The organism is Hyphomicrobium nitrativorans NL23 (assembly GCF_000503895.1).
Classification (GTDB): Bacteria; Pseudomonadota; Alphaproteobacteria; order Rhizobiales; family Hyphomicrobiaceae; genus Hyphomicrobium_C; species Hyphomicrobium_C nitrativorans.
This window is the reverse complement of record NC_022997.1, coordinates 630,517-688,187: the sequence shown is the minus strand read 5'-3', so window position 1 is coordinate 688,187 and position 57,671 is coordinate 630,517. Positions and strand designations below refer to the sequence as shown.

At 64.7% G+C, this 57,671-nt stretch carries 48 protein-coding genes, 1 tRNA gene and 1 pseudogene (2 of these 50 only partly in view); 29 read left to right on the top strand and 21 right to left on the bottom strand.

The window, feature by feature from the left end; translation table 11 throughout:
* Together ptsP and W911_RS03160 are read right to left on the bottom strand one after the other, a co-directional pair.
* Positions 1 to 2,148, bottom strand: partial view of a phosphoenolpyruvate--protein phosphotransferase gene (gene ptsP / locus W911_RS03165; protein ID WP_023786065.1) — the 5' portion only. Its footprint begins 114 nt before the window's first position; only the first 2,148 of its 2,262 coding nucleotides appear in the window; it begins with the start codon at positions 2,146 to 2,148; its stop codon lies beyond the left edge, outside the window.
* 167 nt (positions 2,149 to 2,315) lie between these two features.
* Positions 2,316 to 3,578 carry an aspartate kinase gene (locus W911_RS03160; RefSeq protein ID WP_023786064.1) on the bottom strand — a complete coding sequence of 421 codons (1,263 nt, stop codon included), beginning with the start codon at positions 3,576 to 3,578 and terminating at the stop codon, positions 2,316 to 2,318.
* A gap of 207 nt (positions 3,579 to 3,785) precedes the next feature.
* Here W911_RS03160 and ubiG point away from each other — a divergent pair, with 207 nt between their 5' ends.
* Positions 3,786 to 4,583, top strand: coding sequence for a bifunctional 2-polyprenyl-6-hydroxyphenol methylase/3-demethylubiquinol 3-O-methyltransferase UbiG (ubiG, locus tag W911_RS03155; RefSeq protein WP_023786063.1), 798 nt, complete (start codon positions 3,786 to 3,788; stop codon positions 4,581 to 4,583).
* A 218-nt stretch (positions 4,584 to 4,801) separates the two neighbouring features.
* Entirely contained in the window at positions 4,802 to 6,007 is a 1,206-nt protein-coding gene (locus tag W911_RS03150) for a pyridoxal-phosphate-dependent aminotransferase family protein (RefSeq protein WP_041317230.1), read from the top strand.
* A 188-nt stretch (positions 6,008 to 6,195) separates the two neighbouring features.
* Here the strand turns inward: W911_RS03150 and W911_RS17130 are convergent, their stop codons facing one another.
* From W911_RS17130 to W911_RS03130, 4 genes and pseudogenes are all read right to left on the bottom strand, one after another.
* Positions 6,196 to 7,623, bottom strand: coding sequence for a PDZ domain-containing protein (locus W911_RS17130; protein WP_144083491.1), 1,428 nt, complete (start codon positions 7,621 to 7,623; stop codon positions 6,196 to 6,198).
* A 36-nt stretch (positions 7,624 to 7,659) separates the two neighbouring features.
* Positions 7,660 to 8,673, bottom strand: a complete 1,014-nt coding sequence (cysK, locus tag W911_RS03140) for a cysteine synthase A (protein WP_425277580.1) — start codon at positions 8,671 to 8,673, stop codon at positions 7,660 to 7,662.
* 288 nt (positions 8,674 to 8,961) lie between these two features.
* Positions 8,962 to 9,405: pseudogene (dut, locus tag W911_RS03135) on the bottom strand (dUTP diphosphatase); the annotation flags it as partial.
* Between the two features lie 33 nt (positions 9,406 to 9,438).
* Positions 9,439 to 10,716 (bottom strand): phosphopantothenoylcysteine decarboxylase domain-containing protein, encoded by a 1,278-nt coding sequence (locus tag W911_RS03130; RefSeq protein WP_023786058.1) that lies wholly within the window; start codon positions 10,714 to 10,716, stop codon positions 9,439 to 9,441.
* A 297-nt stretch (positions 10,717 to 11,013) separates the two neighbouring features.
* Between W911_RS03130 and W911_RS03125 the strand changes: the two genes are divergently transcribed.
* Positions 11,014 to 11,676, top strand: a complete 663-nt coding sequence (locus W911_RS03125) for a tetratricopeptide repeat protein (RefSeq protein WP_023786057.1) — start codon at positions 11,014 to 11,016, stop codon at positions 11,674 to 11,676.
* A gap of 59 nt (positions 11,677 to 11,735) precedes the next feature.
* On the opposite strand, the gene W911_RS03120 is transcribed toward W911_RS03125, so the two are convergent.
* Positions 11,736 to 12,719: a complex I NDUFA9 subunit family protein gene (locus tag W911_RS03120; RefSeq protein ID WP_023786056.1), complete on the bottom strand. Its 984-nt coding sequence runs from the start codon at positions 12,717 to 12,719 to the stop codon at positions 11,736 to 11,738.
* Between the two features lie 151 nt (positions 12,720 to 12,870).
* On the opposite strand from W911_RS03120, the gene W911_RS03115 reads away from it, so the two are divergent.
* The 3 genes from W911_RS03115 to W911_RS03105 all read left to right on the top strand — a co-directional run bounded on the left by W911_RS03115 (position 12,871) and on the right by W911_RS03105 (position 16,102).
* Positions 12,871 to 12,955 (top strand) — tRNA-Leu (locus tag W911_RS03115).
* Positions 12,956 to 13,261: 306 nt separating this feature from the next.
* Positions 13,262 to 14,110, top strand: a complete 849-nt coding sequence (locus tag W911_RS03110; RefSeq protein ID WP_023786055.1) for an SDR family oxidoreductase — start codon at positions 13,262 to 13,264, stop codon at positions 14,108 to 14,110.
* 735 nt (positions 14,111 to 14,845) lie between these two features.
* Positions 14,846 to 16,102: an aminotransferase class I/II-fold pyridoxal phosphate-dependent enzyme gene (locus W911_RS03105; protein ID WP_201768821.1), complete on the top strand. Its 1,257-nt coding sequence runs from the start codon at positions 14,846 to 14,848 to the stop codon at positions 16,100 to 16,102.
* Positions 16,103 to 16,182: 80 nt separating this feature from the next.
* On the opposite strand, the gene mnhG is transcribed toward W911_RS03105, so the two are convergent.
* Genes mnhG through W911_RS03070 form a run of 8 tightly spaced genes read right to left on the bottom strand, consistent with a single transcriptional unit; the run spans position 16,183 to position 21,814 of the window.
* A complete protein-coding gene (gene mnhG / locus W911_RS03100; protein WP_023786053.1) occupies positions 16,183 to 16,563 on the bottom strand; it encodes a monovalent cation/H(+) antiporter subunit G in 381 nt (126 codons plus the stop codon).
* Positions 16,560 to 16,865, bottom strand: a complete 306-nt coding sequence (locus W911_RS03095) for an MrpF/PhaF family protein (RefSeq protein ID WP_023786052.1) — start codon at positions 16,863 to 16,865, stop codon at positions 16,560 to 16,562. The genes mnhG and W911_RS03095 overlap by 4 nt, the downstream gene beginning before the upstream one ends.
* Positions 16,862 to 17,191 (bottom strand): Na+/H+ antiporter subunit E, encoded by a 330-nt coding sequence (locus W911_RS03090; protein ID WP_023786051.1) that lies wholly within the window; start codon positions 17,189 to 17,191, stop codon positions 16,862 to 16,864. Before W911_RS03090 ends, W911_RS03095 begins: the two co-directional genes overlap by 4 nt.
* Positions 17,188 to 18,738 (bottom strand): Na+/H+ antiporter subunit D, encoded by a 1,551-nt coding sequence (locus tag W911_RS03085; protein ID WP_023786050.1) that lies wholly within the window; start codon positions 18,736 to 18,738, stop codon positions 17,188 to 17,190. The genes W911_RS03090 and W911_RS03085 overlap by 4 nt, the downstream gene beginning before the upstream one ends.
* Positions 18,735 to 19,118: an NADH-quinone oxidoreductase subunit K gene (locus W911_RS03080; RefSeq protein ID WP_023786049.1), complete on the bottom strand. Its 384-nt coding sequence runs from the start codon at positions 19,116 to 19,118 to the stop codon at positions 18,735 to 18,737. The genes W911_RS03085 and W911_RS03080 overlap by 4 nt, the downstream gene beginning before the upstream one ends.
* Before the next feature lies 1 nt (position 19,119).
* Positions 19,120 to 19,518 carry an MnhB domain-containing protein gene (locus W911_RS03075; protein ID WP_023786048.1) on the bottom strand — a complete coding sequence of 133 codons (399 nt, stop codon included), beginning with the start codon at positions 19,516 to 19,518 and terminating at the stop codon, positions 19,120 to 19,122.
* A complete protein-coding gene (mbhE, locus tag W911_RS17125) occupies positions 19,515 to 20,126 on the bottom strand; it encodes a hydrogen gas-evolving membrane-bound hydrogenase subunit E (RefSeq protein WP_051388501.1) in 612 nt (203 codons plus the stop codon). The genes W911_RS03075 and mbhE overlap by 4 nt, the downstream gene beginning before the upstream one ends.
* Entirely contained in the window at positions 20,039 to 21,814 is a 1,776-nt protein-coding gene (locus tag W911_RS03070; RefSeq protein WP_051388500.1) for a proton-conducting transporter transmembrane domain-containing protein, read from the bottom strand. The genes mbhE and W911_RS03070 overlap by 88 nt, the downstream gene beginning before the upstream one ends.
* A 235-nt stretch (positions 21,815 to 22,049) precedes the next feature.
* On the opposite strand from W911_RS03070, the gene W911_RS03065 reads away from it, so the two are divergent.
* The 5 genes from W911_RS03065 (at position 22,050) to W911_RS03045 (ending at position 28,836) form a co-directional block, all read left to right on the top strand.
* A complete protein-coding gene (locus tag W911_RS03065; RefSeq protein ID WP_041316194.1) occupies positions 22,050 to 22,670 on the top strand; it encodes a ribonuclease D in 621 nt (206 codons plus the stop codon).
* Positions 22,671 to 22,955: 285 nt separating this feature from the next.
* A complete protein-coding gene (gene lptC, locus W911_RS17120; RefSeq protein WP_144083490.1) occupies positions 22,956 to 24,962 on the top strand; it encodes an LPS export ABC transporter periplasmic protein LptC in 2,007 nt (668 codons plus the stop codon).
* 173 nt (positions 24,963 to 25,135) lie between these two features.
* Positions 25,136 to 25,999, top strand: a complete 864-nt coding sequence (gene lptB, locus W911_RS03055; protein ID WP_023786045.1) for an LPS export ABC transporter ATP-binding protein — start codon at positions 25,136 to 25,138, stop codon at positions 25,997 to 25,999.
* A 183-nt stretch (positions 26,000 to 26,182) separates the two neighbouring features.
* A complete protein-coding gene (gene rpoN, locus W911_RS03050) occupies positions 26,183 to 27,718 on the top strand; it encodes an RNA polymerase factor sigma-54 (RefSeq protein ID WP_023786044.1) in 1,536 nt (511 codons plus the stop codon).
* Positions 27,719 to 28,371: 653 nt separating this feature from the next.
* The gene (locus tag W911_RS03045; RefSeq protein WP_023786043.1) at positions 28,372 to 28,836 is read left to right on the top strand and encodes a PTS sugar transporter subunit IIA; all 465 of its coding nucleotides are present in this window, start codon (positions 28,372 to 28,374) and stop codon (positions 28,834 to 28,836) included.
* Between the two features lie 48 nt (positions 28,837 to 28,884).
* On the opposite strand, the gene W911_RS03040 is transcribed toward W911_RS03045, so the two are convergent.
* The gene (locus tag W911_RS03040) at positions 28,885 to 29,685 is read right to left on the bottom strand and encodes an undecaprenyl-diphosphate phosphatase (protein WP_023786042.1); all 801 of its coding nucleotides are present in this window, start codon (positions 29,683 to 29,685) and stop codon (positions 28,885 to 28,887) included.
* A gap of 282 nt (positions 29,686 to 29,967) precedes the next feature.
* On the opposite strand from W911_RS03040, the gene W911_RS03035 reads away from it, so the two are divergent.
* The 7 genes from W911_RS03035 (at position 29,968) to W911_RS19060 (ending at position 38,651) form a co-directional block, all read left to right on the top strand.
* Complete coding sequence (locus W911_RS03035) at positions 29,968 to 30,663, top strand: glutathione S-transferase family protein (protein ID WP_023786041.1); 696 nt, start codon at positions 29,968 to 29,970, stop codon at positions 30,661 to 30,663.
* 3 nt (positions 30,664 to 30,666) lie between these two features.
* Positions 30,667 to 31,854, top strand: a complete 1,188-nt coding sequence (queG, locus tag W911_RS03030; RefSeq protein WP_023786040.1) for a tRNA epoxyqueuosine(34) reductase QueG — start codon at positions 30,667 to 30,669, stop codon at positions 31,852 to 31,854.
* Complete coding sequence (locus W911_RS03025; RefSeq protein ID WP_023786039.1) at positions 31,851 to 32,723, top strand: SDR family oxidoreductase; 873 nt, start codon at positions 31,851 to 31,853, stop codon at positions 32,721 to 32,723. Before queG ends, W911_RS03025 begins: the two co-directional genes overlap by 4 nt.
* 133 nt (positions 32,724 to 32,856) lie before the next feature.
* Entirely contained in the window at positions 32,857 to 34,215 is a 1,359-nt protein-coding gene (locus tag W911_RS17115; RefSeq protein WP_144083489.1) for a hypothetical protein, read from the top strand.
* Positions 34,216 to 34,396: 181 nt separating this feature from the next.
* The gene (locus W911_RS03015; protein ID WP_023786037.1) at positions 34,397 to 35,923 is read left to right on the top strand and encodes an undecaprenyl-phosphate glucose phosphotransferase; all 1,527 of its coding nucleotides are present in this window, start codon (positions 34,397 to 34,399) and stop codon (positions 35,921 to 35,923) included.
* 3 nt (positions 35,924 to 35,926) lie between these two features.
* Complete coding sequence (locus W911_RS03005; protein WP_081717611.1) at positions 35,927 to 37,261, top strand: O-antigen ligase family protein; 1,335 nt, start codon at positions 35,927 to 35,929, stop codon at positions 37,259 to 37,261.
* Positions 37,254 to 38,651 (top strand): lipopolysaccharide biosynthesis protein, encoded by a 1,398-nt coding sequence (locus W911_RS19060; protein WP_081717610.1) that lies wholly within the window; start codon positions 37,254 to 37,256, stop codon positions 38,649 to 38,651. The genes W911_RS03005 and W911_RS19060 overlap by 8 nt, the downstream gene beginning before the upstream one ends.
* Here W911_RS19060 and W911_RS02995 read toward each other — a convergent pair.
* On the bottom strand, positions 38,648 to 39,436 hold the full coding sequence (locus tag W911_RS02995) for an alpha/beta hydrolase (RefSeq protein ID WP_023786034.1): 789 nt from the start codon (positions 39,434 to 39,436) through the stop codon (positions 38,648 to 38,650). The two genes, W911_RS19060 and W911_RS02995, sit on opposite strands and share 4 nt — an antisense overlap.
* Positions 39,437 to 39,600: 164 nt before the next feature.
* Between W911_RS02995 and W911_RS02990 the strand changes: the two genes are divergently transcribed.
* The 3 genes from W911_RS02990 to W911_RS17110 all read left to right on the top strand — a co-directional run bounded on the left by W911_RS02990 (position 39,601) and on the right by W911_RS17110 (position 44,434).
* Entirely contained in the window at positions 39,601 to 40,767 is a 1,167-nt protein-coding gene (locus W911_RS02990; RefSeq protein WP_023786033.1) for a glycosyltransferase family 4 protein, read from the top strand.
* A gap of 186 nt (positions 40,768 to 40,953) precedes the next feature.
* Positions 40,954 to 41,481 (top strand): translation initiation factor IF-3, encoded by a 528-nt coding sequence (gene infC, locus W911_RS02985; protein WP_023786032.1) that lies wholly within the window; start codon positions 40,954 to 40,956, stop codon positions 41,479 to 41,481.
* A 193-nt stretch (positions 41,482 to 41,674) separates the two neighbouring features.
* Positions 41,675 to 44,434 carry an autotransporter outer membrane beta-barrel domain-containing protein gene (locus tag W911_RS17110; protein WP_023786031.1) on the top strand — a complete coding sequence of 920 codons (2,760 nt, stop codon included), beginning with the start codon at positions 41,675 to 41,677 and terminating at the stop codon, positions 44,432 to 44,434.
* A gap of 59 nt (positions 44,435 to 44,493) precedes the next feature.
* On the opposite strand, the gene W911_RS02975 is transcribed toward W911_RS17110, so the two are convergent.
* The gene (locus W911_RS02975) at positions 44,494 to 45,867 is read right to left on the bottom strand and encodes a vWA domain-containing protein (protein WP_023786030.1); all 1,374 of its coding nucleotides are present in this window, start codon (positions 45,865 to 45,867) and stop codon (positions 44,494 to 44,496) included.
* A 321-nt stretch (positions 45,868 to 46,188) separates the two neighbouring features.
* A complete protein-coding gene (locus tag W911_RS02970; protein ID WP_023786029.1) occupies positions 46,189 to 49,461 on the bottom strand; it encodes an MFS transporter in 3,273 nt (1,090 codons plus the stop codon).
* A 582-nt stretch (positions 49,462 to 50,043) separates the two neighbouring features.
* On the opposite strand from W911_RS02970, the gene W911_RS02965 reads away from it, so the two are divergent.
* From W911_RS02965 to W911_RS02955, 3 genes are read left to right on the top strand one after another with little or no spacing between them, the layout of a single operon-like run.
* Positions 50,044 to 50,544: a Fur family transcriptional regulator gene (locus tag W911_RS02965; protein WP_023786028.1), complete on the top strand. Its 501-nt coding sequence runs from the start codon at positions 50,044 to 50,046 to the stop codon at positions 50,542 to 50,544.
* A gap of 12 nt (positions 50,545 to 50,556) precedes the next feature.
* Positions 50,557 to 51,474 carry an ATP-binding cassette domain-containing protein gene (locus W911_RS02960; protein WP_023786027.1) on the top strand — a complete coding sequence of 306 codons (918 nt, stop codon included), beginning with the start codon at positions 50,557 to 50,559 and terminating at the stop codon, positions 51,472 to 51,474.
* Entirely contained in the window at positions 51,474 to 52,268 is a 795-nt protein-coding gene (locus tag W911_RS02955; RefSeq protein WP_023786026.1) for a metal ABC transporter permease, read from the top strand. Before W911_RS02960 ends, W911_RS02955 begins: the two co-directional genes overlap by 1 nt.
* Before the next feature lie 4 nt (positions 52,269 to 52,272).
* On the opposite strand, the gene W911_RS02950 is transcribed toward W911_RS02955, so the two are convergent.
* Entirely contained in the window at positions 52,273 to 52,779 is a 507-nt protein-coding gene (locus tag W911_RS02950; RefSeq protein WP_041317186.1) for a GNAT family N-acetyltransferase, read from the bottom strand.
* 127 nt (positions 52,780 to 52,906) lie between these two features.
* Here W911_RS02950 and ispG point away from each other — a divergent pair, with 127 nt between their 5' ends.
* The 3 genes from ispG to W911_RS02935 all read left to right on the top strand — a co-directional run bounded on the left by ispG (position 52,907) and on the right by W911_RS02935 (position 54,815).
* Positions 52,907 to 54,163: a flavodoxin-dependent (E)-4-hydroxy-3-methylbut-2-enyl-diphosphate synthase gene (gene ispG, locus W911_RS02945; protein ID WP_023786024.1), complete on the top strand. Its 1,257-nt coding sequence runs from the start codon at positions 52,907 to 52,909 to the stop codon at positions 54,161 to 54,163.
* 196 nt (positions 54,164 to 54,359) lie between these two features.
* Complete coding sequence (locus W911_RS02940; RefSeq protein WP_023786023.1) at positions 54,360 to 54,560, top strand: hypothetical protein; 201 nt, start codon at positions 54,360 to 54,362, stop codon at positions 54,558 to 54,560.
* 51 nt (positions 54,561 to 54,611) lie between these two features.
* A complete protein-coding gene (locus W911_RS02935) occupies positions 54,612 to 54,815 on the top strand; it encodes a hypothetical protein (protein ID WP_023786022.1) in 204 nt (67 codons plus the stop codon).
* A 109-nt stretch (positions 54,816 to 54,924) separates the two neighbouring features.
* Here the strand turns inward: W911_RS02935 and W911_RS02930 are convergent, their stop codons facing one another.
* Complete coding sequence (locus tag W911_RS02930) at positions 54,925 to 55,842, bottom strand: polyprenyl synthetase family protein (protein WP_023786021.1); 918 nt, start codon at positions 55,840 to 55,842, stop codon at positions 54,925 to 54,927.
* Between the two features lie 57 nt (positions 55,843 to 55,899).
* Here W911_RS02930 and mtgA point away from each other — a divergent pair, with 57 nt between their 5' ends.
* Together mtgA and rpmF are read left to right on the top strand one after the other, a co-directional pair.
* Entirely contained in the window at positions 55,900 to 57,354 is a 1,455-nt protein-coding gene (gene mtgA, locus W911_RS17995; protein ID WP_244438578.1) for a monofunctional biosynthetic peptidoglycan transglycosylase, read from the top strand.
* Between the two features lie 191 nt (positions 57,355 to 57,545).
* Positions 57,546 to 57,671: the 5' portion of a 50S ribosomal protein L32 gene (rpmF, locus tag W911_RS02920; RefSeq protein ID WP_023786019.1), read on the top strand. It continues 60 nt past the right edge of the window; only the first 126 of its 186 coding nucleotides appear in the window; its start codon is at positions 57,546 to 57,548; the stop codon falls past the right edge of the window.

The window sequence follows — 57,671 nt, the reverse complement described above, 5'->3', positions numbered from 1 at the left end:
GCGGATCATAGCCTTGACCGGCCCGATCGAGGCCGGCGCCATCGAGAACGTGCGGAACCCGAGCCCGATCAGACACATCGCTTCGATGGGCCGCCCCGCCATCTCGCCGCAAACCGTCAACGGAACGTTGTGCCGATAGCATGCCCCGGCCAGCATCTTCAGCGCCTTGAGTGGAGCCGCCGAGAGGGAATCGAACCGATTGACCACACGCGGATTCGAGCGGTCGGCCGCAAACAGAAACTGCATAAGGTCGTTGCTGCCGACAGACACGAAATCCACCCGCGGCAGAAGCTCGTCCAACTCGAAGAGAACGCTCGGCACCTCGATCATCGCGCCGATCAGAAGCTCGCTCGGTAAGAGACTGCCCCGCGCCTTCGCAAGTGCCCACTCCTTGTCGATCAGCGCGCGCGCCTCGTCCATTTCGGTCGCGACCGCGATCATGGGCAGCATCACCCGAAGCTGCTGGCCCGCAGCGGCGCGCAGGAGCGCGCGGATCTGCATCCGGAACAACGCGGGCCGGTCGAGCGACATGCGGATGGCGCGCCACCCGATGGCCGGGTTCTCTTCCGGGATCTGGCGCAGATACGGCAGGATTTTATCGCCGCCGATATCGAGCGAGCGAAACACCACCGGCTTGCCCTTGGCCTCCTGCAGAATGGCGCTATAGGCCTCCGTCTGCCGGTCCACACGCGGAAGGCTGTGAGACAGCATAAACATCAGTTCGGTCCGGAAGAGCCCGATACCGTCGCCGCCGGATTCCGCAAGATGCGGCATATCCTGCAACAGACCCGCGTTGATCTGCAGCGCGATGCGCTCTCCGTCCTTGGTGACGGCAGGAAGATCGCGCAGCTTCTCGTACTGCTTCTGCCGGCGCGCACGGAATCGCACTTTGTCGGTGTAGGCATTGACGACATCCGACGAGGGCCGCACGTGCACCTCGCCGGCCACGCCATCGACAATGATGGCATCTCCTGCGGTGACGCGTTCGACCAATCCCGTTGCCTGCCCCACCGCCGGAATACCCAGCGCCTTGGCAACAATGGCGACGTGGCTCTGCCCGCTTCCGTCCTCGATGACGAGGCCCCTCAAGCGCGAGCCGTCGTAGTCGATCAACTCCGCAGGCCCCATGTTGCGGGCCACCAGAATCGTATCGGAGGGCATCTCCGGCGGATTGACGAAGCCGGTCGCGCGGCCCGCGAGAATACGCAGCAGACGATCCGAAAGATCGTCGAGATCGCGTTGGCGCTCGCGCCAAAAGGGATCGGGTTGCCGCAACATCCGCGCGCGCGTACCGTTCTGCACGCGCTCGACGGCCGCATCCGCCGTAAGACCGCTCTGCACGGCCTCACGTAGCCGCCTCTCCCAGCCGCGGTCGTGTGCGAACATGCGATAAGCTTCGAGCACGTCGCGATGATCGCCCGCACCCGAAAGCAGCTCGTGGCTCAACATCTCGTCGAGCGAGGTCTTGAGTTCGAGAAGTGCATCTTCGAGACGGCGCAACTCCGCGACAGGATCGTCCGCCATCAGCTTGGTGACGACGATGCGCGGTTCGTGCAGCATCACATGGCCGAGCGCGATGCCCTCCGAAATCGGCTCGCCCTTGACCACGAGCGACAACGCCTTCGAAATCTCGATCCCCGCGCCGAAACCGGACACGGCCCCCGAGACGAGATGCTCGGCCACCACCATCGCGGTCGCTTGCATCACCTCGGCGTCCTCGTCGGAGTACTCCTTGACGGTGCGGTTCTGCACCACGAGCACGCCGAGCACCTGCCCGCTACGCTGCACGGGCACGGCAAGCAGCGAGTGATAGATTTCCTCGCCCGTCTCGGGCCGATAGCTGAACGCCGGATGCTTGGAGGCGTCCGGCTCGTTGATGAGCACGCCCATCTCGGCGCATCGCCCGACGAGGCCCTCGCCGCGCTTGAGCATGGTCGTATGCACGGCGGTCCGGTTCAGGCCCTCGCTCGCGAACAGCTCCAGCGAGCCGTCCTGCCGCTTGAGATAAAGCGAGCAGACGTCCGCCACCATCACGCCCGCGATCTGACGCACGATCTTGTCGAGCCGCTCCTGCCCATCGGCCGCGGACTCGGACATGATCTCCCGCAACCGGCGCATGATAACGCGCAGCGCCGGCTCGGTCGGCATCACACGGGGCTCGTCGCCGCGTCTCGAATGCATAGGGCAAAAGCCATCAAACGGATCCGCACCCTGCCTGAGCAGGGGTCACGGGCGGTTATACGTCAAATTGAGCGCCAATGCGGAAAAGGCACACGAAAAACGCGATAGCATAAACTTAACGGCGAAGCCGCGCTTTATGCGGCGTCCAGGCCGTAGAGGGAATGAAGCGTTCTCACGGCCAGCTCCGCATAGGCCGCATCGATAAGCACGCTGATTTTGATCTCCGAGGTCGAGATCGCGAGAATATTGATGCCCTTCTCCGCCAGCGCCTTGAACATTTGCGCCGCAACACCGGCATGGCTGCGCATGCCGATGCCGATAACGGACACCTTGGCCACGTCGGCGGAACTCTGGATCTCGAACTCGCCGATATCGGCTTTCGCGGCGTTGAGCACATCGACAGCGCGCGCAAGCTCCGCCTGCTGCACCGTAAACGTCATATCCGTGTGATGACCGTCGGCCGCGACGTTCTGCACGATCATGTCGACGTTGATCGCCGCATCCGAAAGCGGCCCGAAGATTCGCGCCGCGATACCGGGTTTGTCTTCGAGCTTGAGCATCGTGATCTTCGCCTCGTCCCGCGCGTAGGCGATGCCGCTGACGACCTGCGTTTCCATGATCTCATCCTCGCCGCAAACAATTGTCCCCACGCTTTCGAGGGGAGCAGCGCCCACTGGCGCCATATCCTCGGGCTTCGTGAAGCTCGAAAGCACGCGCGTCCTCACCTGATGCACCATCGCAAGCTCGACCGAGCGCGTCTGGAGCACCTTGGAGCCGGACGACGCCATCTCCAGCATTTCCTCGTAGCTCACCTTCGCGAGCCGGCGCGCCTTGGGCACGATACGGGGATCTGTGGTGTAGATGCCGTCCACATCCGTGTAGATGTCGCAAACATCCGCCTTGAGCGCCACGGCAATGGCAACCGCGCTGGTATCGGACCCGCCGCGCCCAAGCGTGGCGATGCGGCGCGCCTTGGGTTCGACGCCCTGAAAGCCGGTGATGACGGCAACCTCGCCCGCATCCAGCGAGCGCCTGAGATCGTCGCCGGGAATTCCCGCGATGCGCGCAGAGCCATGCGCCGTGTTCGTCTCGATCGGAACCTGCCAGCCCTGCCACGAGCGCGCCTTGACCCCCATCGACTGCAGCACCATGGCGGTCAGCCCCGCCGTCACCTGCTCGCCGGAAGCGACGACGGCGTCGTATTCGCGTTTGTCGTGAAGAGGCGCCGCCTCGTTGACCCAGCCCACGAGCTGATTGGTCGCACCCGCCATTGCGGAAACGACCACGGCCACTTTGTTGCCGGCGTCCGCCTCGCGTTTGACATGGCGCGCAACGTTCTTGATGCGCTCCACGTCCGCGACCGACGTGCCACCGAATTTCATCACGACAACAGCCATGGTCTTGAAACCGCTCGATGCCTGGTTGTGTCTGAGAGAGGCGTCTCGAAGCGCGCGCCGAAACGAACCGGCTTGAAACCTCGCGAACACCCACCGAACTAAGGACAATCCGTCCTCGCGTCGGCGTTCTCTTACCGGGAACGGGGGGCCGCCGCAACTGCGCTCCGTCGCATTGACAATTGTCCGGGCACTGGCACTTTCGTCCCCATGACAGATCACGCCGAGCGCCCGCCGTCGAAGTCGCCCCAACCCGGCACACGAGAACCCGGCGCACGAAATGTAGATGCCGCCGAAGTGGCGCGCTTCCAGCGCATGGCCCAAGCATGGTGGGACCCGACCGGCGACTTCCGGCCCCTTCACCAGATCGCCCCCGCACGGCTCGCCTTCGTCCGGGACGCTCTCACCCGCCACTTCGAGCGCGACATCGGAGGGCGCTATCCATTGAAAGATCTCACCGCGCTCGACGTCGGCTGCGGCGGCGGTCTGATGTCGGAGCCGCTGGCGCGCCTCGGCGCCCGCGTCACGGGCATCGACCCCGGCGAGGAAAATGTCGCAATCGCCCGCGAGCACGCGGCGGCCCAGGGCCTCGACATCGATTATCGGGCCACTACGGCGGAAAGCCTGCTGGCCGCGGGCGAAACGTTCGACGCTGTCCTCGCGCTCGAAGTCGTGGAGCACGTCCCGGATGTGGGCGCCTTCGTCCGGACCTGCGCGGGGCTCGTCCGCCCCGGCGGGATCATCGTTCTCTCCACCCTCAACCGCACGGCGAAATCCTACGCACTGGCCATCGTCGCCGCCGAATACGTGCTGGGCTGGCTGCCGCGCGGCACCCACCAGTGGGACCGCTTCGTCACACCGGACGAACTTGCAGGGCACCTTGCGGCGGCGGGCCTGTCCGCGCCCCGTTTCCGTGGCATGGCCTACAGCCCCTTCCGGGACGACTGGAGCCTGACGGACGACATTGACGTTAACTACCTCGCGGCTGCCGCCAAACCCGGCGAATAGGACTTTTGGCAAAGGCGCCGCCACCAGGACGAAAAGGAGCGGGCACCCCGCGTTCCGGGCCCAGCGATCGCCCTTGACGGCATCCGGTGTCACTCCTATAGGTGCCTCCGTCTCGCGCGGACGAACCATAAAATAGAGAGGCCCTCCCTTCTCGGAGTTCCCACTCCCGAGGATCCGCGGCCGCTACGCAGCGAGTCGTGGACATAGGGGACGACAAGATGTCGAACGCGCCTCGCCGCCCTGGGCGGCATTTTCTGCAGATTCCCGGACCCACACCTGTGCCCGAGCGCGTGCTCTCCGCCATGTCGCGGCAGATGCTCGACCATCGCGGCGCCGACTTCCAGAAGCTCGGCAAAAGCGTCCTTTCGGGCATCAAGACGATATTCAAGACCACGGGGCCCGTGATCATCTACCCGTCGTCCGGCACCGGCGCCTGGGAAGCCGCCCTCACCAACACGCTCTCGCCCGGCGACCGCGTGCTGATGGTCGAGACCGGCCAGTTCGCCGTGCTCTGGAAGCAGATGGCGGACCGCCTGGGCCTCCGCGCCGAGGTCATCCAGACCGACTGGCGCATCGGCGCCGATCCGGCTGAGATCGAAGAGCATCTGCGCCGCGACACGGACCGGCTCATCAAGGCCGTCTGCGTGGTGCACAACGAGACGTCTTCGGGCTGCATGACGCCGCTCGAAGAGATCCGCCGCGCACTCGACGCCGCCGATCATCCGGCTCTCTTCATGACCGACACCATCTCCGGTCTCGGCACCGCCGACCTGCGCCACGACGAGTGGGGCATCGACGTGACGGTCTCCGGCTCGCAGAAGGGCATGATGCTGCCGCCGGGCCTCTCGTTCACCGCCGTCTCGGAGAAGGCACTCGCCGCCTCGCGCACCGCGAAGCTGGCGCGCTCCTATTTCTCGTGGGACGACATGCTGTCGAACAACGCGAACGGCTTCTTCCCCTACACGCCGGCCACCGGCCTGCTCTACGGCCTCGACGAAGCGATCAAACTTCTGCACGAGGAAGGCCTCGACAACGTCTTCGCGCGCCATGCCCGCCTCGGGGCGGCAACACGTGCAGCCGTGCGCACCTGGGGCCTCGAAATCAACTGCCGCGACCCGAAGTATTACTCGCAGGCGGTGACGACGGTGCTCGTACCCGAAGGCCACAACGCAGATGCGCTCCGCGCGCTCGCGCTCGACACCTTCGACATCTCGCTCGGCACCGGGCTCAACAAGCTCGCGACCAAGGCATTCCGCATCGGTCATCTTGGCGACACCAACGACCTCACGGTCATGGGCGCCCTCACGGGCGTCGAGATGAGCCTTGAGCTGGCCGGCATCCCGCACAAGAAGGGCGGCGTACAGGCCGCGATGGCGGTCATCACCGACAGCATGAACAAGTCGCCCCGCGCGGAAGCCGCCTGACGCAAACCCCAACTGTCATCCCGGACGGCGCGATAGCGCCGATCCGGGACCCAGCGCAAGACTGGTCGAAGACACGATATTTTGCGGTAGAAGCTTTCGCTTGGTCCCGGCGCGGCGCTCCGCGCATTCGCCGTCGGTCCATGCGAAGCATGGCTCCGCCATGACGGCGGGATGACAAGCGTTGGCGCTTACGCCGGATTGGCGAGCGCGTCCATCGCGGCACGCACATCTGGCGAGAACGTCCCGTTGATCGGCCCCTTGTACGTCCCCTCGTCGCGCAAAACCCCTTGCAACCACTTCCGGTCGGCAATCGCGAGCACATCCGGATTGCGCATCAGTTCGGCCACGAGATAGCGGTCACCGAGCCTCAGCGACTTCACGACCCAGTAGGCCGCCTCCGTATCGCTCTGCGGCACCCCCTTGCCGAGCCTGTAGAGAATGCCGAGGTTGAACGTCGCCACCGCATTTCCGCGGTTCGCCGCCCGGCGCACCTGATCCGCCGCCACCGCGTTCAACTTCGCGGCCTCCGCTTCGTCCTTCGGAATTCCGCGCCCTTGCGCGTACTTGTCCGCGAGCCACGAGGTCGCCTCGCTGAGCCCCCCGTCGGACGCAGCCCGCAACAGCCGCGCCGCCTCCTGATGATCCCGGCCGACCCCACGGCCCGCTTCGTAGAGCAAGCCGAGCCTGTAATTGGCGAACACGTGGCCCTTCTCCACGGCGCGGCGATACCAAAGCGCCGCCTCCGCATCGTCCTGTTTCACGCCGAGCCCGGCTTCATAGAGCCCGCCAAGATTGGTCATCGCCGCGTCTTGTCCGCCATCCGCAGCCTTACGGAACCAGCGCGCAGCGACCGCCTCGTCCTTCGGAACGCCGACGCCGTCCTTGGCGAACAGCGCATAACGCGTCATGGACGCGAGATGTCCGGCCTCTGCGGCCTTCAGATAATACGGCGCCGCTTCGGCCGGATTGCGCGGACCGAGCACGAGCCCAAGCGATAACAGGCGCCCGAGGCTGGCCGCCGCGCCGACATTGCCCGCCTCGGCGCGATCCATCAGAAACTGCTTCAGATCCGCCGCGCCTTCCCCGGCCCGCCAGACCTCGACCGTCACCAGATCGTCCGGCGAACTCTCGCGCAAAACCTGATGCAGCCCATTCGGCCCCGCAACGCTATGCGATCCCACCCTTTGGATGACGTCGCCGATACGCAGGTTGGCGCCTCGCGCCGAACTCGACGACGCATCGGTCACCATCGCGCCGCGCTGCTCGCCAAGGCCCAGCGCTTGGGCAAGATCCGCATCGACGAGCGTCGACTGCACGTCGAGCCCGCCATGCGGCTGGCCGTCCGTCACCACGCGCACAAGCGCCGCTTGCAGAAGGCGGCGCCCCGTTTGCACGTTTGAATCGGGAGCTTCAGCCGCCTCGGCCGGGACCGCCCGATCCAGCGATCCCGTTTCCGGCCCCGGATCGCGAACCTCGCGTTCCGGCGGCAAGATGCCCGTAAGCGGCGTCCACCGCTGCGCGAGCCGCACCTCGTCCGGCTCTGCCGACGCAGAGCTGAGACCGGAAGCGGCCACGAACAGCGCACACGCCGCCGCGATGAGAGAAGGGCGCACCATGATTCCCAATTTAACGACCAAAGCCCAACGCGAAGCTTACGCCTTCGCCGGCGGATCGAGAAACAGCTCGCCGGTGAAGTAGCGCTCGGCGGCCGAGGGGGCGAACGTCACCACCGTCTTGCCGGCAAGCTCGTCGCGGGCCGCGACCTGCAGCGCCGCCCAAAGGTTAGCGCCCGTCGAGATACCGCCCGGAATCCCTTCAGTTTTCGCAAGAGATCGCGACGTTTCGAAGGCGCTTTCATTCGAAACGCGCACCACCTCGTCGATCAGGCTCGTATCGAGCACCTTCGGCACGAAACCGGCGCCGATGCCCTGGATCTTGTGCGGACCGCGCGCACCGCCGGAAAGAATCGGGCTGCCCTCAGGCTCCACGGCCACGATCTTGAGGTCCGGTTTGCGCGCCTTGAGCACGCGGCCGCATCCCGAAAGCGTACCGCCCGTACCGACACCGATCACGAGCACGTCGACCTTCCCGCCCGTGTCGGTCCAGATCTCCTCGGCCGTCGTCTTTTCATGAACGAGCGGGTTTGCAGGGTTCTCGAACTGGCTCGGCTGCACGGCACCGGGGATCTCGGCCAGCAACTGATTCGCCTTGTCGATGGCGCCCGGCATCCCGCCCGCAGCCGGCGTCAGCACGAGATCGGCCCCGAGATGCGCCAAAATCTTGCGCCGCTCGACCGACATCGATTCCGGCATCACGAGCTTGAGTTCGTACCCGCGTGCGGCGGCGACAAACGCGAGACCGATGCCCGTATTGCCCGATGTCGGCTCCACGAGCACGGTCTTGCCCGGCGCGATCTTGCCCTCGGCTTCGAGCACGTCGATCATCGCCACGCCGATACGATCCTTGACCGACGACAGCGGATTGAAGAATTCGAGCTTCATCAGCACGTCGGCCTTGGCGCCCGCAGCCTTCGCAATCCGCCCCAGCTTCACGAGCGGTGTGTGCCCGATCGTCTCCGTGATGTCGTTGTAGACGCGCCCACGGCCCCAGCTCTTGGTCGCGTTCAAGGTCTTGATCTCGGTGTCGGCCACAGTCTTGCTCTCCACGGTCGTCTCGCTTCACCCTCGATTCCGTGAATCGAGGGGCTTCATGGGGTGCTTTTCGCATATTTTATGCGATGCCCAAAGGCCGCCGGCACTTTTTTGTCCGCCCGCCGCCGCAAAATCCGCCGCCCCCAATGTTGCGTAACCTCACGATTTCACAGCTTTTTTCCGTGGCGGCTTCGGACGCGGCGTCGCGCCAGCCTTCACCTTCTTTTGCGATTGGCGGTTCGGAGCGGCCTTCGCCGCAGCTCTCGCCGGGCTCTTCGCAGCCTTCAGGGCCGTCTTCGTCTTGGTCGAGCCGAAACCTCCCGCCCCGCGCCGGGTCGTCGACAACGCCGCAACGGGCCGAAGCACCGCCCGCGTGACCGGCGCCACGACAAGTTGGGCGATCCGGTCTCCACGGCTCACGGCAAACGGCTCTTGTCCGAGATTGGCCAGGATGACGCCCACCTCTCCGCGATAATCCGCGTCGATGGTGCCGGGGCTGTTGAGACACGTGACGCCATGCTTCAGGGCCAGCCCCGAGCGTGGCCGCACCTGCGCCTCATACCCGCGCGGCAGCTCGATCTGGAGCCCCGTCGGGACCAGCGCCCGCGCTCCCGGCGCAATCTGCACGGGCTTGCCCTCAGGCACCGCTGCCACGAGGTCGAGCCCCGCCGCGTCGTCCGTTTGGTAGGCCGGCAGCGCCAGCCCCTCGCCATGGTTCAACACCACGACACGCACCGTCACCGCCACGCCCTGCTCCCCCTCTTTTTTTTGAGGCAATCCTCACACCTGCTCGACCGACTGCGCGAGATAACGAGCCGCGCGGCCGATCAGGGCAGCAGCCACATCCGCTTTGCTCATTTGCGGCCAGTTCTCGACACCCTGCGCGGTGACGAGATGCACCGTATTGCGCTCACCGCCGAAAACGCCGGAGCCCTGCGAGACGTCATTGGCGACGATCCAGTCCACGGCCTTGGCGCTGCGCTTGCGTTCCGCGTTCTCCACCACCGCGTCCGTTTCCGCCGCGAAGCCGATCACGAGTTGCGGCCGGCGGCGCGGTTTGAGCCGCGCCACCGTGGCAAGGATGTCCGCGTTTTCGGCAAGATGCAGCGCTGGCGGAGGCGCACCCTTCGCCTTTTTGATCTTACCCTCGGCCGCACTCGCGACGCGCCAGTCCGCGACAGCCGCCGCGAACACGGCGACATCGGCAGGAAGCGCCGCCTCGACGGCCGTCAGCATCTCCTGCGCCGTCTCCACGTGCTGCACGGTGACGCCCTCAGGGTCCGCGATCTCGACCGGCCCCGTGATCAGCGTCACCCGCGCGCCAAGCTTTTGCGCGGCCGCCGCAACCGCGTGGCCCTGCTTACCGGACGAGCGGTTGGCAATGTAGCGCACGGGATCGATGGGCTCGTGAGTCGGCCCGCTCGTGACAAGCACGTGCCGCCCGGCCAGCGGAAGCTTTCCACCGGAGGGCCGCCGGTCCGCAACGTCGATGAACCCGAACCCGCGACGCGCCTCGCTCTCCCCTTCGAGCAACTGCTCCACACGCGGCACGATCTCCGCGACCTCTGCCATTCGCCCGACACCGGCTTCGCCCCGCTCGGCCATTTCGCCCGCGTTCGGTCCGATGAACGCCACGCCATCGGCGGCGAGTTGCTTGACGTTCCGCTGCGTGGCGGCGTGCGCCCACATGGCCGGGTTCATAGCCGGCGCCGCAAGCACAGGCGCGCGCGTCGCAAGCAGAATAGCGGTCGCCATGTCGTTGGCTTGCCCCTGCGCCATGCGGGCCAGCAGATCCGCCGTCGCAGGCGCCACCACGACGACATCGGCTTCTCGCGCTAGCCGGATGTGTCCGATCTCCCGCTCAGCGTTGAGATCGAACAGATCCGTCGCCACGTGCTCGTTGCTGATCGCGCCCACCGCAAGCGGCGTGATGAACTCCTGCCCGCCTTTCGTCAGCACGCACCGCACCGACATCCCGCGCTCTTTGAGACGCCGGATGAGATCGAGCGATTTGTAGGCGGCAATTCCGCCGCCGATGATGAGCAGAACGCGTTTCATGTTGTCCTGTCGGCCTCGAACGGGAAAGGCTTGGTCAGCATTAAAGAGAGCGGCCATTATGCAGGCAGTTGCCGCCCCGCGCGAGATGCTCCGCCTCTCTCGCCGCAATTGCGGCTTCAGGGCATCCTAGACCATGATCGCTTCAGGCCCTACCAGCCTGAAGCGTGAATCATCGGTCTAACTCAAGAGACCATGATCGCTTCAGGCCCTATCAGCCTGAAGCGTGGGCGCACCTTAACATAATGCTATCATAGAGTATTCGCCGGACGCCCAGCCACGGGAGAGCAATGGTTACCGATGACGGTCCTTTCGCGCCATAGCCGAAACTACCGCCTGGCGGCCCTTCTCACCGGAGCGCTCTTGGCCTGCGCGATGCCGGCTGGCGCGGCGTCCACCTCGACCTCCGAATGCTTCAGCCAAAACAACGAGCGGCGCATCGCCGGATGCACCGATCTGATCGAGAACCCGAACATCGACGCCGGAACCAAGAGCCTCGCTTACGCGATGCGCGCGCTCGCCCTCTCGCTCAAAGGCAAGCTCGACGAATCGCTCCCCGACTACGACAGGGCGATCGAGCTGGACCCCGGTTCGGCGATGTCGTTCAACAACCGCGCCTGGGTCAAATATAAGCTGAATCGGCTGGAGGACGGCCTGGAGGATGTCGAGCGTTCGCTCGTACTCGGCCCCGCAAGTCCACACGCGCACGACACCCGTGCCCACATTCGCCAAGCGCTCGGCGAGCGCCGCCCGGCGCTCCGCGATTACGAACGCGCGATGCGGCTCGGTGGAGAGCCCCTCGTACGGCTCTATCAATGCGGCCTCGAAGCGGCGGGCTTCTACAAAGGACCGATCGACGGTCTTTACACGCGCGACGTGCGGAGCGCGCTCGAAGCCTGTGTCGACACGACGGAGTGCGATCCGCTTCCTCCCGATGAGGAATGCCGCGCGGCCATGTCGTAAGCGGAGGAAGAGCCGCAGATAAGCGGTTGATTGGTCCCCCGCCCTGCACAACGGTCTCGCTAACCGCGATAGCGCCAATACTGTCCCTTGGACCTGAAGCGTTCGAGATAGCCCGGCACGATGGAACCGATGGCGTCCGGCACATCGACGCCGAGCGCGGCCAGCGTCCGCCCCTGCTTGAGCGCCTCGTCGCTCACCACGTTGTCGCTCTGAAGCAGGCGCACCTGATCAACCGTCAGCGGGCGCAGGGAATTCGGCAGCGGCCAGGTTGCAAGCGCCTGCAGCTTCGCGAGCCAGAACGGCAGCGAAACGAGCTTGCTGCGCCGGTCGGCATAAAGAAGCGTCCGCTCCATCAGCTCGCGGAACGTCAGCACCTCCGGCCCGCCGAGTTCGTAAACCGTCCCCGGCGTCCCGGCCCCGTTCACGACGGCCGCAATCGCCGCCGCGAGATCGCCCACGTAGATCGGCTGAAAGCGGGTGTGCCCCCCGCCGATCAGCGGCAGCACCGGCGACACGCGCGCGAGCGAGGCGAAGCGATTGAAAAACTCGTCCTCCGGCCCGAACACGATCGAGGGACGGAGAATGACGGCCTCGGGAAACTCCTCCAGCACCGCAGCTTCGCCTGCCGCCTTGGTCTGCGCATAGTGAGCGCGCGACGCCGCCGAGGCCCCGATGGCGGACACATGTATGAAACGCCGCGCTCCCGCGGCCTTGGCGGCCTTGGCCACCGCCCGCGCCCCGTCCACGTGAACCGCCGCGAACGTCTGCGCTCCCGAGGGCGCCAGGATGCCGACCGCATTGACGACCGCATCCACGCCTTCGACGGCCCGCGCCACCGAATCCGGAAACCGGAGGTTGGCCTGCACGGGTTGGATCTGCCCAACGTCTCCCATGGGTTGCAGATGGCCGGCAAGATCCGGCCGCCGGGACGCAGCCCGGATTCGATACCCGTTTTGCGCCAGCGCACGCACGGCGTGCCGGCCGACGAACCCCGGCCCTCCGAAAATTGTGACGAGACTGTTGCTGCCGCCTTGTGGTGCCATGTCGTCTACCCCGCCCTCACCAGTCCGGAACCGCGATGTTACCGCTCCATATAAGCACGTGATATGCACCGATCCCTGATCTCGGTCATCCCTGTCAATTGACAACGGGCGCGCCACCCCCTAGTTCATGGCGCCGCAGGCTTCACGGCTTGCCCAGATGGCGGAATTGGTAGACGCACTGCTTTCAGGTAGCAGCGCCGCGAGGCGTGGAGGTTCGAGTCCTCTTCTGGGCACCATCAAGTTTTTGTTTCATCAGACAATATGAAACGCGTTTTGGGGGCGGTCACGCGCCACCCCCTCTATAGCGCACGCCAGCGGCACCCCCGTCGGAAAGAACCTCGCCTCGAAATTTGAGGTCGCCCCTCACGCCAGGCCGCACGCGGTGCCCCGTTAAGGATGACCGGCGCTTCGGCCGGGCCACGCGTCAACGATACTGACCCGCAATCCTTGAACCGGCCGCCAATAGAACAGAGAACACGCCAGCGGCCTTCGGCGCGGCAACGCTCGTGACTGGCTCGGCACCTGGCGAAGAAAGAACGCGAATGAAAAACGTGATCGTAACCGGCACGTCCTCGGGTATCGGATTGGATACCGTCGTCGCGCTTGCGAAGCAGGGATGGCGCGTGTTCGCCACGATGCGCAAGACCGCAAAGAGCGGACCGCTCGAAAGCGCGCTTGTCGATGCGGGACTTCGCGACCGTGTCGAGATCGCACAGCTCGACGTGACAGACGCCGCATCGATCTCCGCCGCGGTCGAAGCCGTACTATCGAAAACCGGCGGCCAACTCGATGCGGTCGTACACAATGCCGGCGTTGCCGTCGGCGGCGCGTTCGAAGACATCCGGGACGATCAATCGCGGCATGTCATGGAAACGAATTTCTTTGGCGTCGTCGCGTTGACGCGCGCGCTGATGCCCACGTTCCGCAACCAACGGCACGGACGCGTTCTCATTGTATCGAGCGACGCTGCATTCATGGGGCAGCCTGGAAACGCCATCTACTGCGCCTCGAAGTGGGCCATCGAAGGGTGGGCGGAAGCCGCCGCACATGAACTCAACCTGTTCGGGATCGAAGCGATCCTCGTCGAGCCCGGCCCCTATCGCACGCCGATCTGGGAAAACTCGCCCCACATCATGCCGCCCGAAAGCCCGTACTACGCTTGGTCGCAGCAGCTCTTCAAGGCAGCCGACGAGCACACGGAACGCACGGCGCGCGATCCGATCGAAGTTGCACGCGTCATCGTAAAAGCGCTCGAAGCACAACGCCCTCGCTTTCGTTATCCCGTGGGCCCGCTGGCGCGCATCACGCATGCCGTACGCGGAAAGATTCCGAGCAGGCTCATGCGCCGCGGCGTTTCGCGCCTCCTCGGTCTCCATCGCATACGCGCGTGAACACCTGAAAGAGACGCGCGCGGCAAGACGACTTTCGTTGCGGCCCACTCACGTCCCCAGACCCTGCATCGACGGCACGTCCGCTCGCGATGCATAGGGAACTTTGCAGCACACGACGGGTTGTCGTCGTGATCATGATTTTTTCCGGTCACGGCATCGCGCCAGCGGTCGGGCGCTTGAGTCGGCTTGCGGATCGAGACGTTCTCGCCGGATTTCCCATAGTGCTTTTCGCGCGCGCTCGCGGTAATCGACTTTAGTAAGCATGGGACGTAAAGCCGCGTAGATACACGTTCATTACGATTTATAAGGCGTTCGATGCATATTTGCTCACAAATCAGATCGGCCTCAATGGTTAACCTATTGAGTCAACAAGTAAAAAATTACAAGAAGATTCGCGAAACTGAAGTAAGGATACCTTTCGGGTTCGGTGTCACCTTCCAAGCGTCACGCATCACGCCGTTTTTGTTGAGAGCTGCGGCTGCACATTGGGTTCACACCCGTCGGCATACTTACTGAGGGGTAACCCAAAACCGATGACAGCCTATCGCGCTCTCCGCATCGCGGCAGCCTCGATCCCGCCACGATGCTGGGCCACCGCCCGCTGCCGAAATTCTCCTGCGCCGGGACAGAGCGGAAGCGCCGCCTTCTGCCGTCCCTCGGCGCACGCATCCCAGATCACGCCTTGCCGCTAACACTGGCGTTGCCCCTGCGCGCCGCAAACCTAAGGAGTACCTTGTGCTTAACTTGATTCCTCAAACGAAGAACTGGCTGCGCGCCAATGGGGATCGTCCGGTAGCGGCCAAGCCGTTCTCATCGCTGTCCTCCTATAAGGCGATCAAGCACCACCAGACACTCGCCAAGACGCTCGGTATTCCGAACCCGTTCTATCGCTCGACCGAGGGCATGGCGGACAAGCTGACGCTCATCGACGGCAAGCCCGTGCTCAACTTCGCATGGTGCGACTATCTCGGCCTCAGCCAGCATCCTGAAATGATCGCCGCTGCCAACGAGGCGACGAGCCGCTTTGGCACCACGCTTTCGGCAAGCCGCATGGTCTCGGGCGACACGCCGATGCACCGCGAGCTCGAAGCGGAAATCGCACGCACGATCGGCGTGGAAGCCGCCCTCGTTTTCGTCAGTGGCCATGCCGCCAACGTCTCCACCATCGGCACGTTGATGAACTCCGACGACCTGATCGTTCACGACGAGTTCGTCCATAACAGCGCGGTCGTCGGCATGCGCCTCTCGGGCGCCGAAACCCGCAGCTTCAAGCACAACCGGCTCGACGCGCTCGAAAACATTCTCCGCACCGAGCGCGCGAAGTACCGCAACGTCATGGTCGTCATCGAAGGTCTGTACTCGACCGAAGGCGATCTGCCCGACCTCGCGCGCATTGTCGAGCTCAAGGAGCGCTACGGTGCATGGCTGATGGTGGACGACGCGCACGGTTGCGGCGTGCTCGGCGCAACGGGCCGCGGCCTTGCCGAGCATTGCGGCGTCGACGGCGCCAAGGTCGACATTTGGATGGGCACGCTGAGCAAAGCCTACGCGTCGTGCGGCGGCTACATCGCCGGCAACACCGAACTGATCGACCTGCTCCGCTACGCGGCACCGGGCTTCGTCTTCTCGGTCGGCCTTCCCCCGGCGATGACGGCGTCCGCACTCACGGCCCTTCGCATTGTCCAGCGCGAGCCGGAACGCGTTCAGCGCCTGCATAACAACAGCAAGATGTTCCTCGAAGGCGCACACGCACGCGGCCTCGATACCGGCCGTGCAGCCGGCATCGCGATGCTGCCGATCATGGTCGGCCTCACGGGCCGCGCGGCCAAGACGGTCGCACGCGTCCTGGAGCGCGGCGTCAACGCGTCCTTCATCATGTATCCCGGCGTCCCGATGAACGCGGCGCGCCTGCGCTTCTTCCTCTCCTCGGAACTAACGGAAGCCGAGATCAATCTGGCGCTCGACGTCACGAAGGAAGAGCTGGGCCGCTAACGCTCACGCGCTTCACGAATACAAACGAAAGGGCGCCTCGGAAACGGGCGCTCTTTTTTTGGGCAGATCGACCGCGTCCATCAATCGGGCTTCACGTCATCGCCGACGCTTTGAAGCGCCCGATCGAACGCGCCGCGCGGGAGCACGCTTGCAAGCTCGTCTCTTTGCGTCGCTCCCCACAACGGGACGCCCGCGATGTAGCCGGCTCGGCCCAGCAGATGCCCCGCAACGGGAACCGTGAGCAATAGAAAGAGATTGGCGAGCACGATCTTGAGAGCAATCTCGAACGACGGCATAGCAAAACCGATTCCGATCAGCACCAAACCGGCGCCCGCCACACCAGCTTTGGTCGCCGCGTGCATCCGCATGAAGAAGTCCGGAAACCGCAGCACGCCGATGGCCGCGACGAGACACACCGTAGCTCCAAGAACGAGAAAGAATGCGCCGATCCAGGCCGTCATGGCGCGTCCTCGTTATCATCGTCACGGATTGCGCCGCGTTCGATAAAGCTCGCCAACGCGACAACGGCAAGAAAACCCACCAATGCCACGCCGAGCGCGACATCGACGAACGCCGTGGAGCCGGACACCAACACCGCAAGGCCAGCCACAGCCACACCGATCAGCGAAAGCATATCGAGCGCCACGACGCGGTCGGGGGTCGATGGCCCGCGCACGATGCGAAGCGCCGCGCACACAGCCGCAGCCGCAAGCAGCACCCCGGCGATTATCGCCGCGATCTCCAAAGCGGCCACTCCGCTCATGCGAGCACCTCCCTCACCTTCGCCTCGAAGCCAGCCTTGATGTCGGCCACGGTGCTTTCCGACGCGTTCATCGCGTGCACATAAAGCGTCTTGCGATCCTCGCTCACGTGCAAGCTCGTCGTACCCGGCGTCAGCGTAATCATGTTGGCGAGAAGCGTTATCCCCGCATCGCTTTTCACATCGAGCGGCACGGCAACGATGGCCGGACGCAGCGGCCGGCGCGGATCCAGCACGGCAAGCGACACATCCTTCACCGAAAGCGCGAACTCGCGGAAGAACAGGGCTCCAAGCCGCCCCCACGCCACAGCCTTTGTCGCAAAGCTCATGGCACGCTCTCTTGAATGCGCGCGCCGCCCGCCGTCTCCGGTGGAAAGACCGCGTCGATGTAAGCGGATTTGTCGAGCAGTTGCGCACCGGCGCGAAGCGAATAGTCGACGAACGGCTCGGCCCAAAAGCCGATGGCAAGCGTGATCGTCGCGAGAGCGGAAATCGGCACGAGCATGAGCACCCGCGTGCCGGGTTCACCGAGCCAACGCCGCTCCGCCGCAACGGATCTCTCCGGCGCTGCCTTCCAGAACGCTTCGTTCCAGATCTTCAGCATCGAATAGAGCGTCAGCAATCCAACGGCGAGCCCGGTTACCGCAAGCGCGATGTGTCCTGCATCCAGGCTCGCTTTGATCACACCGAATTTGGCCCAAAACCCCGATAGCGGCGGAAGCCCCGCAAGCGACAGCGCAGGAATAGCGAACAGCACGCCAAGCAGCGGCAGTCCGCGATAGAGCCCGCCGATCTCCTTCAAGTGGTACGATCCACCAGCCCGATGGATGACACCGGCAACAAGGAACAGGTTCGCCTTCACGACGATGTGGTGGATCACGTAGAGGATGGCGCCACCCACCGCGAGCGGAGTCGCAACAGCGATGCCGAGCAGCATGTAGCCGATCTGACTGATGATGTGGAACGAAAGGATGCGCCGGATGTCGAAGTGCGCCGCCGCCCCGAGCACGCCTGTGATCATCGTCGCCGCCGCGATCGCCCCGACAATCGGCGCGGTGACGCCGGTATCGCCGTCGAACATGAGCGTAAATGTCCGCAGGATCGCATAGACGCCGACCTTCGTGAGCAGTGCCGCGAAAATGGCGACGACGGGCGCGGACGCCGTGTGATAGGCGGCCGGAAGCCAGAAGAACAGAGGAAACACCGCAGCCTTCGCACCGAAGGCGACCAGAAACAGCAACGCAAGCGTCGTCACAAGTCCCTGGTTCTCGACCGTGGGCAACACGAGCGCGAGGTCCGCCATGTTGAGCGTTCCGGTCGCGCCATAAAGCAAAGCGACCGCGATCAGGAACTGCGTCGTAACGACGAGGTTGAGCGTCACGTACTTCACGCCCGCATCGAGCTGCGCTTTCGTTCCGCCGAGAGCCAGAAGCCCGAACGACGAAATCAGCATCACCTCGAACCAGACGTAGAGGTTGAAAATGTCTCCGGTGAGAAACGCGCCCGTCACGCCGAGCAACAGGCCCTGATAGAGCGGATGGTAGAACGCGTACTCGCGCGCGGACGCGTCGCCGGCCAATCCGTAAATCCCCACCGCAACGGCCATCAACCCTGCAATCAGCACCATCGCAGCCGAGAGCATGTCTCCTACGAAGCTAATGCCGAATGGCGCCTGCCACGCACCGAACTGCGTCGCGAGAACCGTGCCGTCATGCACGGCCCCGACAAGTGCAATCGCAGACAGCAGCAGCCCGAAACTCGCAGCGAGACTCACGCCACGCTGAACGAGCGGCCACCGCCACGCCAGAAGCGACAACGCCACGCCTGCAAGCGGACAGAGAACCGGAAGCGCAAGCAGCAGATTTGCGCGCATCATTCCCGCCTCTCGTCGTCGCGCAGCCCTTCGCCTGGCGGCGTCTCCGCATCCCGCATGGCGTCCGGGTCGAGCGTGCCGAGCCGCTTATACGCATTTTCGAACAGAACAGCCGTGAACGCGACGAGCGAAAACGAGATCACGATCGCGGTCAGGATGAGAGCCTGCGGCAGAGGATTGGCGCTGACGGCAACCGTCGCCTCGCCTGCCTCGACAAGCGGCGGCACGCGAGAGCCGAGACGACCGGCCAGAAAGATCGCGAGGTTCGCCGCGTTGCCGAGCACGAGAAGGCCGAGCAGGACGCGCAGCATATTGCGCGACAGGATCAAGTAGGCCGCAACGGCAATCATCACCCCGAAGGCAAGCGCGAAGATGGGTTCCACGTCACTCCTCCAGATAGGGCAAGAGGAACGTGAGCACCGCGCCGACGACCGTGAGATAGACGCCGACATCGAACACGAGCGCCGTGCCAACTGCGAGGCCGCCCGGAAATGTCCACTGGTGCGTAAGATACGGCGAATTCAGAAGAAGCGCCGGAAGCCCGGAGAGAAGCCCGAGCGCGAGCCCGCCGCCGATCAGCGCCTTCGGCCACACGCGGATAAGCCTCACGAGCGCCGAACGCCCGCGCGGCAAAGCGTACACGGCCAAGCCCGCAGCCGCGATGAGTCCGCCGATGAAACCGCCCCCCGGCTCGTTATGGCCGCGAAACAGCACATAGATGGAGAAGAGAAGCGCGAGCGGGAGGATCGCGCGGCCGGTCGTCCTCAGGATCAGAGAATTCATGCACCCTTCTCCGACATCCGCCGCCGCACACCGGCAATCACCGCGGCCGCCGCCACCGCTGCAAGCCCAAGCACCGAGATCTCGCCCAGCGTATCGAGGGCCCGGAAATCGACGAGGATCACGTTGACGAGATTGCGCCCATGCGCTTCAGGCACGCTCGCCGCGCGGAAATAATCCGAAAGCCGCACGTCGAAAGGCATCGCGAGAACGGCAAACAACACGCACGTCGCGGACACGCCGAGCCCCACCGCAATCGCGCCGTCGCGCAACCGTTGCCGTCCCGTTCGCGCATCCCATTGCCGGAACGGCAACCGCCCCACGATGGCGAGCAGGATCACGATGGCAATCGCCTCCACCGAGAACTGCGTGAAGGCGAGATCCGGCGCGCCGTTGAGAAGGAACAGCAGCGCCACCGCGAAACCCACCATGCCCGCGGCGGCGAGACCGGCTACGAACCCTCTCGCACCGGCGACCGCAAGCGCCGAAACGATCAACGCAACCGCAAGCGCTGCATCGGGCCTCAGCCATCCGGCATCGAACGAAGGCAGCGCAAACCCGCCAAGCAGAGCGAGAGCAGGCGCGCCCGCCAGTGCGACAATGGCCAGCACGCGGCCGGCATAAAGCCTGAGACTTCCGGTCTGGATCGCGTTCGTTTGCCAAATGGCAACCCGTTGCAGCCCGGCGAGCAGCGCATCGTATCCACGGTCCGGTCCCACGCATCGATCTGCCGAATGCGCGCGAAAGCATCCCGTAGCGCGTCCCAACGCAGAAACGCGCCAACACCGATCAGCAGCGTCAGCACACTCAGGGCAAGCGCGGGGGTGAAGCCATGCCACAGCGCGAGCGTCGCGCCCAAGCGCCGGCCCGAAATCGCCTCCGCTGCGGACATCAAAAGACCGTCGCCTGCGATCCACGGAGCCACGCCGAATAGGAGGCCGAGAAAAGCAAGCACGACCGGCCCGGCCAACATCCGAAATCCCGGATCCTGCGGCGCGCCCGGCGTCGGCACGCGCGGCCCCATGAAACACCGCACCGCCACGATGCCCGCAACGACGACCATCGCGGCATTCGCAATCAATGCCGCGCCGAGCACGAGCCAGGATGATGCCGGGAGTCCCGCCTCGTAAATCAGCTCCTTGCCGACAAACCCGAAAAACAGCGGAAGTCCAGCCATCGACATCGCGCCAAGTCCGGCCGCAACCGCCGTCACCGGCATCGCGTGGCGCAACCCGCCCAGCGCCGTGCTGTCCCGCGTGCCCGTTTCGTGATCGACGTTCCCCGCAACCAGGAACAGGCACGCCTTGTAAAGCGCGTGCCCGAAAAGAAACGCAGCAACCGCAAGCGCCGATGTCTCGCCCGGCAAACCGATCAGCAGCACCAACGTGCCGAGAGACACGACCGTCGAATAGGCGAGCACCCGCTTGAGGTCCACTTCGCGCAGCGCCAGCACCGCACCCGCGATCATCGTGGCCCCGCCCACACTCGTGAGCAGCAGAACCCACAATTCATGCGCCTCGAACACCGGATTGAACCGCGCGAGCAGATAGACGCCGAGCTTCACCATGGTGGCCGAGTGGAGGAACGCCGATACCGGCGTCGGCGCCACCATGGCGTTCGGCAGCCACGAATGGAGCGGCACCTGCGCCGACTTGGCGAACGCGCCGATGGCCAGAAGCACGACGATGGCCGGTGCGGTCGAAAGCGCCGCCACCGCCTCGCCCCGCGCCAGAATCTCGCTGATCGAGTACGTGCCGAGACCGGACCCCAGCAGAATGACGGCCGCAAGCAGCGCCAGCCCCCCGGCCACCGTCACCAGAAGCCCTTGTTGGGCCGACCGCCGCGCTTCGGCGCTTTCCGGCGTCGTCCCGATAAGCAGGAACGACGTGAGGCTCGTCAGCTCCCAGAAGACGACGAGCAAGATGAGATCGTCGGCCAGCACCGCCCCGATCATCGCGCCCATGAACACGGTGAGCGCGGCATAAAAGCGAGGCAGCCGCTCGCGCCCCTTGAGATACGCGGACGCATAGAGGAACACGAGCGTTCCGATGCCGGTGATCAGAAGCGCGAAGAGAAGCGAAAGCCCATCGACCCGAAAGGAGGCGTCGATGCCGAATGTCGGAATCCAGGGATGAACCTGCCTCAGCGTCCTGCCGTTCCCGATCTCGGGAAGGAAGGTCGCGAAGCCTGCGAAAAGCACGGCAGGGATGGCCGCAACGAACGGCGATGACCGCCCGCCCAGCCACGCCGCCAGCGGCGCGAGGAAGAACGATGCGGCCACAAGCGCGAGAATATCCATCGACCGCCGTTCCACTTTCCGGTTCAGCGCTTATCGCCCCTGAAAATTTCCAGGGTCAAGAAAAACCGGCACTTTCTGAGATCAGAACCCGCAAAAAACGAACCTCCCGAGGCGCGCTCTTGCTTTTAAGCCGCGAAACCGCTACACCCGCGCTCGGAACACACATAAAATCCACGATAAATTTCAATAACTTACATGCCTCGTGGATCAGCCTTCGCCCGCATACGAGGTTCACATGTCAGCGCAGCCCTTCACCCTCCACAAAGGCGATCTTCCCGCGGATGTGTCCTTCACGGGCAGCGTCGCAATCGACACCGAAACGCTCGGCCTCGATCCGAACCGCGACCGTCTCTGCCTCGTGCAGCTTTCGAGCGGCGACGGACATGCCCACCTCGTGCAGCCGGATCCGAAAACCTACGACGCCCCGCGCCTGAAAGGGCTGCTGGCAGATCCGGCCATTCTCAAGATCTTTCACTTCGCTCGCTTCGATCTCGCAGTTCTTGAGAAGTACCTCGGCGTAAAGGTTGCCCCGGTTTACTGCACAAAGATCGCCTCCAAGCTCGTGCGAACCTACACCGACCGCCACGGACTGAAGGATATCACGTCCGAACTCTTGGGCGTTGACCTCTCGAAGCAGCAGCAAAGCTCGGACTGGGGCGCCGCAACCCTCACCCAGCAGCAGCTCGCCTATGCCGCCTCCGACGTTTTGCATCTGCACGCTTTGAAGGCAAAGCTCGACGCAATGCTGGAGCGGGAAGGCCGCACGGCTTTCGCGGACGCCGCCTTCGCGTTCCTCGGAACCCGCGCCAGGCTCGACCTTGCGGGCTTCGGCGAAGTCGACATCTTCGCGCACTGAACCGGGCGGCTCCAAACACGCGGTATCCGGGACCGCGAGGTCCCAATATCACCCAATTTCAGGGCGATTGTCCGCACACCTTCGCGCGTGCAAAACTCGGCGTGTCGAGACCCGTGCAGAGAAAGTCAGGTCTCGCGCAGGATAGACCGTGCGCGGATTGGCCTCTATCTAACCAGGGTGCGCGTCGCGCGGGACACGCCATGCGGGACGAAGGGCCATTCGCCCTCGTCCTATCCGCCGGCCTGGAACGTCAAGGTCGACGAACTTCGAGGGCGGGACACCTCCATGCTCATGACTGTTAACCCCCAATCGGAGCCGTCGGCGAGCCGCCAGACCGGCCAGGGGCTGGTCATGGCCGCCGACCGCTCACGCGAATTCGAGAAGGCGGCCCGGCGCACCATGATCGTGCGCCTCCTTCGCATTGTCTTCCCCGGCGCGATCGTCGCCCTCCTCGGGGTGTACGGGATCGCCATCGCGCAAAAAACGGGGCTTGTCAGTCCGGACGCCCTGCCCGAAGTCGCGCTTCGCCAGATCCTGCCGGCAGACTTGGCCATGACGAACCCGCGCTACGAGGGCTTCGGCAAGGACGGCGTGAGCTATAAGTTCACGGCGAAAACCGCCGATCCCGACCTGACCAATCCCAACGTCGTGACGTTGAACGGCATCTCGGGTGAAATCTATCAGGCGGACAAGACGCGCACCGACGTCACCGCCGTGCGCGGCGTCTTCAACAACAACGACAGCGTGCTCGAACTCTACGAGCAGATCGACGTCGTATCCGAAAGCGGGCTCAAGGCGAAACTCACACGCGCAACGATCCTCGCGAAAGAAGATCTCCTGACCTCACCGGAGCCTGTCGCGGTCGCATTTCCGAGCGGCACCGTCCACGCAAAGCAGATGACGCTACGCCAGAAGGCGCGCGAAGCGACCTTCACCGAAGACGTGCAGGTCGAGCTTTCGCCGCCGCCCGACGACCAGCCGAAGCCGGAGGCCCGAGACGCCGCGGCAGCCGAACCCGCATCTGACGCCGCAGCGCTCTTCACGCCATCCAACGGCCCGATCCATATCAACTCTCACCGCCTCGACATCAACGACGCGAACAAGACGGCGCTCTTTTCCGGCTCCGTACGCGCACGCCAGGGCGACGCCGACCTCACGACGCCGGAACTCGAAGTATTCTACGAAGGCGAAGGCATGATGTCCGCCGGGTCAGCGGCCGAGGGAGAGAACGGTGCGGGTCGGCTGCGCCGCATCCTGGCCAAGAAGCCCGTCGTGATGCAGCGCGCAACCGGCGAAATCGTAACCAGCGACAGCGCCGACTTCGATGCCGTCACCTCGACGGCCGTGCTTCTCGGCGACAAGGTCGTGATGACCTCCGGCGTCGACCGCCACGCGACGAGCCGGCGCGTCGAGCTCAACGAAGCCTCGGGAATGATCGTCCTCATCGGCGATGTCGTCGTCACGCAAGGCACCAACGAGCTGCGCGGCGGACGTCTCGCCGTCGACCGCAATCGGCTCACCGCGCGCCTGACGTCGCCGCCCGAAGCCTCCGTCATTCCCGGACGCATCAGCGCACGCCTGATCCGCGATGCCAACGACACAGGCGGCACAACCGCCGCCACACCGGCTGCGCAAGGCATCGGCGCCATGTCGTTCAAAGCCGATCCCAAATCGCCCGTCGATGTCACGTCGGAATCGCTCGATGTGGACGACGGGAAGAAGGTCGCCGTATTCCGGGGCAGCGTGGAAGCCGCCCAAGGTGCGGTCAAGATCCAGTCCGCAGAACTCTCGGCCTACTACAAAGGCGAGGCCGGTCTCATGGATGCCGCCGGTGGCGGCGCGGGCGCGGCCAACACCCAGCAGGGCGCAGGCTCGGAGCTGACCCGCATCGAAGCCCGCAAGGACGTCAAAGTGACCGCCGCCGACGGACAGACCGCCACCGGCGACTGGGCCAACTTCGACGCGAAGACGAACAAGATCACCATGGGCGGCAACGTCGTGCTTTCCCAGGGACAAAGCATGGTGCGCGGCACGCGGCTCCTGATCGACCTCACGTCCGGCGAGAGCAAGATCGATACGGCCCCCGGCAACACCGTCGCTGTCCCGAACGGCGGCGGCTGGTCGGCCAACACCGAATCCGCCGCCGAATCCGGGCCGGCACGCAAGGCGGGCCGAGCCAGCGCGGTCTTCTTCCCTCAGGAGATGAAGGAAGGCCAGAAGAAGAACAGCAAAGCAAAGCGGCAGACGCCCGAAATCGACGGCTGGTCCGCGACATCGGAGCCGAACCCTTAGCCGCGCCGCAAAGATTTGACACCGACACCCGAAAACGGCTCGAATGCCAGATAAGGATCGCCTCGGTCACGATATGTCCCAGGCGCGATCCGTTGGTCGCCTGAACGTCCGAGACCGGCAGCAATCCCCGTGAGCCCAGAGCCCTTGAGCCCAGAGCACGACAGATCGTCCGTATGAGATTGTGGCCCCTGAAACAGAAAGCTGACGGCGCGACTGCGTTTCAGCCGGACCCCTATGGCGAACACGGCGCCGCAGGGGACGCCTACGGCTACGACGACGCAGCCGGCAACCACGAGCTTGCCAGCCACCAGGGCTGGCTCGTCGCGGAAAACGTCCAGAAGAGCTACAAGAAGCGCATGGTGGTGCGCGGCGTCAGCCTCGCCGTCGGACGCGGCGAATCCGTCGGCCTCCTCGGCCCGAACGGCGCCGGCAAAACCACCGTCTTTTACATGATCACCGGGCTCGTCCCCGCAGACGCAGGCCGCATTTCCATCGACGGCCGGGACGTCACCCGTTTGCCGATGTATCGCCGCGCACGCCTCGGCATCGGTTACCTGCCGCAGGAAGCCTCCATTTTCCGCGGCCTCACGGTCGAGCAGAATATCATGGCCGTGCTGGAGCTGGTCGAGCCGAACCGCCGCGCCCGCAAAGAACAGCTCGACAGCCTGCTTGAGGAATTTCAGATCACGCGCCTCCGCAAGTCGGCGGCCATGGCGCTCTCGGGCGGCGAGCGGCGTCGCTGCGAAATCGCCCGCGCCCTCGCCTCGCGCCCGTCGTTCATCCTGCTCGACGAGCCGTTCGCTGGCATCGACCCGATCGCCGTCGGCGACATCCAGGTCCTAGTGCGCCACTTGACGGACCGCGGCATCGGGGTCCTCATCACGGATCACAACGTCCGCGAGACCTTGAGCCTGATCGACCGCGCCTACATCATTTACGACGGCCAGGTTCTGACACAAGGTAAGCCCGCGGAAATCATAGCGAATGAAGATGTTCGGCGTGTCTACCTCGGGGATATGTTCGTTAACGCCGGTTGAGTATAGCCGTGGGTCGCGACGCATTCTGGAACCCAACGCGATGAGACCACTTGAGGCGCCACCCAACCGGGCAGCGACCCTGCGATGCATGAGCATCGCGGCGTGTGCGCCCCCGTACCGTAGCGTCGCCGGGGCTCGTCGCCGGATCGTTCCGGCGCCGCCTCGGACGCGGAAAGTCTGAGCATGGCGCTATCGGCAAAGCTTGAGTTGAGGCAAGGCCAGCAGCTGGTGATGACACCCCAGCTGCAGCAGGCGATCCGCCTCCTCCAGCTTTCCAATCTGGAGCTCGGCCAGTTCGTGGACTCCGAGCTTGAGCGCAATCCCCTGCTGGAAATCGACGAAGCGCCCGAAGGCGCCACGCGAAGCGAGGCGGAAGCGGAGCCTCAGATCGAGCAGGCGAGCAGCGACGGCTCGTCCGGCGATGACGAATGGCTGGACCTCGCGAAACCGGCCGCCGAACCGAACGGCGGCCTCGATGTCGAGCACTATGCGGTCGATGGCGACGACGGCGCGCCGGCCGGCGGCCTCGATAGCGACTCGGGCTGGGCCAGCTTGCGCCAAACCACGAGCTCGTTCTCCGGCGAAGACATCAATCCCGAAGCATTCGTCACCAGCGAGCCGACGCTCCGCGAACATCTCACCGCACAGCTCCCCCTCGTGATTCAAGGCCCGGTCGAGCGACTGATCGGCCAGCACCTGATCGACATGGTGGACGAGGCCGGATACCTCCAGGGCGATCTCGACGCGTTGGCGGTCAAGCTCGGCGCCCCGCTCGGAATGGTGGAGCGCGTTCTCGAAACGCTGCAAGCGTGCGATCCCGTGGGCGTCTTCGCCCGCACGCTCGCCGAGTGCCTGGCGCTCCAGCTCAAAGAGCAGAACCGCTACGACCCTCAGATCGCATCGCTCCTCGACAACTTGCACCTCCTGGCCGCCCACAATCTGCCAGCCCTGAAAAAGGCCGTCGGAGCCGATATGTCGGAGATCACCGACATGATCGAGGAGATCAAGCGCCTCGACCCGAAGCCGGGGCTCAAGTTCGGATCCGTCCAGATCCAGCCTGTGGTGCCGGATGTGCTTGTACGCGCAGCCTCCGACGGCTCCTGGACCATCGAGCTCAACAGCGACACGCTCCCCCGCGTGCTCGTCAACCGCACCTACTACGCCGAGGTGAGCACCACGACACGCAACGAGAAGGAAAAGGACTATCTTCTCGAATGCCTGCAGACCGCGAACTGGCTGGTGAAGAGTCTCGATCAGCGCGCACGCACCATCCTCAAGGTCTCCCAAGAGATCGTTCGCCAGCAGGACGGCTTCTTCACGCACGGCGTCCAATACCTGCGTCCTTTGAACCTCAAGACTGTGGCCGACGCCATTTCGATGCACGAGTCGACCGTCTCCCGCGTCACGTCGAACAAGTACATGGCGACCCCGCGCGGCATCTTCGAGCTAAAATACTTTTTCACCTCCGCCATCGCATCGGCTGGGGAGGGCGAAGCTCACTCGTCGGAATCCGTCCGCCACCGCATTCGCCAGATGATCGACGGCGAGAGCGTGCGCCAAGTGCTCTCCGACGACATGCTTGTCGACAAGCTCAAGGCGGAAGGCATCGACATCGCGCGCCGCACCGTTGCGAAATATCGCGAAGCGATGCGCATCCCCTCGTCCGTCCAGCGCCGCCGCGAGAAGCGCCACGCCGAGCGCGTCGGCCGCTCGGTTTGAACATGCGGCGCGACGTGCCATCCACTGCATCCTCGCGCCTCGCGATTGACACCCCCGAATCCCCGCTCTAGCGTTGCCTGAGTTAGGCTTCGGTCCGCGCAGGGCAAAGAACAAAGAATTGAAATAATTATAAAATATATCCGACGCGCACCGGGCCAGGAAGCTGTAGAGCGTGCGTAGAGACTGCCTCCAAGCGTGCGAGGCGAGGCCCGAAAAAGCCGGATCGGACATCCGATCGCTTTGTGATCGGTTCGAGATAAGCCGGAAAGCCAGGGTGCCGCATCTTTGCGCAGTGCGAGGCTACCGAATCGCCACTTTTGCTGGTTACGAACGCGGGTATCGCGGAAATGAACAGCGTGCATACGGAAGCTGGCCGCTCTCCGGAGCGTCGCGTCAGACGGCACGTTTGGTGCATATCTTTGTGCGGAACAGAGTGGTGTAAGCATAGGCCGCGCGTTGCCGGCGCCCCGGGGGGGCACGGCACTGAGGCGTCTAGACCATGATCGCTTCAGGCCCTACCAGCCTGAAGCGTGAATCATCGGTCTCACCTGAGAGATTAAGAGCGTGATCCCGATCCAATCGAAACTGATCACGCGCTAAGAGCAACAAGGGTTGGCAGCGATGCCGGTCACTGAGCTGATGGGACCCGAAAAATGGATTTAGGCGATCTTCTGGCACCTCGGGGTATCTTCCCTGCGTTCGAAGCGGCCACCAAGAAAGAGGCGCTTCACGGACTCTCGGTCCAGGCCGGAGACCTGACGGGCCTCGACGGGCGCACGATCTACGACACGCTGCTCCAGCGGGAGCGGCTGGGCTCGACGGGCCTCGGCCGCGGTATCGCCATTCCGCACGTCAAGCTGATCGGCATCGACGGCATCGTGAGCCTTTTCGCGCGCCTCGCCCGGCCGATCGACTTCGAAAGCCCGGACGGAGAGCCGGTGGATCTGATTTTCGTGCTGCTGGCGCCCGATCACGCCGGTGGCGATCACCTCAAGGCGCTGGCGCGCATTTCGCGGCTGGTGCGTGAGCCGACCGCACTCGAAAGGTTGCGTTCGGCGCCCGACCTTGCGAGCCTTCAGCACGCGCTGACATCGCCTCTCACGTCACACGCGGCTTAGCCGGGGGGCGAAGCGCGGCGGGGCACGACGACGCCACGCCGCGCTCTCTTATCCGTAGATCGTGAGCGCCGCGAGCCCAATCGAGCCGACGACGATGCGCCACCAGGCGAACGGCGTGAACCCGTGCCGCGCAATGAACGCGAGCGCGAGCTTGACCACCACGACCGCAGTCAAAAACGCCATCACGAAGCCGACGCCGAGCGGAAGCACATCCGTCTGCTCGATCTTGTTCCAATTGACGTAGAGATCGTAGGCGAACGCGCCGCTCATCGTCGGCAGCGCGAGCAGGAACGAGAACTCGGCAGCGGCGCGCCTTTCGGCTCCCATCAAAAGCCCTCCCACGATGGTGGCCCCCGAGCGTGAGACGCCGGGCATCAGCGCGAGACACTGAAAGAAGCCGATCGCCAACGCCCGCGCCGGCGGGATATCCATCGCGTCGGCAAATCGCGGCGTGGGCGCGAGCCACCGATCGACCGCGAGGAGAACGAACCCGCCCGCGATCAGCATTGCGCACACGAGCACCGGATTTTCGAACAGAACGTCCTTGATGAAGCCGTGCAAGAGAGCGCCGAACACCGCGGCAGGAAGGAAGGCCACAAACAAGGAAATGACGAAGCGTCGCACCCAGGGATCGGACGGAAGCGCGAGCAGCATCTGCCAGAGCCGGCCGAAATAAACGACGACAACGGCAAGGATCGCCCCGAGCTGAATCTGAACCTCGAACGTCTTGGCGGGAGACTCGAAGCCCAGAAAGTGGCCAGCGAGCAGCAGATGCCCGGTTGACGAGACGGGTAGGAACTCTGTCAGTCCCTCCAAAAAACCAAGCAGAATAGCTTGCCAGATCGGCATGAACGATGCGCTCCGGTTGGAAATGGAGAACCTTGGCACAAGAGGATGAATAGGGCGTTCCGATAGACCCCTGCGAAGGGACGGACAAGTCGGCGGGTTCGGTAGCACGTTTGCAGAAACGAGGATACGTTCCGGGGACGGCGGCCTGATGACAACGGACCATGGCTTCGGCCAGGCAGCGAATTCGGGCCGCCATCGAGTTGAAGCGGCAAGAGTTCCAGAAATCACCGGACGTCATTCCATCATCGGAGGCAACCCCATGAGGCGGGCAGATCGGATTCCATGCACACGCTAACCCATTTCCGGCTCTGCCCCCGCTCCCGTGCCATCCGCATTGCGCTGGCCGAGATCGGCATCACGCCCGAACTGGTGGAGGAGCGCCCGTGGGAGTGGCGCACGGAATTTCTGGCGCTGAACCCCGCCGGTGAATTGCCGGTGCTCGCGCTCGAAGGTGGCCTCGTCCTCTGCGGTTCCTACGCCATCACGGAGTACTTCGCGGGATTGCTGGAGAACATGCAGAAGGACGGCCGCCCTGCCCCACTCTTCCATGGATCTCTCGCAGAACGCGCGGAGCAACGCCGCCTCGTGGATTGGTTCCACGGCAAGCTCAACCGCGAAGTCACCCGCGAACTGCTGCACGAGCGCGTCTACGGGCATCTCATGGGAGAGGGCGGCCACACACCCGACACCGAAGCGCTGCGCGCCATCCGCACCAACCTGCGCTACCACTTGGGCTACGTGAACCATCTGGCCCACGAGCGCCGTTGGCTGGCAGGCGACGAAATGAGCTTCTCCGACCTCGCGGCCGCGGCCCACCTCTCGGCCATCGATTATCTGGGCGAAATCCGCTGGGACGATCACACGGCGGCCAAATCCTGGTATGCGCGCGTAAAATCCCGTCCGTCGTTCCGCCCGCTTCTGGCAGACCGCCTGCCGGGCCTTGCGCCCGCGCCCGTCTATACCGATCTCGACTTCTGAAAGATGCGTGCAAACCCGACCAGCGAAACGCAAGACACCCGCCCGGCCGCCACGGCGCGAGCCGGCGCACCGCGTGACGTCAAGGCCGTTCTCGCAAAACGCGCCCACGCGCTCGGTTTCGAGATCGTGCGCGTAACACGTCCCGATGCCATTCCCCTTTCCGGCGAGCGGTTGAAAACCTTTCTCGCCGAGGGCCGCCACGGCTCGATGGACTGGATGGAGACCACCGTCGACCGCCGCGCGGACCCGAACTCGCTCTGGCCGGACGCACGCTCCGTAGTCATGCTGGCCATGAGCTACGCGCCCGAAACGGATCCGATGGAGGCGCTCGCCGAACCGCTCAACGGCGTCGTCTCGGCGTACGCGAAGCGGCGCGACTACCACGACGTCATGAAAGGCAAGCTGAAGGAACTCGCCTCATACCTCGCGCAGCAGACGGATAAGCCCGTCAAAGTCTTCGTCGATACCGCGCCGCTGATGGAAAAGCCGCTCGCGGAAGCCGCCGGCATCGGCTGGCAGGGCAAGCACACCAACCTCGTCTCCCGTCATGGCGGCTCGTGGTTCTTTCTCGGCGCAATCCTGTCCGCAGCCGAGATCGCCCCCGACGAGCCGGAGCGAAACCATTGCGGCACCTGCTCGCGCTGCCTCGATGTCTGCCCGACGAAGGCGTTCCCCGCGCCGTTCCAGCTCGATGCCCGCCGCTGCATCGCCTACCTCACCATCGAGCACAAAGGCCACATCGCCGAGGAGTTCCGCGCCGCCATCGGCAATCGCGTCTACGGCTGCGACGACTGCCTCGCCGTCTGCCCTTGGAACAAATACGCCCGCGAAACACGCGAAGTCCGACTCGCGCAGTTGGACGAGCTCGACAATCCGCTACTCTCCGAGCTGCTGGCGCTCGACGACGCAGCCTTCCGCGAACGCTTCCGCGGCACGCCGGTCAAGCGCACTGGGCGCGACCGCGTCGTTCGCAATGGCCTGATCGCCGCCGGAAACTCTAAAGACGCTTCGCTCCTGCCGCACGTCACGCCCCTGCTTGCCGATCCGTCGCCGCTCGTGCGTGCGATGGCCGTCTGGGCCTTCCGGCGCTTAGCGTCCGCCGACGAGATCGCGGCCACCCGCAGCCGTCACCTCGCACGCGAAACGGACGGCGACGTGCGCAGCGAATGGACCTCTGGGAGAGACGCATGACCAGCCTGTTCTGCTTTGGCCTCGGCTACAGCGCCGAGGCGCTGGCCCGGCGCGTGCGCCCCTTGGGCTGGCGCATCGCCGGCACGGCCCGCACGGCCGAAGGCCAGGCCCGGCTCGCATCGCTCGGGTATGACGCGTTTCTGTTCGACGGCATGGCACCCGGATCAGGAATTTCCGACGCACTTGCCGACGCGAGCCATGTCCTCGTCTCGGCCGGGCCGGATCAGGACGGCGACCCGACCCTCCGCTTTCACGAGGGCGACCTCGCCCGTGCGCCGCACCTCCGCTGGATCGGCTACCTCTCCACCATCGGCGTCTACGGCAACACCGACGGCGCGTGGATCGATGAAACGGCCGCTCCCAACCCCGGCTCCGAACGTTCGACACGGCGCATCGGCGCCGAGAACGCGTGGCGCGCGTTCGGCAACGCCCACGGCAAGAGCGTCCAGATCTTCCGCCTCGGCGGCATCTACGGCCCCGGCCGCAGCGCATTCGACGATCTCCGCGACGGCACGGCACGCCGCATCGTCAAACCCGGCCAGGTGTTCAACCGCATCCACGTGGATGACATCGCAAGCGTGCTGTTCGCGGCCGCGAGCGGCGCCGGACGACACACGGTCTACAACGTGACCGACGGCACACCTTCGCCCTCGCAGGAGATGATCGCGCACGCGGCGGATCTCCTCGGCGTCGAGCCACCGCCCGAGATCTCCGTCGAGGAAGCCAAGCTCTCCCCCATGGGCAGAAGCTTCTACGCGGAGAACCGCCGCGTCGCGAACCGTCGGTTGCAGGACGACCTCGGCGTCACGCTCGCCTATCCAAGCTATCGCGAAGGCCTCGCGGATATTCTCGCAAAATCGCGAACCTGAACGGACTGACAGCATTCCCCCTCTTTGTTGCCGGAATCCGGGCGGATCATACGCATGATGATGTTCGGAACGGGAACGAGTGTCCGCGCCGAACGCAGAGTTCATATTGCATATCGTTCGACGAGAGGCTGTCATGATTGCCCGACACCCCATGCCGCTTTTGGCGATGCTGCTGGGGGTTGGCGCGGGGCTCTTAGGAACACCCGCGCAAGCGGAACAAACCGGCCATGCGTTGGCCCAAAAGTTCGCCGCCGGCGCTGCAGAGGAAGACGCGCGCCGTAAGGCCGCGGAAACGAAACGGCGCAAGGCGGAAGAGAACAAGCGCCGTAAGGCGGAAGAAACTGAAATGCTGGCGCGTGCCCGCGCCGAAGCCCTTGAGCGCAAAGCCGCAGCCGATAAGGCGCGCGCGGCGGAAGAAGCGCAAGAAGCCAAGCGCATCGCCGAAGAAGAGCGCGCCGAAAAGGCGCGCCGTCTGGCCGAAGCGCAACGCGCCGCCCGCGAACGCTTCATCGCCGAACAGACCCGGGCCGAAGAGCAGCGAATTGCCGCCGAGAAGCGTGCTGAGGAAGAACGGGCCCGCGAAACAGCCCGCATCGCCGAGGAAAAACGCATCGCTGAAGAAAAGCGTGTGGCCGAGCAGAAGCGAGCCGAAGAGGAACGCGAGCGTATCGCGCTGGAAAAACGCCGCGCGGAGGAAGAACGCCAGCGCTTAGAGGCAACCCGCCTTGACGAGGAAAAGCGTATCGCAGACGAGAGGCGCCGCACGGAAGCACACCGGATCGCCGAAGAGGAACGCCTGGCCGAGCAACGCCGCCTTGCTCTCGCCGCCGAACGCGAGGCATCTCACGAACGCCGCGCCGAGCGGATCCGCAAACTCGAAGACGAACGCAACGCAAAGTCGTTTGCGGATCTCAAATCGCCGATGGGCCTCGGTGCGTCGAGAGAGCGTCCGCCTGCACCGCGCACGACACAGCCCGCCAAACCTGCGGAACGCGTCACCATCCTGCTCGTGATGAAGCCCGGCGCCACAGGCATCCGCCGCTTCGGCAAGAAAACCGCCGATCCCGTACTCTGCTCAGGTGCCAATTGCTGGATCGGCTCGGGCGCAAACCGCGCCGCCAAGGCCGTGACACGCGGCCTCGCGCTTGGCCCGGCCAACACGATGGGCCGCCGCGCAGGGGCCTGCAACCATCGCCTGTCCTGCGTCTACCGCAACGTCGACCTGCGCGCGCCCTTCGCGAGCGTTCAGCCCATCGACCTTCGCGTCGTGCGCCACGACCGCCGCGAACCGCTTCGTCTCGAAGCGGACCGCTCCTGCCGGATCGCGAACGGCGCGCTGGTGTGCGACAAGACTTACGCGTCGCGCTCCTGGCGCGCATGGGTGATCGACGAGGATCTCGCTCTCAAGGCCGGACCAGCCGCACTTGCCGCCGCCCTCGAACACGGCCTCGTCCCAACTCACTCCGCCGCACGTCACGCGCAAAGTTTTTAGCTGAGCGCACGGCGGCACCGTACGGCATCGACTCGTTTCGAAGCACACCGCTACCGATCCTTAACCAGGATCGAAGACGCACCCGCCCATTCCGGCTTTTGCACCGCGCCGCCTTTACCGCTTCGAGACAAAGCTGGGTCATGGTGAGAGCCAAGAATTTACCCATCTTGGACGTGCGGCCATGGCCATCGCAACTCATGAAACCCCGAACGGCGACGCGCGCCCATCGTTCTGGCGCAAGGCATCCCACCGCCTTTCGGGCACCGCAACGCGTCTCTTCGACCGCATCTTCTGTTCCGATGAGCGGCGCAACGTTTCGCGGCCGAAACTCCTCTTCGCAACCAGCACGACGGACGCCGCGATCCTGATCGCAACGGGGGTGGTGGCCTTCGTCGCCCTCGAACCCACGCCGGCGTCCACGCTCGCGATCGCGGCCTGGACCGTTGTTATCGCCCTGGTCACGACCCTCGAACTCCGCCGCAACTGGTCGTATTCAGTTCACGCCCTGCGCGAACCCGCGCGGCAGGCGCGAAAAATCTTGCGCAGCGTCATCGTTGTGTTCTGCGTCACCGTCGGCGCTGCCCATCTCCTGAAGATCGCACCGTTCTCACCTCGAACCGGCGCCGCATGGCTCGTATCGGCCATCTTTCTCATGACTGCGTTCCGCTTCCTGCTTGCGCGCGGCCTCGCCCATCTCACGGAAGCCGGCCGCCTTGTGCGCCGCACCGTCATCGTCGGCGGCGGCCCGGACGCAGAAGCGGTGATTTCCGCGCTGGAGCGCGACAACCTCAAGGAAATCTCGATCGTCGGCGTGTTCGACGACCGCTTCGACGATCGCTCGGCCGATAGCATCGCGGGCTATCCCAAGCTCGGCACGTTCGATCAGCTTCCTGCCTTCTTCCGCAACACGGGCATCGATCTCATGATCGTGACCGTTCCGATGAGCGCCGAAGCCCGCCTTATGCAGATCCTGAAGCAGCTTTTCACGCTGCCGGTCGACATCCGCATCTCGGCCTTGAGCTCGAAGCTCCGCCTCGCATCGGGCACCTATTCGCACATCGGCCGCGTGCCCATGCTCGCGCTGATGGACCGCCCGCTCACCGACTGGGATCGCGTGATCAAGAACATCGAGGACCGCGTCGTCGGCACGGCGCTGTTCGTTCTTGCAGCCCCCGTCATGGCTCTCGTCGCCCTGGCGATCCGCCTCGACAGCAAGGGCCCGATCCTCTTCAAGCAGCGCCGCTACGGCTTCAACAACGAGCTGATCGAAGTCTATAAGTTCCGCTCCATGTACGTGGACAAGACGGACGCCTCGGCCAGCAAACTCGTGACGCGCGACGATCCCCGCGTGACGCCCGTCGGCCGCTTCATCCGCAAAACGAGCCTCGACGAGCTGCCGCAGCTCTTCAATGTCCTCAAGGGCGAGATGTCCCTCGTCGGCCCGCGCCCTCACGCGACCGAAGCCAAAGCGAGCGCAGACCTCTACCAGACGGTCGTCGACGGCTATTGTGCGCGCCACCGCGTCAAACCCGGCGTCACCGGCTGGGCGCAGATCAACGGCTGGCGCGGCGAAACCGACACGCACGAAAAGATCCAGCGCCGTGTGGAGGCCGACCTGCACTACATCGACAACTGGTCGCTGATGCTGGATCTCTACATCATCGCCGCAACTCCGTTTGCCCTTCTCACGGGCAAGAACGCGTACTAGCGGATGTCAGCCACCTCGTTCCACATCCGGCGCACCGGCGCATGGCCGAACGGGCGGCGCGACACGACCTTGCGCACCGCGGCCCATGTTGACCGGAACAGCCGGGCCCTCGACCGACGGCCGGCATGGACCGTTCCGGCCAGCACGCTTGCCGCCATTGCTGTTGCAGGCGCGATGGGCACGAGCGCCATCGTTTTCTCCGAGCCCGCGGTCGCCGACATCCTGATGGCCGCCGTCATCGTCGGCCTCCCGCTTCTCGGCGTCACGCGCTTCGGTCACGCTGCGATACTGAACCTCATGCTGTGGCTGGTTCTGGTCGCCTGCGGAATAGCGGCATGTTCCATGTCGACCACCATGAACACCGCCATCATTCATCAGGTGGTGACGCTCTATCTCGCGCTTGGCGCCTTCGTCCTCGCGGGCTACATCGCGGCCGACGCGGAACCTCGTTTCCATCTCGTCATGCGATTCTACACCCTGGCCTGCCTGATCGCGGCATTAACGGGCCTCGCCGGATACTTCAACGTTCTACCCGCCGCCTACGAGCTGTTCACGAACCACGGCCGCGCGCGCGGAACGTTCAAGGACCCGAACGTGTTCGGCGCGGCGCTTGCTCCGGCCATCGTCTACACGGTGTGGATCGTCCTGCGCGCGCCGATGCGCCAAGCCGCGATCGCCGCCGCGGTCTCGCTCCCGCTCATGCTGGCACTCCTGCTGTCGTTCTCGCGCGGCGCGTGGATCTCGGTGGCCTTCTCGCTCCTGATCGCCGTCTGGCTCTCCGCCGTCACCACACGGCGCAAACGCGATCACGTCCGCCTCGTGGCGGTCGGCACGGTTGGCACGCTTGTACTCGCCCTCGCGCTCGCGAGCACCCTCCGGCACGAATCGATCAGCAACCTCCTGTCCGAGCGCGCAAGCTTCGATCAGTCCTACGACAGCGGACCCGAAGGGCGCTTCGGTGGGCAGGCCAAAGCGATGAACCTCATCCTCGAAAACCCCTTTGGCATCGGCACGCACACCTTCCGCGACAGTCACCACGAGGAAGAGCCCCACAACGTCTACCTCAGCCAGTTCCTGAACGCGGGCTGGCTCGGCGGAACGCTCTACCTCATCTCCATTCTCGGCACGCTCGCGGCAGGCCTCTACGCCGCCCGCCGGCGGACGGCCCTGCAAGGCCCGCTCATCGTCGCCACGGCGGCTTTTGCCGGAGTAGCCCTCGAAGGCCTCGTCATCGACAGCGACCACTGGCGGCATTTCTTCCTGCAAATGGCGCTCATTTGGGGCCTCGTCGACGCCATGCCGTTGGTAGCAAGCACAGAGCAGCGGCAGCATGATTGAAGCCAGAACGCACACCCCGAAAGCTTACGCCCCGAGCGCCTTGCGCCTCGCGCTTGAAAACATATGGGCGAGCCGGCAGCGCCACGCCGAGAGCTGGAACGCAATCGGCGTGTTCGCCGTCCGCGCAGGCAGCGCGGCGCTCCTGTTCCTGACCCAGATCGTGCTCGCCCGCTGGATGGGCGCGGGTGAATACGGCCTCTTCGTCACCGCGTGGACGTGCGTGCTCGTGCTCGGCGGCATCGTGCATCTCGGCTTCAACGTGGCCATGATGCGCCTTGCGCCGCAGTACTACGCCAACAAGGACTATGGCGCCTTCCGCGGCCTCTGGGCCGGCGGCCGCCGCGTGGTGACGACGTCCGCAACCGTCGTCGCTCTCCTGGGCCTCGCGGCCGTCTGGATCGTGGAGGTGGACGGCAGCGCCGCCCTCGCCCTGCCGCTCGCACTCGCCTTCCTCTGCTTGCCGCTCTACACGCGCACCGACGTGCAGGACGGACTCGGCCGCGGCCAGGGCTGGACGATGAGCTCGATTGTCCCGCCCTTTATCGTCCGTCCCCTCGCCTTGCTCGCGATGGTCGCCATCGCATTCCTTGCAGGCTCACCAGCCACCGCCGTCACCGGCATGATGCTGGCGTTCTTCTCCGTCGTCGCCGCCAATGTGATGCAGACCGTGCTCCTCAAGCGGCGTATTCGCGAGACCATCCCCGAAGCCACGCCGACCTACGACTATGCGGGCTGGTTCAAAATCTCGCTGCCGCTGCTCGCGGGCGGCATTTCGGAAATCGTCACCCTCAACGCGGACGTGCTCCTGCTCAATCTGTTCCGCCCGCCGGAAGAGATCGGCATTTATTACGCGGCCGCAAAGACCACCGCTCTCGCGCTCTTTGTGCTGTATGCGGTCGGCACGGCGTATGCAGGCCGCATCGGCTCTCGGAAACCGCGCCGAGATCGAAACGCTCGTCGGCCAGGCCGTGCGCTGGACGTTCATCCCCTCCGCCGCCGTCACGCTGGCCATTCTCGCCGCGGGCTATCCGGTGCTTGCGAGTTTCGGCGAAGGCTTCACGGATGCCTATCCCCTGATGTTCATTCTCGCCGCGGGCATTCTCACGAAGGCCTCGATGGGCCCGTCGGAGTTGATCCTCAACATGCTGGGCCACCAGCGCGCGAGTGCGCTCTCGATGGCGACAGCTGCGATCCTCTCCGTCGTGCTCAACCTTATGCTGATTCCGATCTGGGGCGTGACGGGCGCTGCCGTCGCGACGGCAACCGCCATCGTCTCCATGTCGGTGATCAACTGGGTCGCGATGCGCCGCCTGGAAGGCCTCAACCTGTTCGTGTTGGCCAATCTGCCCCGCCGCAATCCGCAAGTCTGACGCACCGGACGAGCGCCTAAACCAGCTCCTCGATAAGCCCATAAAGCTTCGCGAGATCCGCGGGACGCGAGAGGCGGTGCTCGCCGTCCGGCACCTCGCAGATCCGCACCCAATCTCCGCCGAGAACATCTTCCAAAGCGCGTGCGTGCTCCACGGGCACATCTTTGTCCTGCACGCCCTGCAGGACGAGCACAGGCCGGCCCGGATCGAACGCGGCATCCTTGATCAGGTGACGCCGTCCATCCTCGATGAACTGCCGCGTGATGACGTAGCCCGCGGGGTCGTAGGCGGACGGCTGCACCCACCGGCCCTTCTCTAGGATCTCGCGCCGCACATCGTCGGGATAGCGGTTCCACATCAGCTCTTCGGTCAAATCCCAAGCTGGCGCGACGAGCACCAGTCCCCGCACGCGCGCGACCTCTTCCGGCACCGTCTCGACAAGCCGGCGCAGCAAGAGCAACGCGAGGTATCCGCCCGTACTGGACCCGACAAGGATCTGCGGCCCCGTCGTTACCTCGCGAAACACAGCCACGCTTTCTTCGAGCCAATCGCTAACCGTCGCATCCTCGAATGCACCGTCCGAACGACCATGGCCCGAATAGTCGAAGCGCGTGAGTCCCAGCCCACGCGGCGCCGTCCACCGCGCCAACGCTTCGGCCTTGGTCGAAACCATGTCGGACTTGAGGCCCGTGAGCCACAACACGCTCGCCCCCTCCGGCATGTTCGGCGCCGCATGGAGGTACGCGATCCGCCGCCGCGTTTCGCCCTCTCCGACATTCAGAAACCTCACGTCGTCGCCAGCCATGCGGCCCTGCTCCTGCTCTATTTTTCCTGCGCGCCCGATGCCGGCCAGACGCCGCCGCAAGGGCCACCAGCCCAACTTGGCATTTAGGCCCCCCCCGTCTATAGAAGCTGCCACGGTTGCCGTAAAACGGCCGCTGCGGCAGATGAGCCGGCAAGGGACAGACGTTGGAAAATCGAATAACCGTTCTCCAGATCATCCCGCGCATGCGTGCAGGCGGCGCGGAACTCGGCTGCTTGCAGGTGGCGGAAGCGCTGGTCGAAGCGGGGCATCGTTCTTTCGTCGCCTCCGAGGGCGGGCGCATGGTGGAAGCCATCGAAGCCGCCGGCGCGACACACATCACGATGCCGCTTGCCTCCAAAAACCCGTTCGTCATGTGGCGGAACAGCAAGCGCCTGATCGATATCATCCGCGCCGAGCGCGTCGACATCATCCACGCGCGCAGCCGCGCCCCCGCCTGGAGCGCGCTCCGCGCCGCCCGCGTCACAGGCATCCGGTTCGTGACGACCTATCATTCGGAATACTCGGAACGCGGCCGCATCAAGCGCTTCTACAACGGCGTCATGGCACGCGCCGACCGTGTGGTTTCGGTTTCCGACAACATGCGCGGCTTGATCCAGAGCCGCTACGGACTTCCGCTGGACCGCATCCCGGTCATCCACCGCGCCTTCGATCCTGCCAGATTCGATCCCGCAGCCGTCACGCCGGAGCGCCTCGACGCCTTGCGCGCCCAGATTGGCATCCGGCCCGAAGACCGGATCGTGCTGCTCCCCGGCCGCATCACGCGGCGGAAGTCGCAAGCCCATCTCATCGAGGCCGCCGGAATTCTCAAGGCGCGCGGCATCGAGAACTTCGTCTGCGTGTTCGCGGGCGAAGTGGAGAAGCAGGATTACATGGCCGAGCTGGACCGCCGCACGCGCGCTCTCGGCCTCACGGAGCGGGTCCGCTTTCCGGGCAACGTCAGCGACATGGCCGCCCTCTACCGCTTGGCAGCCGTCTCGCTCAACATTTCTGAGTTCGAGGGCCTCCCGCGCGTCGCACTGGAGGCCCAGGCCATGGGCGTTCCGGTCATCGTCTCCGACACCGGCCCCGGCCGCGAGGTCGCCCTCACGGCACCCGACGCCCCCCCTGAGGCAGCAACCGGCCTGCGCGTCCCGTTTGCCCAGCCGCCCGCCCTCGCCGAAGCCCTCGGCGAGTTGCTCGGCTGGCCGGAGCCCCAACGCGCGGCGATGGGAGCCCGGGCCGCCGCCCACGTCCGCAGCCGCTACACACTGGATCGGCTGACACGGGGCTATCTCGCGGTTTACCGGGAGTTGATGGGCCAGAATGCTTGATCTGCTGCTCCGGACCCGGATTTTATTGGTGGTCCCGATCCACCGACCTTGACGGAAGCGATTTTCTGAATTCTTGTGCTGGCCATCCTCCGAGCCGGTCGCGGATCGCGTCCAGGCGCAACCGTTAACGCTCAGGGGTCGTCACGATCTGAAACCACGACAGGAGATTGAAACATTCGCAAACCTATGCGGGGCGCCCCAGAGCGCGAGCTGTCCGGCCCGAAAATCAACGATGCGATCCGGGCACGCGATGTACGGCTGATTGACGAAACCGGGCAGAATGTCGGCGTCGTGAGCAAGATCGACGCGCTCGCCCGCGCCGAGGAGGCAGGACTGGATCTGGTCGAGATTTCTCCCGACGCCGAGCCTCCCGTCTGCAAGATTCTCGACTACGGCAAATTCAAGTATCAGGAACAGAAAAAGGCCGCCGAGGCCCGCAAGCACCAGAAGACCGTCGAGATCAAAGAGATCAAGATGCGTCCCGGCATCGACGATCACGATTACGACGTGAAGATGCGCGCGATGAAGCGGTTCTTCGAAGAAGGCGACAAGGTCAAGGTCACGCTGCGCTTCCGCGGCCGTGAGATGGCGCATCAGCACCTCGGCATGGACGTGCTGGTGCGCGTCAAGACCGAGGTCGAGCCCTTCGCCAAGGTGGAATCGGAGCCCCGCTTCGAAGGCCGCCAGATGGTGATGGTCCTCGCGCCGAAGTAGCACTTCGCCACCCCGGACGGCGCGAGAGCGCCGATCCGGGGGCAGAGCGAGCACGCGCACCCGAACTGACGAACCCCGGTCCGCGCCGCGAAACTCCCCTTCAACGCACCGAACTGCACGGCAATTCCCCAATTTGATTCTTCCGCCCGAATCACTTCTTCTCTGTGTGCGGAATTATGCCGGGAACGAGCCTATGCTTGAAAACGCACCCGCGACGGGCTTCCGTCTGTCGCGAAAAGAGAAGCTGCGCGGGCCGCGAACACCAACCCTCCTCATCGCTCTGGCCAGTCTCGCCGTCGCGCCGAGCGCCGCCTCCGCGCAATCGTTCAATGGCACCGCGGTCACCTCCGGGCCATTCCACGACGGTGTCCAGTACTTCAATCATGGCGCGAGGCTCGATGCTTCGGCGCCATGGGCCGTAGGCGGCGGACGGCAGGAATTCCGTTTCATAGCCCGCCTCGATGCAACTGCCGCGAATGCGGTCGGCGGAGGAGAGCAATATTTCTACGACCGCACCGTGCTGAACGCCTTCGCGCCGAACGCGATCACGTTTGGAACGCAGCGCTTCTTCAACGAAAGTGTGCTCAACGCGTACGCAATGAATGCGTTGAACGGAGGGACCCAGGAATTTCATGCCACGAGCCGCCTCAACGCGTCCGGGTACAATTCTGTCAGCGGCGGGACCCAGACTTTTCTGGGAACGAGCGTGCTCAGTGCCGCAACCACCAGCGCCGTGAGCGGTGGAGAGCAGACTTTTCGCGACAACAGCCGTTTGAATTTTCTGGCTCCGAACGCCGTAACGGGCGGAACTCAATTGTTCTACGACAACAGCGTGGCGCACGTCTTAGTCGCCAAGGGAGCCAGCGGCGCGCAGCTTCGCTTCTACGACAACAGCACGCTCGAAGCCGACGCGGCAGATGCGGTAGGCCACGCCACATTTTCCAACAACAGCAGGCTCAATGCCAACGTTGCAAACGCCGTCAGCTCGGACGACAACAGGTACTTCCTGGGCAACAGCGCGCTGAATGCCTCCGCAGCCAACGCGGTGACCGGCGGAAGGTTTCTGTTCGAAGACAACAGCACCTTAAATGCCGCCCACTCCAACGCCATCAACGGCGGCACCATTCACCTCCAAAATAGCGCCTCGATTCAGATCCAGGCAACCAATGCGTTGACGAACACCGTCCATGTCTATCTGGCTGGGGCCACAAACCTCTCGCTCAATGGGTACGGCACCACAATCGGAAAAATTGCGGGCAATGGCCAAATCCGAAACGGCGCAGCGCACGACGCCACCTTGACGGTCGACAGCTCGGTTCTGGGCGATTCCCACTTTGGAGGCGTCATCAGCGACGGAGGCGCCGGCAGGCTGAATCTCGTCAAGACCGGAGCGGGAACATTGCGACTTTTCGGCGTCAACACCTATACGGGCACGACCACTGTCAACGGCGGCGAGCTTCACATCGCCGGTTCCATCGTGTCGTCGGCCCTCACGGTCGGAAATGGCGGGCGGCTCAGCGGCGCCGGCGACGGCACGGTTGGAAACACCACCGTCGAATCTGGCGGCACGGTCTCGTTAGGACCGAGCCGTCTGGCGGTCGCGGGCGATATCACTTTTTCGCCCGGCTCGGCCCTCGAATTGCGGACTGCGTATCGCCTCCCGGTGACCGGCGCCGCACATCTCAACGGCGGATCCGTTGTCTACCTTAGCCACTCCGGTCCGGTGAGCGCTACGCAGACATTCACGATCCTAACGGCCAACACCATATCCGGGACGTTCAATTCCGCGTCGACGCCACTCGCCTTTTTCGACGCAACGCTGGCCTACAGCCCAACTGCGGTCAATTTAACGCTTCAGCGCAATAGCCTGACTTTCGCCGACGTTGGCCAAACCGAAAACCAGGATGCGGCAGCAGCGGTCGCCGAGGCCTTCGGCTTTGGTCATGCCCTGCATGATGCAATCGTCGTTCTTCAAGCCGGCCAAGCGCTCAACGCCTTCGACGCCATTTCCGGCGAGATCCATGCGTCCACCAGAACGGCGTTGATCGAAGACAGCCGCTTTGTCCGCAATGCGGCCAACGACCGGATCCGCGCCACCCGCGACCCGCGCCCGGCAAACACGGAGCAAGCCTTCAGCGCGCAGTTCGCCGGCTGGGGGCACGCGTTCGGCTCATGGGGCGACAGCAGCGGCAACCAGGCGGAGCTTTCCCGCACAACCGGCGGCATACTGACCGGCATCGACGGCCTTCTTCTCGACACCTGGCGGGTCGGAGCATTGACCGGCTACAGCCGATCCAGCTTCGAAGACCGCGGACACCTGTCGTCCGGCACCAGCGACAGCGCACACCTCGGGCTGTACGGCGGCACCCGATGGGCGGCTCTCGGAATCCAGGCAGGCGCCGCCTACGCGTGGCACGACATCGAGATGAAGCGCCATGTCGTCTTCCCCGGCTTCGTCGAGCATCTCACAGCCAAAGATGATGGCGGCACTGCGCAGGTGTTCGGCGAGTTGAGCTATCGCTTTGATGGGCCCGCCACGCTGGAGCCGTTCGTGGGCCTCGCCCACGTCCATCTTCACACCCGGGGTTATACCGAAACCGGCGGAACGGCAGCCCTCATGACCGAATCCTCTGACGAGGACGTGACCTTCTCCACCATTGGCCTCAGAGGTTCGTTCGGCTTCACGTTCGGCGGCGTCGATGCCAAGGCCCACGGCATGCTCGGATGGCGGCATGGCTTCGGCAACACGTCCCCGGTCGCCAAGCATCGCTTTTCCGGCAGCACGTACTTGACCGTCGCCGGTGCTCCCGTCACCGAGGATACCGCGGTGATCGAAGCCGGCATGGATGTCTTCGTAGGCGACGAAACCACGTTCAACATCGGCTATTCCGGCCAGCTCGCAAGCGACGCTCAAGACCACGGCGTCACGGCATCGCTCGACATCCGTTTCTAGCGCCAAAGGCGGAGCGCGATCCGCACTCCGCCCTGCCCGCACTGCAAGAAAGCGCGGCCTCAGTACGCCTGCTGCACCTTCGACTTGTGCTGATCGTGACGCATGGCGCGCCGCGTGCGCTCCCAGTCCCCTTCTTCCAGCGACGCAGCAGCTTCCCGCGACCGCTCCTCCAACTTGTCGAGCGTGGAAATGGAAGCCGACGGAGCCGGCGCATTTCCAGAGCCGAACATATTCTTGTTCCGGCTCAGATACGACGCATTGTCGATCAGCACCTGCCGCGCCGCGGCCACGTCACCCTGGTTCCGCAGCTCCATCGCACGCTCGCTGTTCTCTGTCGCGATCTGCTCGGTAACCTGGCTCATAACGGCTTTATTGATGCTGCCCTCGGCCTCCTTCGCGTCGTCCGTAAAGCGCGCCTTCACACTAGCCGCGACCGCATCCCTCGACCCGCCGTCGAGATTGAGGTACGCAACATCCACCCGCGCCACCTCTTCTGCGCGCCCGCCCTTGTACGGAACGGACGGTTCCAGCTCCACGACGACATAGCGTTCGTTGTCGGCTTGCAGCTGCGCGAGGTTCACCGTCACGCGGCTTCCCGCGATCTCCGCATCCCGCCCGAGCACGCGCGTAGGCCGGAAGCCCGCTTTGCATTCGATGGTAATGGTGATGTCGCGCGCGGCGATGGAAAGCGCGTCACCGAACTCCCGGTCGAAGATTTCCGCCAGATCGCTCGGCCGCTCGACGAAAACGTGGTTGCCGTCGCTGACGGCCGCGAGGCGTTGCATCAGCTCGTCGTTGTATTCGAGGCCGAGCCCGATGGTGGAAACCGAGATGCCCTTCCCGGCGAGCGTCTGGCCGAGAGCGGCTACCTCGCGCGTCGAGCTGGGCCCGACATTGGCAAGGCCGTCCGAGAGCAGAACGACCCGGTTCACCTGCATATCCGAGCGATGCGATTGCACCTGCTCGCCGCCTTCCTTCACACCGGCATAAAGCGCCGTCGTGCCCGTTGCGGTGAGACGGCCGATCGCGCGCTCTGCATCGTCGCGCTTGGCGCCGAGGCGGCCCGCGCGTAACAGCACGTCCACCTCGTGATTGTAAGCGACGAGCGAAACGATATCGTCAGGCCCCAGCCGCTCCAGCGCCGCCTCTACGCCCTTCTTGGCTGCCGCAAGGCGCTCGCCCTGCATCGAGCCGGAGCGATCGATCACCAGCGCGACATTGATCGGCGTCCGCCGGTCCCGCTCGCGCTGCCCGAGCGCCTTGAGCGAAAGACGCAGATAAATCTTGTCCTTCGTTTTCGCATCGATGACGGCATGGCCAAGCTCTGCGGCGAGACGAACCTCCGCCGCCTGGGTTTCCACGGCTGACGAAAGCATGGCCGCCGAAAACGCGGCAAGCCCAAGCAGCGGCGTGACAGTGCGCACGAACGACATGGGACATCTCCTCATGACACAACGAGCGCACACGATAAATGCGTACACCGGCGGAATAATGCGGAAGCGGTGACGGAAAAAAGATCATCAGCAAGCACCCTTTCACCATGCCGTAGATCGACGTAAGGGCCTTACCCTACCGCACGTGCATGACAGGCGGCGCACGCTCGCTGCACACAAAAAATCGGCACGAAGCGCCCGGGAGCAAAGCGACCCGCGGGGCAAGGCGAAGCCATGCTCCGCATGGACTGCCGCGGCCATCCGCAAAGCACGACATCTCTTATTCGAAGCTTGCCGCAGCTTGCCTACGAAACAAAAAAATCAATTCAACGTCCGCTTCCCGTCGCCCAGCCCAGCCTGCTGCACGGGCACGCGCTGCAACTGATGGAACAGAGACTGAAGCTGCATCCAATCCGCGCTGCTCTGCCGCGCATTGCTCTGTAGGCTTTTGAGCAGGCTTTGGGCGGTCGCAAGCAGGAGCTTCTCGTCGCCTGCCAGAATTTCATTCGCGTTATCCGGTTCGAGCTGCTCCACGATATGACCCAGCGCCCGCTCGTAAGGACCGTTCGGCAGCAGCATCACGATGCCCCAGTTCTGTTCGAGATCCTCCGCCACGGCATTCAGGATGCGCTGCTTCCAGCCGTCCCCGGGCCGAAGCGCCTGATCTTCTCGCGAAAACGCACGGTCGAATTCGCGGCGCGCCTCGTCATCGCCCTGCCGCAAAAAATAATCGAGGCCACTCTGCGTGCGGCGCAGCGCGTAGAAATCCTCGCTCGCCTGTCCCGCCGTGCGGAGAACTTGGGCATCCAGCATGACGTAGCTTTCCGCATCGACCCCAAGCGGATCGACCAGCGCCGACATTGCCCGCACCCGCTCGTCGTTCTCGCTCGGCTTGTATTCCACCCGCTGGGTCTGATCCGTGATCTGGGGCGGATCCTGCTTCGAAGCAGAAGATATAAGCGCACCGCCATCCGCGGCAGGCGGGCGCCCGCCACCGCGCGCCATCTCGCGTGCACGGATGCGGGCCAGCGTTTTATAAAGATCCTTGTGCACGAAGTAGCTTTCGGTGCCCTTCACCCGCTGAACCAGCGAGAACGTCGCGCCCGTGTTCAAGACATTGAGCACGGCCGGTCGTTCGTCGTCGTCCACATCTTCGAGATCGATCTGCGACGTGAAGCCCCGATCCTCGTCCATCGGCACCAGCGCACCCATCACCGCATCGCACGAAGCGCCAATGTCGGGCAACAACGCCACAACGAGCTGATCTTCGAACTGGTCGAGCGCAAGACCGCGCTCGGCCTTGTCCGGGTTGCGTTCGAGTTCCCGCTTCACGACCGTATTGAGGAATTCGAGAAGCTCCGAGCGCACGAGATAATGCGCGGCCTGCCCACCGCGGCGTACCGCGCCGATCACCGCACCCGCGTTGAGAACGCTGCGCACCTGCACTGCGGTCTCGGGATCCAGTTCGTCGAGCCGCACCTCGTTCGAATACCCTTCGACGTTTTCGATGGGATGCATGGATTGCACGACAAGCCGCGCCTTGCGGAACGTATCGGGCAACAGCGCCGCCTCGATCATCGCGTTCAACTCCTGCGAGTTACGCGCTTTGAGGCTTGGAACGTCGGACAGCGGCGAACGCACGGCGTTGGCGCCGAACAAGCCGCTCATGAAGATCAGCGCATCCATACCGATGGCGATGGCAAGCGCCAGATACGCCAGCGAATTGCCGTCTTGGAACGCGTTGAGCGACACCACGAAGTTGTGGGCCTTGTCGTCGCGGTTGAGATCGATGGCCGAAAGCCGCGCGCCCATCGCCGACGAATCCGCGCTCGGCAGTCCCGAGTCCTGCAGACACTTGCGGCCGAAGCCGAGCAACGGATCGACGCCGCCCACCGTCGGCAGCTTGTCGCCGCCGGCACAGTTCGCCTCGAACGCCTTGAGTCCCGAATTGAGCGCGAACACCACCGCCGCCGCTTCGACCGCCTGCTTCGGATCGCAGTCGATGTCGCGCACGCGCTCTTTCGTGGCCTCCGTCGAGATCATCGCGTCGTAGAGCTGCACGCAATGCTGATGCAGCGACGCGAGGCGCTCCTGATCCGGCTGCTGGCGAAAGTCCGCCCGCGCCCGCTCGAATGCGGCACGCACCCGCGCCGGATCGACGCTCTGTCCTTCCTGGCCCAACTGAGAGGCTTCAGACGCCGCGATCCGCTGCCCCGCCGTATCGGCCTCGCCCCTGAGCTTCGCCAGCTCGCCATCGACGCCGGCAAGCTCACGCTCGATCTCCGTGATGCGCGTATCCACCGCCCCGAGACGCTTTTCGGCGTCGCGCACACGTTCTTCGCCGATCTTGTAATAATCCCGGAGACGCGCAAGCTCGCCCACACGCTCGCGATACATGGGCCCCCGGCCGGACTTGAGCGTGCCTTCGACGCCCTTTTCCTCCGCCATTGCCTCGACGCGCTTTGCATCGACTTCACGCGCCCGCGCATCGAGTTCCGATTTTTTGCCAGCGAGATCGGCCGCAAGCCCCGGCCGCTCGGCCTTGAGGCGCGAAAGCTCGTCCGTCAGGACGATCTTCTTGCCCGCGAGCCCGGCCTGTCCGCTCGTTGCGGTCGTCATGCGCTCCTGCTGCTCGGCAATCGCGGAGCGGTGCGCCTCCATCTGCCGCGTAAAATGCGCTTCGATCTCCCGCTCGGCCCCTTCGGATGCGCGCGAGAGCGAAGCGAGCTGCCCTTCGTAGGCCTGCCAGCCCTGGCTCTGGAACAGCGTCTCGGCTTCCGTGATCCGCCGGCTCGAAATTGTTTCGCCGATGTCCGCGACGACGCCCGCAACCTGGTTCGTCGTGCGGATCTCGGCTGCGCGTTCGCGCTGATCCTTCGGAAAGATCACGTTGAAGCGGCTGTCGAACGAGAAGAACACGCTGGTCGACATGCAGACCAGGAACATCACCCACAGCATCGCGTTCTTGGCGACGATCCGGACGCCTTGCGTATAGGGCTGCACCACGTCGCTCTTCGAAAAGATCAGAATACCCGCCACCGCGAGTACCACGAGCCCCGCCGCAGCGAGCCCATAGAAAAGTTGATCGTTCGAGAGACCGTAAAGAACGATACCCGCGACAAGCGCCGCAATGAGCAGCGTAAATCCGATCAGCGAAAGCGCGATCATCGGCGCGTTGACCTTACGCGCTGACGTCACACGCATCTGGTTCATGCCGGTCGCGAAGCTTTCGCCGATGAGCCACGCGGTGATCAGCATCACCGCGTGGATGCCGAACGTGAACATCGCCGACAGCACCGATTCTCCGGTGAAGTTGCGCATGCCGTCCCACGTCACCCAGCCGCCCGCGAGCGAAAGAATGAGCGCGGCGCTTCCGATCAGTGCCAGCCGCCAGTTCGAGAACAGCACCTGTTCGGTGGCCGCCCAGATGCGCGGCAGAAGCCGCGTCAGCGCGCTTGCAACCGCAAGCACGAGGAGGCCCATGATGATCCAGTTTGCGGCTTGAGGCAGCGACACGCTCTCGGCGCTGAGCGTCGGCATCTCTGGAAGCGACTGAACGATGCCATCCGCCGTGGCCTTCACGTCCCAGCCCATGGTGCTCAATCCTCCTGGCGCCTGCCCGCTCCGGACCGTCTCGGACCGCCGTCATCCCACCCTCACGAAGCCACTCAAGGCCGTAAGGGCAGACCGAGCCCTCGTTGCAGGTTGGAAAGCGGCACGCGGGTACCGTAATCGCCCTTATGCACACGTCCTACAATTCGCGGGCCGCATCGCGGCGGTATTGCGGCGAGCAACCGACATGGATGCGATTTAATCTCACCTCCGCCCTAACCGGCACCCTGCCGGAGCACGGCGACGATCGAACGGCCGCCGTCGTTGCGCCCCGCGATGTGCAGGGACAATCATTCTCGGGAAAGAAGCCCTCTATCGAGCCGGGAGCGCACGGTTGCCACGCGTGCAAAATACAGAAATCGCCAACAAAAGACGCAACGCCTCAAAAAGACGGGTAGAAATTACTCTTTCAATACAACTGCCAGATCTGGCACCTCGGCGTTTTACACGCCGGATCACGATCAATTCACCGCGCCTCAGCCCCTACGGATCAATTTCTCTAGGCACCGCGTTCGGTCATGATATTGTGTAACGTGGAATCCGAAAGAGACCTTGCAGGCCCTGATGTCTGACGCGCAAGCACGCACCCCCTTCCCGTCGCCGGAGAAGCCCAACGGACGCAAGCTCGCCAAGGCCATCGAGCGCGCCGGTGAGGAATTTGCGGCCAAGAACCTGCGCTTCACCAAGCTCCGGCAAATGGTCTACGAGGAAATCGCCGCCACCTACGCCTCGATCGGCGCTTACGAAATCCTCAACCGCTTGGCCGACAAAGGCACCCGCGTCGCACCGATCTCGATCTACCGGGCCATCGACGCCCTGCTGGAAGCGGGCGTCATCCACCGCCTCGAAAGTAAGAACGCCTTCTTCGCCTGCCGGCGCATGGACCACCGCACGGGCCGCCGCCCGCTGTTTCTCTCCTGCGAGAAATGCGGCGCCGTGGGCGAAGTTGACGGCCAGCACATCTTCGACCTGATCGGCGAAGCGGCCGATGGCGCGGATTTCAAGGCCCGTGTAAAGTTCGTCGAGGTCCAGGGCCTGTGCCCGCGCTGCGCGGCGAAGGAATAAGGCACGACGTTGATGAACGAGCGTCCCGGCGAGTCCGCGGAGACGTCCTGCGCGTCGGCGCATGGCGCACATAGCCATTCTCACGGCCATCAGCATACCCACGACGGCACATGCTGCGGTGGGCACGGGCACGCCAAACGTCCGCCCGGCGCCGACATCCTGATCAGTGCCCGCGCGCTCGCCGTCACCCGCAGTGGCCGCGCGATCCTGTCCGGCGTCGATCTCGACATCGCAGCCGGCGAGATCGTCACGATCATCGGCCCCAACGGCGCCGGAAAAACCACGCTCGTCCGCGCCTTGCTCGGCCTGGAGCGGCTGGACGAAGGCGAGGTCCAGAGACGCCGCGGCCTCACCATCGGCTACGTCCCCCAGCGCTTCGACATCGACCGCACCTTGCCGATGACGGTCGCCCGCTTTCTGGCCCTGGGCGAAGGCGCGCGCGCAAGCCGCATCGGGGCCGTCCTGGAAGAGGTCGGCGCGTCGCGCGTGGCGAACCAGCAGCTCGGCGAGCTGTCGGGCGGCGAATTGCAGCGCGTCCTGCTGGCCCGCGCCCTTCTCAATGATCCGGATCTGCTTGTGCTGGACGAGCCCGTGCGCGGCGTGGACTATGTGGGCGAAGCCGAGCTTTACACGCTGATCGGCCGCCTGCGGGATGCGCGCGGCCTCGGCGTGCTGTTGATCTCGCATGACCTCCACATCGTGATGGCCAACTCCGACCGCGTGATCTGCCTCAACCGCCACGTCTGCTGCTCGGGCGTGCCGGAAACCGTGGCCCAGCATCCGGAATACGTGCGTCTGTTCGGCCGGGACGAGGCGCGCGCCTTCGCCGTCTACCAGCATCGTCACGATCATCGCCACGATCTGGCGGGCGAACCGGCCCCTGTCGGCACGGACGACGGCAAAGACAGCCCCTCCGGAGGCGCCGCCTGATGGAGCCGTTTCTCCTGCGCGCAATCGCGGCCGCCGTCGCGCTCGCCGTCGTGGCGGCCCCGCTCGGCTCGCTCGTGATCTGGAACCGCATGGCCTACTTCGGCGAGACCATCGCCCAAGCCAGCCTCATCGGCATCGCGCTCGGTCTGTTCCTCGGCATCGACATCACCGCGCCCGTGATCTTTGCCACGCTGGTCATGGCCGCTCTGCTCATCGGTCTGTCTCGCCAGAAGATCGTGCCGCTCGACGCAATCCTGGGCCTCATGCACCACGGCGCGCTCGCGCTCGGCGTAATCCTGACATTGAGCCTCACGAGCGGCGCGGCCGACCTCATGGGCTTCCTGTTCGGCGACATCCTCGCCGTCACCGTCACCGACCTCTATTGGATTTACGGCGGGGGCGTGCTGGTGCTCGCCATCCTCGCGTGGCTCTGGCAGCCCCTGCTCCGCCTCGCCGTGCACGAAGAGTTGGCCTCGGCGGAAGGCGTCAATCGCGATATGGTGAAAGCGGTCTTCATCGTTCTGCTCTCGCTCACCATCGCCATCGCCATCAAGATCGTGGGCGCCCTGCTCGTGATCGCGTTCCTCATCGTGCCCGCCGTCGCAGCCCGCCCTCTTGCATCCACACCGGAGCGCATGGCGATCCTGGCCGCCGTTGTCGGCGTAGCAAGCGTCGTCTTGGGCCTTTGGGGCTCGCTTACGGTCGACGTTCCGGCAGGCCCCGCAATCGTGCTTGTGATGGCAGCCATCGCCGGGGTGTCCGTCGGGAGCGCCGCGCTCGCGAGGCGAACGTAAGCGGTCAGCCCTCGCTCGCCCCCTCAACCCCGAGCCGCTTGCTGAAAAAGAGCGTCGCGACGACGGGCGTGTCATAGTAAGGCGCGATCGGGCGAAAGCCCATCCGCCGGTACATCGCGGTTGCCTGTTCGAGCTTCGGCAGGCTGTCGAGCATGATCTCCCGATACCCGATCCGCGTCGCTTCGGCGATGACGGCATGCGCCAGCACCCGGCCCACACCATGCCCCCGTGCCTCCGGCGCTACGTAAAGCCGCTTCATCTCGCAGCACCCTTGCCGGTCGAGCGGTCGCAGCCCGACACACCCGGCCGGAACGCCCTCATCGCTGCGGGCAAGCAGCAGAGCGCCCCCAGGTGGCGCATATTTGCCGGGCAATCCCGCCAGTTCGTCTGCGAAACCCTGGTACATGAGATCCAGGCCCAGCCACGCGGCGTAGGCTTGAAAGAGCGCGCGCACGTCCTCGACATCGCGCTCCGAGCGCGCAGGCGCGATCCGATAGTCGGGTCGGCTCATCGAAAACATCCTGTCTGAACCGCCGTGTCGCACCACACCTGCCACGGGCGGCTGGCTGGTGACACAAACCTCGTTTATGTCTAAGCCGGTGCCGCTCCAGTCAATATCGAGCCCCGACATCGAATCTATGACCCAGAATCGCGATCCTGACAGGTCTCCCCGCCGCCGCTCCATTGCGGTGAACGTTGCGGGCGTGCTCGTCGGCGGCGCGGCGCCCGTCGTCGTGCAATCCATGACCAACACCGACACCGCCGATATCGCGAGTACGGTTGCACAGGTCGCCGCCCTCGCACGCACCGGCAGCGAGTTGGTCCGCATCACCGTCGACCGCGACGAGGCGGCCAAAGCCGTACCGCATATCCGCGAGCAGCTCCTGAAGCGCGGCGTGACCGTCCCCCTCGTCGGCGACTTCCATTACATCGGCCACAAGCTCCTCGCCGAAAATCCCGCCTGCGCGGAAGCTCTCGACAAATATCGCATCAACCCGGGCAACGTCGGCTTCAAGGACAAGAAAGACCGCCAGTTCGCCGACATCATCGAGATCGCACTGAAGCACGACAAGCCCGTGCGCATCGGTGTGAACTGGGGCTCGCTCGATCAGGATCTCCTGACGCGTCTGATGGACGAGAACGCCGCGCTTCCGAACCCGAAGGACGCGCGCGAGGTCATGCACGAAGCCATTGTGCAGTCCGCGCTGATCTCTGCCGAGCAGGCCGAGAAACTCGGCATGGGCGCCGACAGGATCATCCTCTCCGCCAAGGTCTCGGCGGTGCAGGACTTGATCGCCGTCTATCGCATCCTCGCCCGCCGCTGCCGCTACGCGCTCCACTTGGGCCTCACGGAAGCGGGCATGGGCTCGAAGGGCATCGTCGCCTCCACCGCGGCCCTCGGCGTGCTGCTGCAGGACGGCATCGGCGATACGATCCGCATTTCGCTGACACCTGAACCCGGCGGCGACCGCACGCTCGAAGTCAAGGTTGGCCAGGAAATCCTGCAGACGATGGGCTTCCGCTCGTTCGTACCGGTGGTGGCGGCCTGCCCGGGCTGCGGCCGCACCACATCCACCGTCTTCCAGGAACTCGCGCGCGACGTAGAGACCATGATCCGCGACCGGATGCCGGAGTGGAAGACGCGCTATCCCGGCGTCGAGACGCTGACGTTCGCGGTGATGGGCTGCATCGTCAACGGCCCAGGCGAGAGCAAGCACGCCGACATCGGCATCTCTCTTCCCGGAACCGGCGAGAGGCCGGCCGCTCCCGTCTTCATCGACGGCAAAAAGGCGATGACCCTGCGCGGGCCCAACATCGCCGCCGATTTCAAAACGCTCGTCGAGGATTATATCGAGCGCCGCTTTGGCGTCGGTTCAAAGCGCGAAGCTGTTTAGGCCGCGACGGAACGCGCCTAACGAAACCCTGCATACCGATTCATTTTCGAGCATGCCGCGCTTTCCTGGATGGGAGGAAAACCTTTTCGGACTCCACGCATAACATGCTCCCCCATATCTGACATCCTGCACCCATCGAACCTGTGTGCGCATTCGACATGCGCATCGTCTGATCTCGCGTGCGAGGAAATGTCATATGACAAAAGAGAAACGTCCGAATGCTGCGGCGACCGTTGAAAATGCCGCCGACGCGCCGAGCCCCATCGACGCCGACGATCTGCCCGACACGGATCTGGCGCGCGTCCATGGCGGCTCGGCGACGGCAGCATTGACCAGAGGTGCCATCCAGGATGCCTGCTTCACCGCCTCGACCGCGAAGACGGCCGCCATTCACTGACACCGATCCGCCGCGCCAACACGGCATCCAAAGACAATCGGGAGGACGACGATGAGCAACACAAAGACGGACAAGCACTCTCTGCCGCAGACCGAGGCGGAGCTCACCCCAAGCCGGGATCTTTCGGATACCGAACTCAACGGCGTCGACGGCGGCCTTGGCGTGTTGTCGGTTGCCGGCTCGACCAAGAAAAAGCGGCCTGTCGAAATGCGGGATCTTCCTCCTCGCAAGATTCCGTTCTTTACCGAAGCTTGAGCTTCTCTCGGCTATAGGTCGAGACGTTTTCAGGCGCCGGTATCGTCATGCCCGGTGCTTCCGTCGCGTGGAGACCGAAAGTCTCCACGCGGCTTTATCTCGTGCCAGCTCAATGCTCCCGGCGCGACACGAAGCGCGCGGCTTCGATCAGCATATCGGCGCGCACACCGAACGGCTCCAGCGCGGACACCGCATCCTGTTCCGCTTGCGCAAGCGCGGCCCGCGCCGCCTCGATCCCCAAGAGCCCGACGAGCGTCGCCTTGCCCGCCGCCGCATCCTTGCTGACGGCCTTCCCCACGGTTTCCGCGCATCCCTCGGCATCCAAGAGATCGTCCGCGATTTGGAACGCCCGGCCGATCGCATCCCCATATCGGCCAAGCGCGGCCCGCGCGTCTGGCGACGCCTCGCCCAGCATCGCGCCCGCCTCGCACGCGAAGCGGATGAGCGCACCCGTCTTCAAGCTTTGCAGATGCAGAATTTCGCGAACGGTTAGCTCCTGGCTCGCGGCCAGCCGTTCCGCTTCGAGATCGAGCGCCTGCCCGCCGACCATGCCGTCCATGCCAGCCGCCTTCGAGAGACCCGCAATCAACGCCAGCCGGACCTCCGCGTTGGGATGTGTCGACGGCGCGCTCAGGGTTTCGAATGCAACCGTAAGCAGCGCATCGCCCGCCAGGATCGCCGTCCACTCGTCGAAGGCCTTCCACACCGTCGGCTGGCCTCGCCGCAACGTGTCGTTGTCCATCGCGGGCAGATCGTCGTGAACCAGCGAGTAGCAATGCACGCATTCGAGCGCCGCGGCCGTATCCAACGCGGCCTCCTCCGGAAGCCCGAAAAGAGCCGCACTCTCTACGACAAGAAACGGCCGGAACCTTTTTCCACCACCAAGCGTCGCATGACGAAGGGCCTCGAAAAGACGGGAAGGGGAGCGGCCCGTATCCTCAGAATCCTGGGAATTCGCGCCGACGAGCGTTGTAAGGCGGGCCTCCGTTAGCCCTGCGATCCGATCGAGCCTTTGCGCGAACGTCATGGACGAAGTACCTAATCTGTCTGAGAGAAGCGACGAGTGGCGCGGGATATAGCATTCGTGGCGGAGAAGGACACGCCTGAGGACGCCGGAGAGACCTTCCGGGAAGCACGGCCGCTGCCCGAGGGCCCGCGGTCTGAAGGCGTCCCGGCCGCGCCGCCGGACACACTTCTCGCGGCCGAAGCCCAGGCACCCGGCGAGCCGCTGGACCAGCCGCCGATAGAAGCCCGCGAAGCGGGCCTGCCCCAGTCTGAGGCTGAACCAGAGCCGGACCTGTCGCCCCCCGAGCCTGCCGCAAGTCCCCGCACCGACGCGGTAGAACGCGCTTTCGCCGAAGAGCGCGCCGTACCGGATGTCCCCGCAGACGTCGCCCCGCCGGACGAACCGAAACCGTTCACAGCCGGACTTACGGTAGATGCAGCCCCGGAAACCGACGCCCCGGCACAGGACGAGAAACCCGCCGACACAACGCCCACCGATACGGCCGCGTCCACGTCGGCCGCAGCAGACGACAACTCCGCCTCGTTCACCTCCGCCGTCGAGGGACTGTTCCGCCCCTCCGAAGCGTCGAGCGACGACACGCACCTGATCACGACGGGCCGCCGGTTCAATCCGTCCCTTTCCGTCCCCGCACCCGCCCCACAAACCGCCGGACACGAAGCCGATCCGCCCTCCACATCGACCGCAAACCGATGGAAACGGCACCTCTGGACCGGCGCTCGCTATATCGCCTACGCCGTCGCGGGCTATCTGGCGCTGGTCGTGCTGCTCATCATCCTGTTCCGCTTCGTCAATCCGCCCGGATCCATGCTGATGCTGTCGAAGCTGCTCGGCGGGACCGCCATCGACCGCACCTGGGTGCCATTCGAAGCGATTTCGCCGGCGCTGGCTCGCTCCGTCATCGTGTCCGAGGATTCCCGTTTCTGCGCGCACCGTGGCATCGACATGCAGGCCATGCGCCTCGCGCTGGAAGAGGCGAGCCGCGGCTCCCCCCGCGGGGCCAGCACCATCTCGATGCAAGTCACCAAGAACCTCTTCCTGTGGAACGCGAAAAGCTATCTGCGCAAAGTCGTCGAGCTGCCGTTGACGCTCGTGATGGAAGCCGTCTGGCCTAAAAAGCGGATCCTTGAGGTGTATCTCAACATTGCCGAGTGGGGACCCGGCGTTTTCGGCGCGGAGGCCGCCGCCCGGCATCACTTCGACAAGCCCGCATCCAAGCTCACCGAACGCGAGGCCGCACTGCTGGCCGCCGCCCTCCCGAACCCGGCTATTCGCGTTGCGAGCAACCCCGGCCCGCGCACGTCGCGCATGGCCCGCGTCATCCAGGCCCGGGTCAGAGCCTTCGGCTCCGTGGCCCAGTGCGTTGTAACGGCCCCGCCCCCGGCTCCCCCGGCTGCGGCCAAGCCCAAAACTCCCCCCAAAACCGCCCCGGCCCGGAAGCCGCCCGCCGCCAAGAAGCCGCCGCAGAAGCAGGAAAGCCAGGACTGGGCCCCAACGCTACGGTTTGGCCCTTGAGACCGGCCGCGGCCCTCGTCGCGTCCCTCCGGACTGGCGTTTCGCGCGGAAAAGCCTCTAGCTTCAGCCCGGCTTTGCCGGTATAAGGCCGCGACCTTATTAGGTCTGGAGCCTGACACGCCCGACCATCATCACCTCAGCATATCGACCGCCGGCGCCCCTCGCGACGCCGCGAAGACCGGAGTTAACTTATGGCTGTTCCTAGGAAAAAAACGTCTACCATGAAGCGGAACCAGCGCCGCGCACACGACGCGCTGACCGCCCCGACCTACGTCGAGGACAAGGAGAGCGGCGAGCGCCGCCGTCCCCACCATATC

Excerpts from the sequence above, each read along its gene's own strand:
- W911_RS03160 (WP_023786064.1), bottom strand. The coding sequence starts at position 3,578 with ATGGCTGTTGTCGTGATGAAATTCGGTGGCACGTCGGTCGCGGACGTG.
- ubiG (WP_023786063.1), top strand. The coding sequence starts at position 3,786 with ATGACAGATCACGCCGAGCGCCCGCCGTCGAAGTCGCCCCAACCCGGC.
- W911_RS03150 (WP_041317230.1), top strand. The coding sequence starts at position 4,802 with ATGTCGAACGCGCCTCGCCGCCCTGGGCGGCATTTTCTGCAGATTCCC.
- W911_RS17130 (WP_144083491.1), bottom strand. The coding sequence starts at position 7,623 with ATGGTGCGCCCTTCTCTCATCGCGGCGGCGTGTGCGCTGTTCGTGGCC.
- W911_RS03130 (WP_023786058.1), bottom strand. The coding sequence starts at position 10,716 with ATGAAACGCGTTCTGCTCATCATCGGCGGCGGAATTGCCGCCTACAAA.
- W911_RS03125 (WP_023786057.1), top strand. The coding sequence starts at position 11,014 with ATGACGGTCCTTTCGCGCCATAGCCGAAACTACCGCCTGGCGGCCCTT.
- W911_RS03120 (WP_023786056.1), bottom strand. The coding sequence starts at position 12,719 with ATGGCACCACAAGGCGGCAGCAACAGTCTCGTCACAATTTTCGGAGGG.
- W911_RS03110 (WP_023786055.1), top strand. The coding sequence starts at position 13,262 with ATGAAAAACGTGATCGTAACCGGCACGTCCTCGGGTATCGGATTGGAT.
- mnhG (WP_023786053.1), bottom strand. The coding sequence starts at position 16,563 with ATGACGGCCTGGATCGGCGCATTCTTTCTCGTTCTTGGAGCTACGGTG.
- W911_RS03095 (WP_023786052.1), bottom strand. The coding sequence starts at position 16,865 with ATGAGCGGAGTGGCCGCTTTGGAGATCGCGGCGATAATCGCCGGGGTG.
- W911_RS03090 (WP_023786051.1), bottom strand. The coding sequence starts at position 17,191 with ATGAGCTTTGCGACAAAGGCTGTGGCGTGGGGGCGGCTTGGAGCCCTG.
- W911_RS03085 (WP_023786050.1), bottom strand. The coding sequence starts at position 18,738 with ATGATGCGCGCAAATCTGCTGCTTGCGCTTCCGGTTCTCTGTCCGCTT.
- W911_RS03075 (WP_023786048.1), bottom strand. The coding sequence starts at position 19,518 with ATGAATTCTCTGATCCTGAGGACGACCGGCCGCGCGATCCTCCCGCTC.
- W911_RS03070 (WP_051388500.1), bottom strand. The coding sequence starts at position 21,814 with ATGGATATTCTCGCGCTTGTGGCCGCATCGTTCTTCCTCGCGCCGCTG.
- W911_RS03065 (WP_041316194.1), top strand. The coding sequence starts at position 22,050 with ATGTCAGCGCAGCCCTTCACCCTCCACAAAGGCGATCTTCCCGCGGAT.
- lptC (WP_144083490.1), top strand. The coding sequence starts at position 22,956 with ATGCTCATGACTGTTAACCCCCAATCGGAGCCGTCGGCGAGCCGCCAG.
- lptB (WP_023786045.1), top strand. The coding sequence starts at position 25,136 with ATGAGATTGTGGCCCCTGAAACAGAAAGCTGACGGCGCGACTGCGTTT.
- rpoN (WP_023786044.1), top strand. The coding sequence starts at position 26,183 with ATGGCGCTATCGGCAAAGCTTGAGTTGAGGCAAGGCCAGCAGCTGGTG.
- W911_RS03045 (WP_023786043.1), top strand. The coding sequence starts at position 28,372 with ATGGATTTAGGCGATCTTCTGGCACCTCGGGGTATCTTCCCTGCGTTC.
- W911_RS03040 (WP_023786042.1), bottom strand. The coding sequence starts at position 29,685 with ATGCCGATCTGGCAAGCTATTCTGCTTGGTTTTTTGGAGGGACTGACA.
- W911_RS03035 (WP_023786041.1), top strand. The coding sequence starts at position 29,968 with ATGCACACGCTAACCCATTTCCGGCTCTGCCCCCGCTCCCGTGCCATC.
- queG (WP_023786040.1), top strand. The coding sequence starts at position 30,667 with ATGCGTGCAAACCCGACCAGCGAAACGCAAGACACCCGCCCGGCCGCC.
- W911_RS03025 (WP_023786039.1), top strand. The coding sequence starts at position 31,851 with ATGACCAGCCTGTTCTGCTTTGGCCTCGGCTACAGCGCCGAGGCGCTG.
- W911_RS17115 (WP_144083489.1), top strand. The coding sequence starts at position 32,857 with ATGATTGCCCGACACCCCATGCCGCTTTTGGCGATGCTGCTGGGGGTT.
- W911_RS03015 (WP_023786037.1), top strand. The coding sequence starts at position 34,397 with ATGGCCATCGCAACTCATGAAACCCCGAACGGCGACGCGCGCCCATCG.
- W911_RS03005 (WP_081717611.1), top strand. The coding sequence starts at position 35,927 with ATGTCAGCCACCTCGTTCCACATCCGGCGCACCGGCGCATGGCCGAAC.
- W911_RS19060 (WP_081717610.1), top strand. The coding sequence starts at position 37,254 with ATGATTGAAGCCAGAACGCACACCCCGAAAGCTTACGCCCCGAGCGCC.
- W911_RS02995 (WP_023786034.1), bottom strand. The coding sequence starts at position 39,436 with ATGGCTGGCGACGACGTGAGGTTTCTGAATGTCGGAGAGGGCGAAACG.
- infC (WP_023786032.1), top strand. The coding sequence starts at position 40,954 with ATGCGGGGCGCCCCAGAGCGCGAGCTGTCCGGCCCGAAAATCAACGAT.
- W911_RS17110 (WP_023786031.1), top strand. The coding sequence starts at position 41,675 with ATGCTTGAAAACGCACCCGCGACGGGCTTCCGTCTGTCGCGAAAAGAG.
- W911_RS02975 (WP_023786030.1), bottom strand. The coding sequence starts at position 45,867 with ATGTCGTTCGTGCGCACTGTCACGCCGCTGCTTGGGCTTGCCGCGTTT.
- W911_RS02970 (WP_023786029.1), bottom strand. The coding sequence starts at position 49,461 with ATGGGCTGGGACGTGAAGGCCACGGCGGATGGCATCGTTCAGTCGCTT.
- W911_RS02965 (WP_023786028.1), top strand. The coding sequence starts at position 50,044 with ATGTCTGACGCGCAAGCACGCACCCCCTTCCCGTCGCCGGAGAAGCCC.
- W911_RS02960 (WP_023786027.1), top strand. The coding sequence starts at position 50,557 with ATGAACGAGCGTCCCGGCGAGTCCGCGGAGACGTCCTGCGCGTCGGCG.
- W911_RS02955 (WP_023786026.1), top strand. The coding sequence starts at position 51,474 with ATGGAGCCGTTTCTCCTGCGCGCAATCGCGGCCGCCGTCGCGCTCGCC.
- W911_RS02950 (WP_041317186.1), bottom strand. The coding sequence starts at position 52,779 with ATGAGCCGACCCGACTATCGGATCGCGCCTGCGCGCTCGGAGCGCGAT.
- ispG (WP_023786024.1), top strand. The coding sequence starts at position 52,907 with ATGACCCAGAATCGCGATCCTGACAGGTCTCCCCGCCGCCGCTCCATT.
- W911_RS02940 (WP_023786023.1), top strand. The coding sequence starts at position 54,360 with ATGACAAAAGAGAAACGTCCGAATGCTGCGGCGACCGTTGAAAATGCC.
- W911_RS02935 (WP_023786022.1), top strand. The coding sequence starts at position 54,612 with ATGAGCAACACAAAGACGGACAAGCACTCTCTGCCGCAGACCGAGGCG.
- W911_RS02930 (WP_023786021.1), bottom strand. The coding sequence starts at position 55,842 with ATGACGTTCGCGCAAAGGCTCGATCGGATCGCAGGGCTAACGGAGGCC.